45 protein-coding genes and 1 other RNA gene (1 of these 46 running past the window's edge) are annotated in these 57,671 nt (G+C 31.5%); 37 read left to right on the top strand and 9 right to left on the bottom strand.

All coding sequences use genetic code 11. From position 1 onward, the window contains the following. The 6 genes in view from ACKTSW_RS00780 to ACKTSW_RS00755 are tightly spaced (at most 55 nt apart) and all read left to right on the top strand, a layout consistent with a single transcriptional unit that may run on beyond the window. Positions 1 to 2,114 carry the 3' portion of a TonB-dependent receptor gene (locus ACKTSW_RS00780; protein WP_408023368.1) on the top strand. 262 nt of this gene lie to the left of the window's left edge, so 2,114 of the gene's 2,376 nt are visible here — the last part of the coding sequence; its start codon lies off the left edge, out of view; the stop codon is at positions 2,112 to 2,114. 16 nt (positions 2,115 to 2,130) lie between these two features. After that, on the top strand, positions 2,131 to 7,551 hold the full coding sequence (locus ACKTSW_RS00775) for a fibronectin type III domain-containing protein (protein WP_408023367.1): 5,421 nt from the start codon (positions 2,131 to 2,133) through the stop codon (positions 7,549 to 7,551). Continuing rightward, positions 7,548 to 8,027 carry a hypothetical protein gene (locus ACKTSW_RS00770; protein WP_408023366.1) on the top strand — a complete coding sequence of 160 codons (480 nt, stop codon included), beginning with the start codon at positions 7,548 to 7,550 and terminating at the stop codon, positions 8,025 to 8,027. Before ACKTSW_RS00775 ends, ACKTSW_RS00770 begins: the two co-directional genes overlap by 4 nt. Positions 8,028 to 8,082: 55 nt before the next feature. After that, positions 8,083 to 12,699 (top strand): hypothetical protein, encoded by a 4,617-nt coding sequence (locus tag ACKTSW_RS00765; RefSeq protein ID WP_408023365.1) that lies wholly within the window; start codon positions 8,083 to 8,085, stop codon positions 12,697 to 12,699. Further along, the gene (locus tag ACKTSW_RS00760; protein WP_408023364.1) at positions 12,692 to 14,791 is read left to right on the top strand and encodes a fibronectin type III domain-containing protein; all 2,100 of its coding nucleotides are present in this window, start codon (positions 12,692 to 12,694) and stop codon (positions 14,789 to 14,791) included. Before ACKTSW_RS00765 ends, ACKTSW_RS00760 begins: the two co-directional genes overlap by 8 nt. An 11-nt stretch (positions 14,792 to 14,802) precedes the next feature. Next, positions 14,803 to 22,620: a T9SS type A sorting domain-containing protein gene (locus ACKTSW_RS00755; protein ID WP_408023363.1), complete on the top strand. Its 7,818-nt coding sequence runs from the start codon at positions 14,803 to 14,805 to the stop codon at positions 22,618 to 22,620. Between the two features lie 155 nt (positions 22,621 to 22,775). Here the strand turns inward: ACKTSW_RS00755 and ACKTSW_RS00750 are convergent, their stop codons facing one another. Continuing rightward, the gene (locus tag ACKTSW_RS00750; protein WP_408023362.1) at positions 22,776 to 23,504 is read right to left on the bottom strand and encodes a hypothetical protein; all 729 of its coding nucleotides are present in this window, start codon (positions 23,502 to 23,504) and stop codon (positions 22,776 to 22,778) included. Between the two features lie 384 nt (positions 23,505 to 23,888). Here ACKTSW_RS00750 and ACKTSW_RS00745 point away from each other — a divergent pair, with 384 nt between their 5' ends. Genes ACKTSW_RS00745 through ACKTSW_RS00735 form a run of 3 tightly spaced genes read left to right on the top strand, consistent with a single transcriptional unit; the run spans position 23,889 to position 26,658 of the window. After that, positions 23,889 to 24,062, top strand: a complete 174-nt coding sequence (locus ACKTSW_RS00745; protein ID WP_408023361.1) for a hypothetical protein — start codon at positions 23,889 to 23,891, stop codon at positions 24,060 to 24,062. 56 nt (positions 24,063 to 24,118) lie between these two features. Then, positions 24,119 to 25,990, top strand: coding sequence for an ATP-binding protein (locus ACKTSW_RS00740; protein WP_408023360.1), 1,872 nt, complete (start codon positions 24,119 to 24,121; stop codon positions 25,988 to 25,990). Between the two features lie 2 nt (positions 25,991 to 25,992). Beyond that, positions 25,993 to 26,658 carry a response regulator gene (locus tag ACKTSW_RS00735; RefSeq protein ID WP_408023359.1) on the top strand — a complete coding sequence of 222 codons (666 nt, stop codon included), beginning with the start codon at positions 25,993 to 25,995 and terminating at the stop codon, positions 26,656 to 26,658. Positions 26,659 to 27,571: 913 nt separating this feature from the next. On the opposite strand, the gene ACKTSW_RS00730 is transcribed toward ACKTSW_RS00735, so the two are convergent. Further along, positions 27,572 to 28,273: an HU family DNA-binding protein gene (locus ACKTSW_RS00730; RefSeq protein WP_408023358.1), complete on the bottom strand. Its 702-nt coding sequence runs from the start codon at positions 28,271 to 28,273 to the stop codon at positions 27,572 to 27,574. A gap of 514 nt (positions 28,274 to 28,787) precedes the next feature. Between ACKTSW_RS00730 and ACKTSW_RS00725 the strand changes: the two genes are divergently transcribed. The 19 genes from ACKTSW_RS00725 (at position 28,788) to ACKTSW_RS00635 (ending at position 41,612) form a co-directional block, all read left to right on the top strand. Continuing rightward, positions 28,788 to 28,958 carry a hypothetical protein gene (locus tag ACKTSW_RS00725; RefSeq protein ID WP_303510207.1) on the top strand — a complete coding sequence of 57 codons (171 nt, stop codon included), beginning with the start codon at positions 28,788 to 28,790 and terminating at the stop codon, positions 28,956 to 28,958. A gap of 102 nt (positions 28,959 to 29,060) precedes the next feature. Then, positions 29,061 to 29,210, top strand: coding sequence for a hypothetical protein (locus ACKTSW_RS00720; RefSeq protein WP_408023357.1), 150 nt, complete (start codon positions 29,061 to 29,063; stop codon positions 29,208 to 29,210). Positions 29,211 to 29,234: 24 nt separating this feature from the next. Further along, a complete protein-coding gene (locus ACKTSW_RS00715) occupies positions 29,235 to 29,468 on the top strand; it encodes a hypothetical protein (protein ID WP_408023356.1) in 234 nt (77 codons plus the stop codon). Further along, positions 29,468 to 29,746, top strand: a complete 279-nt coding sequence (gene yidD, locus ACKTSW_RS00710) for a membrane protein insertion efficiency factor YidD (RefSeq protein ID WP_408023355.1) — start codon at positions 29,468 to 29,470, stop codon at positions 29,744 to 29,746. The genes ACKTSW_RS00715 and yidD overlap by 1 nt, the downstream gene beginning before the upstream one ends. 87 nt (positions 29,747 to 29,833) lie before the next feature. Next, on the top strand, positions 29,834 to 30,391 hold the full coding sequence (locus ACKTSW_RS00705; RefSeq protein WP_408023354.1) for an SH3 domain-containing protein: 558 nt from the start codon (positions 29,834 to 29,836) through the stop codon (positions 30,389 to 30,391). 86 nt (positions 30,392 to 30,477) lie between these two features. Beyond that, positions 30,478 to 30,813 (top strand): YegP family protein, encoded by a 336-nt coding sequence (locus ACKTSW_RS00700; RefSeq protein WP_408023353.1) that lies wholly within the window; start codon positions 30,478 to 30,480, stop codon positions 30,811 to 30,813. A 116-nt stretch (positions 30,814 to 30,929) separates the two neighbouring features. Continuing rightward, positions 30,930 to 31,151 carry a hypothetical protein gene (locus ACKTSW_RS00695; RefSeq protein WP_408023352.1) on the top strand — a complete coding sequence of 74 codons (222 nt, stop codon included), beginning with the start codon at positions 30,930 to 30,932 and terminating at the stop codon, positions 31,149 to 31,151. A gap of 7 nt (positions 31,152 to 31,158) precedes the next feature. Next, the gene (locus ACKTSW_RS00690) at positions 31,159 to 31,917 is read left to right on the top strand and encodes an ion transporter (RefSeq protein WP_408023351.1); all 759 of its coding nucleotides are present in this window, start codon (positions 31,159 to 31,161) and stop codon (positions 31,915 to 31,917) included. Continuing rightward, complete coding sequence (locus ACKTSW_RS00685; RefSeq protein WP_408023350.1) at positions 31,917 to 32,162, top strand: DUF4236 domain-containing protein; 246 nt, start codon at positions 31,917 to 31,919, stop codon at positions 32,160 to 32,162. The genes ACKTSW_RS00690 and ACKTSW_RS00685 overlap by 1 nt, the downstream gene beginning before the upstream one ends. Before the next feature lie 27 nt (positions 32,163 to 32,189). Then, positions 32,190 to 32,558: a DUF6804 family protein gene (locus tag ACKTSW_RS00680; protein ID WP_408023349.1), complete on the top strand. Its 369-nt coding sequence runs from the start codon at positions 32,190 to 32,192 to the stop codon at positions 32,556 to 32,558. Positions 32,559 to 32,562: 4 nt separating this feature from the next. Continuing rightward, positions 32,563 to 32,958 carry a hypothetical protein gene (locus ACKTSW_RS00675; protein WP_408023348.1) on the top strand — a complete coding sequence of 132 codons (396 nt, stop codon included), beginning with the start codon at positions 32,563 to 32,565 and terminating at the stop codon, positions 32,956 to 32,958. 13 nt (positions 32,959 to 32,971) lie between these two features. Further along, the gene (locus ACKTSW_RS00670; protein WP_408023347.1) at positions 32,972 to 34,234 is read left to right on the top strand and encodes an MraY family glycosyltransferase; all 1,263 of its coding nucleotides are present in this window, start codon (positions 32,972 to 32,974) and stop codon (positions 34,232 to 34,234) included. Positions 34,235 to 34,240: 6 nt separating this feature from the next. Continuing rightward, entirely contained in the window at positions 34,241 to 35,158 is a 918-nt protein-coding gene (locus tag ACKTSW_RS00665; RefSeq protein ID WP_408023346.1) for a hypothetical protein, read from the top strand. 3 nt (positions 35,159 to 35,161) lie between these two features. Continuing rightward, positions 35,162 to 35,632 carry a thermonuclease family protein gene (locus ACKTSW_RS00660; RefSeq protein ID WP_408023345.1) on the top strand — a complete coding sequence of 157 codons (471 nt, stop codon included), beginning with the start codon at positions 35,162 to 35,164 and terminating at the stop codon, positions 35,630 to 35,632. 26 nt (positions 35,633 to 35,658) lie between these two features. Beyond that, positions 35,659 to 35,877, top strand: coding sequence for a hypothetical protein (locus ACKTSW_RS00655; protein ID WP_408023344.1), 219 nt, complete (start codon positions 35,659 to 35,661; stop codon positions 35,875 to 35,877). Between the two features lie 92 nt (positions 35,878 to 35,969). Beyond that, entirely contained in the window at positions 35,970 to 37,826 is a 1,857-nt protein-coding gene (locus ACKTSW_RS00650) for a DNA topoisomerase IV subunit B (RefSeq protein ID WP_408023343.1), read from the top strand. Position 37,827: 1 nt separating this feature from the next. Then, on the top strand, positions 37,828 to 38,025 hold the full coding sequence (locus tag ACKTSW_RS00645; RefSeq protein ID WP_408023342.1) for a hypothetical protein: 198 nt from the start codon (positions 37,828 to 37,830) through the stop codon (positions 38,023 to 38,025). An 18-nt stretch (positions 38,026 to 38,043) separates the two neighbouring features. After that, positions 38,044 to 40,752: a DNA gyrase/topoisomerase IV subunit A gene (locus ACKTSW_RS00640; protein ID WP_408023341.1), complete on the top strand. Its 2,709-nt coding sequence runs from the start codon at positions 38,044 to 38,046 to the stop codon at positions 40,750 to 40,752. Continuing rightward, complete coding sequence (locus ACKTSW_RS00635; RefSeq protein ID WP_408023340.1) at positions 40,752 to 41,612, top strand: mechanosensitive ion channel family protein; 861 nt, start codon at positions 40,752 to 40,754, stop codon at positions 41,610 to 41,612. The genes ACKTSW_RS00640 and ACKTSW_RS00635 overlap by 1 nt, the downstream gene beginning before the upstream one ends. Before the next feature lie 19 nt (positions 41,613 to 41,631). On the opposite strand, the gene ACKTSW_RS00630 is transcribed toward ACKTSW_RS00635, so the two are convergent. Both ACKTSW_RS00630 and ACKTSW_RS00625 read right to left on the bottom strand, forming a co-directional pair. After that, a complete protein-coding gene (locus ACKTSW_RS00630) occupies positions 41,632 to 41,943 on the bottom strand; it encodes a DUF6787 family protein (RefSeq protein WP_408023339.1) in 312 nt (103 codons plus the stop codon). A gap of 86 nt (positions 41,944 to 42,029) precedes the next feature. After that, the gene (locus tag ACKTSW_RS00625; protein WP_408023338.1) at positions 42,030 to 42,680 is read right to left on the bottom strand and encodes a DUF937 domain-containing protein; all 651 of its coding nucleotides are present in this window, start codon (positions 42,678 to 42,680) and stop codon (positions 42,030 to 42,032) included. A gap of 132 nt (positions 42,681 to 42,812) precedes the next feature. Between ACKTSW_RS00625 and ACKTSW_RS00620 the strand changes: the two genes are divergently transcribed. Together ACKTSW_RS00620 and ACKTSW_RS00615 are read left to right on the top strand one after the other, a co-directional pair. Next, positions 42,813 to 44,138, top strand: coding sequence for a dicarboxylate/amino acid:cation symporter (locus tag ACKTSW_RS00620; protein WP_408023337.1), 1,326 nt, complete (start codon positions 42,813 to 42,815; stop codon positions 44,136 to 44,138). Positions 44,139 to 44,157: 19 nt separating this feature from the next. After that, the gene (locus ACKTSW_RS00615; RefSeq protein ID WP_408023336.1) at positions 44,158 to 44,994 is read left to right on the top strand and encodes a sulfurtransferase; all 837 of its coding nucleotides are present in this window, start codon (positions 44,158 to 44,160) and stop codon (positions 44,992 to 44,994) included. Between the two features lie 203 nt (positions 44,995 to 45,197). On the opposite strand, the gene ACKTSW_RS00610 is transcribed toward ACKTSW_RS00615, so the two are convergent. From ACKTSW_RS00610 to ACKTSW_RS00600, 3 genes are read right to left on the bottom strand one after another with little or no spacing between them, the layout of a single operon-like run. Further along, entirely contained in the window at positions 45,198 to 45,710 is a 513-nt protein-coding gene (locus ACKTSW_RS00610; RefSeq protein ID WP_408023335.1) for a DUF7935 family protein, read from the bottom strand. Next, complete coding sequence (locus ACKTSW_RS00605; protein ID WP_408023334.1) at positions 45,700 to 46,413, bottom strand: DUF3307 domain-containing protein; 714 nt, start codon at positions 46,411 to 46,413, stop codon at positions 45,700 to 45,702. Before ACKTSW_RS00605 ends, ACKTSW_RS00610 begins: the two co-directional genes overlap by 11 nt. Beyond that, on the bottom strand, positions 46,410 to 47,027 hold the full coding sequence (locus ACKTSW_RS00600; protein ID WP_408023333.1) for a SatD family protein: 618 nt from the start codon (positions 47,025 to 47,027) through the stop codon (positions 46,410 to 46,412). Before ACKTSW_RS00600 ends, ACKTSW_RS00605 begins: the two co-directional genes overlap by 4 nt. Before the next feature lie 230 nt (positions 47,028 to 47,257). Here ACKTSW_RS00600 and ACKTSW_RS00595 point away from each other — a divergent pair, with 230 nt between their 5' ends. From ACKTSW_RS00595 to murA, 3 genes are read left to right on the top strand one after another with little or no spacing between them, the layout of a single operon-like run. Then, on the top strand, positions 47,258 to 49,588 hold the full coding sequence (locus tag ACKTSW_RS00595) for an ATP-dependent helicase (protein WP_408023332.1): 2,331 nt from the start codon (positions 47,258 to 47,260) through the stop codon (positions 49,586 to 49,588). Positions 49,589 to 49,634: 46 nt separating this feature from the next. Then, positions 49,635 to 50,273, top strand: coding sequence for a DUF4290 domain-containing protein (locus ACKTSW_RS00590; RefSeq protein WP_408023331.1), 639 nt, complete (start codon positions 49,635 to 49,637; stop codon positions 50,271 to 50,273). Beyond that, on the top strand, positions 50,274 to 51,587 hold the full coding sequence (gene murA / locus ACKTSW_RS00585; protein ID WP_408023330.1) for a UDP-N-acetylglucosamine 1-carboxyvinyltransferase: 1,314 nt from the start codon (positions 50,274 to 50,276) through the stop codon (positions 51,585 to 51,587). A gap of 138 nt (positions 51,588 to 51,725) precedes the next feature. Here murA and ACKTSW_RS00580 read toward each other — a convergent pair whose 3' ends face one another. Beyond that, entirely contained in the window at positions 51,726 to 51,917 is a 192-nt protein-coding gene (locus ACKTSW_RS00580) for a hypothetical protein (protein WP_408023329.1), read from the bottom strand. A gap of 211 nt (positions 51,918 to 52,128) precedes the next feature. Between ACKTSW_RS00580 and ACKTSW_RS00575 the strand changes: the two genes are divergently transcribed. The 4 genes from ACKTSW_RS00575 (at position 52,129) to ACKTSW_RS00560 (ending at position 57,455) form a co-directional block, all read left to right on the top strand. After that, complete coding sequence (locus ACKTSW_RS00575; RefSeq protein WP_408023328.1) at positions 52,129 to 52,689, top strand: nucleotide exchange factor GrpE; 561 nt, start codon at positions 52,129 to 52,131, stop codon at positions 52,687 to 52,689. 76 nt (positions 52,690 to 52,765) lie between these two features. Next, entirely contained in the window at positions 52,766 to 53,890 is a 1,125-nt protein-coding gene (dnaJ, locus tag ACKTSW_RS00570) for a molecular chaperone DnaJ (protein WP_408023327.1), read from the top strand. A gap of 182 nt (positions 53,891 to 54,072) precedes the next feature. After that, positions 54,073 to 54,383, top strand: an RNA gene (gene rnpB, locus ACKTSW_RS00565) — RNase P RNA component class A. A 291-nt stretch (positions 54,384 to 54,674) separates the two neighbouring features. Beyond that, entirely contained in the window at positions 54,675 to 57,455 is a 2,781-nt protein-coding gene (locus tag ACKTSW_RS00560) for a bifunctional aconitate hydratase 2/2-methylisocitrate dehydratase (protein WP_408023326.1), read from the top strand. 57 nt (positions 57,456 to 57,512) lie between these two features. On the opposite strand, the gene ACKTSW_RS00555 is transcribed toward ACKTSW_RS00560, so the two are convergent. Then, positions 57,513 to 57,671 (bottom strand): integrase core domain-containing protein (locus ACKTSW_RS00555; RefSeq protein WP_408023416.1); only part of this gene is annotated, 159 nt, incomplete at its 5' end.

The raw sequence follows: 57,671 nt of genomic DNA, 5'->3' as shown, positions 1-57,671 counted from the left end.
CATTAAACGGACATCAGTTTACAGGTGTTGGTTTTGATTTGTCACCTAAAGACAAACTAAAAATAAGTTTAATGTATGGTAGGTTTTTAAAAGAAAGAGAATTTAATGAAGAGAATTTAAATGGAGAAGCAAATTATAAGAGAATTGGTTATGGAATTAAAGCTTCATATAAGTTTGATAAGTTAACAGCAGGAGTTGTATTTTTTAGAGCGAAAGATGATACCGAGTCATTAAATAACCCAATCCCAATAGAAAAAGAAGTTTTACCTAAAGATAATACAGTACTAAGTTTTAATACAGAACTAAATTTTTTAAAAGATTTAAAATTTAATGCTGAAGTGGCTTTATCAGCTTTAACCGAAGATATTCGAGTTGAAGGAGAAAGTAATCATTTTGCATCTTTTTTATTGTCAAGTAATCCAACAACTCAATATTATAAAGCGTATAATTTAAATTTAGTTTATAAAGTAGGAAGAGGAGTAATAGGGTTAGGGTATGAGCTAATTGACCCTAATTATAGAACTTTAGGAGGGTATTTTTTTAATAATGATTTAGAGAACTTAACTGTAAACGCTTCTCAAACCATTTTTAAAGATAAGCTATCTATAAACTTAAATGGAGGTTTACAAAAAGATGATATAGATAATACAAAAGCCATTCAGTTAAGTAGATTGGTTAGTTCTATAAACTTAGGATACAATGCAAGTGAAAAGTTAAACATAAGTGCAGGTTATTCTAATTTTCAATCCTATACTAATATTAAAAATCAATTCGATTTTATTAATGGTGTATCTCAAATAGAGGAAGAGTTGGATCAAGATAATATAAGTCAGATTTCACAAAATGCAAATGTGAATGTAAACTATACTTTAGAAGAAACCACAAGTACTAAACAAAATTTAAACCTTAGTTTGTCTTTTCAAGATGCTGTAAACAAAATAGGTGATGAAGTTAGAGAAGAAGATGCCTCTTCGTTTTATAATTTGACAGGAGCATATACCATTGGGTATCCTGATTCAGATTTAACAATTTCAGGAGCCATTAATGCTAGTTATAGTGAGTTAGGAATAACAGATGAAAACCTAATTTTTGGACCTACAATTTTTGTAACTAAAGGTTTTTTAGAAAAAAAACTAAAACTAAATGGCTCGTTAAGTTATAACGAAAGTATTAATAAAGGAAATAGAGAAGGTCAAGTAACTAATTTAAGGACAGGAGCAAGATATGTATACCATAAAAGACATAATTTTAATTTAAACGGACTTTTTCAGTTAAGAAATTCAACTAATATCTCTAATAAAAGTATAACTATGACGTTTGGTTATACTTATAATTTTGGAATTTTTAATTCAAAGGATTTAAAATTTAAAAGAAGAGAAAAGACAAAAAAAGAGAAAAAAGAAAAGAAGGTTAAAAAACCCATTAGATTTGTTTATAAAGACTCTCTATATGAAGGAACAATTTCTGAGGTAAGTTTGAGAGTTAATATGTTATTAGAGTCTAAAAACTTTAAAAATATTCCTAAAGAAATAAATAAAAGATTTCAAGAGGAAAGGATAAAAATAGCTAAAGAAAAAAACAATAGAGTATACAAGATAAAGGTAATTCAACTACTTGATGATATATATAAATCTAAAGAATATTTAAAAGATTATAACGAACTTATATACCAAGCTTTAGCAGATGTTTATAAAAGTGCCATTTATTTAGATTATCCAACAGAACAAGACTATTTGAAAAATAAGAAAGAAATAAGAAAACATATTTTATGGTATAAAACCCCACAAGAAAGAGCTTCATATCCAAAAGACGTACAAGCCGAATTTAACAAAATGAATCAAGTACTGAGAAGGTCTCATAAAAAATTACTTGTTCATAGATGGATTGTTTCAAAAATAGAAGAATATAAAACTTTTAAGATGGTAGAAGAAGATTTAAACGTACTCAAAGAGTTTAGAGAATTAAATGCATCAAAAGTTTATAAGATGTTTAAAATGAATGAGAAAAAGAAGAAAATAAAATTATATTTGCAAGGTTTTGTAATAGACTTTTTTGCTAAAGAATCAGAAAAACATATTGATGAAAATCAATATGAATTAAAATATACAGATTAACCCTTTGCCTTATTGTATGAAAAGAAAGCTACTCCTTATTTCATTTTTATTGTTTTTTTTTAAAAGCATTTTTGCTCAACAGTTTCCTGTTAGTATTATACCAAGAGTAAAAGCTCCTGCACCAGTTAATTTTTATAATTATGCAGATGATACTAGTTTAAATAGCCCGATAACAGTACAATTTTTTTTAAATGATTTAACAATACCAAATCGTCAAATAAGATTAAAAACGTATTTTGAAGGAGGTAACATACGTTTTTCAAGCAAAGATTTTGTTATTGGTGCTCAAGATTTATTTTTAGAAGGAGGAATACCCTTAACGTTAAGAAATACAGAGTTAGCACCATATTACAAAATTGAAAATATACAAGGAATAAGTTCTTCTGTTTATGGACAAACAATACCAGAAGGAAGTTATAACTTTTGTTTTGAGGTGTATGATTATATATCAGGAGCCAAATTATCAGCCAAGAAATGTACTACTGTATTTATATTCAAAAATGAACCGCCCATACTTAATACACCAGTAACTGGAAGTAATATTGAGCCTAAAGATTTTGAAAATATCTTTTTTCAATGGACGCCCCGTCATATTAATGTTAGTAATGTAGAGTACGAATTTAGCATTGTTGAAGTTTGGGATAATTTAGTAAACCCTCAAACAGCATTTTTGTCACAAATTCCTATCTATGAGGAAACAACTAGAAGAACGAGCTTAATTTATGGACCAGATAAGCCTTTGCTACTGCCAGGAAGAAGATATGCTTGGAGAGTAAGAGTAAAAGCACTGCAAGGCTTAGAAGAAATAGGGCTATTTAAAAACCAAGGATATAGTGAGGTTTTTTGGTTTTCAAGAACAGTACCATGTCAGGTGCCAGAAAACATAACAGCTGAATCTAAAGGAACTTCTAAAATTAACGTTTTTTGGGAACAAGACCCAACAGTCTTTTCAGAATATATCATAGCTTACAGAGAAAACGGAAAGGCGAATGCTAATTGGTTTACCAAAAGAACTAACAGTAGTTGGGCAACTATATGGAACTTAAAACCAGGAACTACTTATGAATATAAAGTAAAAGGAAAATGTAGTTATCAGTTTAGCGACTATTCAGAGTTGCAATATGTAACGACAGACTTGATACAAAATGAAGACTCAAATTATAATTGCGGTATAGTACCTGATGAGATTGCTATTTCAAATAGAAATCCACATCCTGGGTTAAATATAGGAGATGAAATTACCGCTGGAGATTTTAAGATTACGATAAGTGAAATTCAAAGCCAATCAAATGGAAGAATTTCAGGAAAAGGTTATGTAGCAATACCTTATTTAAAGTTTGCTAAGTTCGGTGTAACATTTTCAAATATTTTAATAAACACTGCTAATCAACTCGCTGAGGGAGAAATAGTAACATTGTATGATCCAGAATTTGGTAAGGGAGCATCAGCCACTGTAGATGCAGATATTTCTGATGGAATTAATGGAGATGATGGAATAAAGAACGATTTAGTAGAAGTTGATTTTGTAATAGATGAAGTGAAAATAGATGCAAATGGAGCGATTGTCATTACTGGAACAAATGGAGAAGAAGCTATTATACCAGGTGATGATGATATAAGTATAAAAAGTGCCAATGGAGATGTATGGTCGGTAGGAGAAGATGGAACTGTTACAAAAGAAGAAGGAGCTGAAGGAGGTGCTGTTGCAAACAATACAACAAACGGTACTGATGAAGAAGGTAATGTAAATGCAATAACCGCAACAGGAGTTACAGTTATTTTTCAGAAATCTGGAGAATATTATTTTGATGCATTACCAGAAAACACTTCTGTAACTTTTGAAAAAGAGTATAAAGTTTTAGAAGCAAATGGTACAAAGTATAAAGTACCATATAAAGCAATATCAGACATACAAGGCGAAGATTTTATTACAGCCAAAGTAACCATCAATGATACTGGCATTTCAAAAGAAGACATCATTTTTAAGACAAAAGATGGTGCTAAAGTTGAAGTTACTTGGAATGATAATAGTACTGAAGCAACATTAAAATTAAAGAGAAAGTTCGATTACGCAGATGAAGAGATTTTAGCAGTCATAAAGTCTAAAGAAGATAATGAGAAGTATGATGTAGCAGGTAGCTTAATAACAACACACTTAGCATCTAAAGAATTAGAACGCATAAATATAACTTTAATACCAGTTGGAGAAGGTGTTGAAGTTAGCGAAGCATTAAAAGAAAAAGCAGCAGAAGTATATAGAAAAGCTGGAGTTCGATTAAATATTCAAACTGGGCAAAGTATTTTACCAGATGAAGTGTATGGTTGGGATATAGATGGAAATAGAAGCTTAAAAATTGGGGATAGTTCTGTTTTATCACATTACACAAATGAACAATTAGTATTTAATAACTATGTAAAACAACAAAACTATTATACAGACAAAACATACTATGTTTTTGTAACCAATTTATCTATAAGTGATGCTAATGTGTTAGGTTTTATGCCGTTAAAAAGGCAGTTTGGTTTTGTGTTTACTCAAAATGCAACTACTGTAGCAAAACAATCAAGAACTTTAGCACACGAATTAGGACACGGAATTTTTGGATTAGAACATACTTGGGATGAATATCAATTTGGTCAAGGAGCAACTAATTTCTTAATGGATTATGGTAGCGGAACTGTTCTAAATCATTTAGATTGGAAAAAAATGCATGCTCCAGGGGTACAATTGTATTGGTTCCAAGGAGATAAAGATGGAGAGTATAATGATAAAGAATTTACCGACAAGGTTTTCCAATTAATAAGGTGCGCATATATCAATTCCGAAGATGGATATATGAAATTTAACACCAATATATTTGGCAAGAAAGGAAAGTACTCTTTTAGGTGGAAAGGTAGTCTTGTAGGTATAATAATAGGAGAAGGAACTTTTGAAGGAAAATCAGTATATGAACCAGTACGTTTAACAGAGGCTGTAATAGACAGTCATAATCCAGGAGATCGTTTTAGTTTATTGTATAAAAATGTAGAAATCTATACACCAAGGTATGATTCAGGAGCCTCTCCAGAAACATTAAATAGATTAAGAAAATATTTATTTCCAGAAGACAAGTTTGAAATAGAGAAAGAATCAAAACAAATTTTAGCAGAAATATTAAATGAAAATAAGCAAGAGTTTACTGAGGAAGACTTTGAAAAAATAAAAAGTATAGCTAATTGTGGCGTACAATATTTTACTGCTAAAGAAAGGTTTGAAATCATAGCAAGAACTATAAAATACCTTAACAGAGAAAAGAAATGGGTTACCGAATATTATGAAGATTTATTTTTAGATCTCATAGAAACAGCTCCAAAAGGAGAGGTAACATCTTACTCTAATGAGTTTTTGGGGTATTTATTAGAAGACATAGAAGTGTTCCAAAAATTATTCATGCAATTAAGTGATGACACTGCAGGTAACTTATGGGTTGGAAATGAAGATAACTTTACAAGGTTCATAGAGGCTATATATAAATTATGGATTGGAAGTAAGTACGAAAGTCTTAATACTTTTAAGTATGTAGAAAGAATAACCGATATAGAATCTAGTTTAACTCCATATTGGATACACTATGATGGTAACTCATGGTTTCCAAAAGTATCTTATGAAGATCCTGTTTTTTTATCAGATAGTTTTACTATTAAACAAAAGAGAGGAAGTAAGATTATAGCTAACTTAAAGTTTAATTATTTTCAACCTGTTCAGGTAACTTTCGAAGGAAGTGGTACTTCTAAAATAACAAAAAAAATACCTGCAATTTTCTTTGGAGGAACTATAAAGAAAGATAATTTATCAAAAAGTTTAGATCAGGCAGGGTTAGTATTTGATGTAGCACTTACACTAACAGCAGTAGGGAATTTTACAAAATTAAGGCACTTATCTACTTTACATAAAGTAGGAAGAGTTACAATGGGAACAGTTGATATAACTAATAGTTTCCTCTCTATGATGGTTAAGTATGGAGATTTAGAATATTGCCAAAAAAATAAAGAGTTCTGTAATACTTTTCTAGAGTACAGTACATATCTCCAGCTTGGACTTATGGGAGGAGGTATTATTGATGCTAAAATCACAGCTAGTAGAATTAAAACCAAAGAATTATATGAGTCAGCTAGAGGAGATTTAGATGATGCTGATGAGATAAAAAAAGTATTAGATGAACATTTTGCTATTAATGTTTCAACAAACTGGTTAGAGAATCTTCCTAGTAAGTTAAAAAATGACTTGGCAGAAAATAAACTGTTAGAGGATCTCTTTAAAAAAGCTACGAATTTCCAAAGACAAGACTTAATAGAAGCGTGGAAAGTATTAGAAGATTTTCCAAAAATAAGAATTATAGAGACTAACCTTGAAGTTTTAGCTAAAGTTAGCCCTAGGTTTTCATACAAAGGAGAAGCTTCTTATCAAGGATTAAAGAAATTATTTACAGGAGCAGAGAGCAAACAAAAGCTAATAAATGGATTAGAAGAAGCAGATAAACTTTTTGATATAAACCTTCCAGTCTCTTTTAGTGGGATAAAAAAAGGAGATGTTACAGTAAACTTAAAGGAAGAATATGCAAAAGTAATTGATCAATACGGTAGAGGAGATGAAGTAGCAAGATATGTTGATGGTGTTTTACAGAAAAAGAAAGTTATACCTAAAGAAGATGGTGCACAAATTGTACAAAAAGGAGATGTACCAGAAAATGATATTTTACAAAAAGGAGAAGAAATAGGGTTTAGAAGCCTAGAAGAGATAAGGGGGAATGTTAAATTCAATAAATCTTATGTAAATTCTTTAACAGGTTTTTCTGATAATATTGCTTCACTAGCAAGTAAACATAGTTTAAGTGTTAATGATTTTAAATTACTTCAACAAAAAAGATACGATTTAGCTGAAATGTCTGCTTTAGAAATGTCTAAAATAGAAGCTATTAGAAATGAAATACCATTACCAGACGGTAATACTATTTTACAAAAAGTCTTCCCTAAAAAAGATATTCAAAAATACTTGGATGGAAAGTACAATACAGTAGGAGGGTTTGTAACCACAGCTAAAGATGCAAAGCACTTATCTACTTTTGAAGATGTTTATTATGGAATGCGATTAGATTATGTTTTAGATGATGGAACAAAACCTTTTAAATTAAGTGATGGGAGTTTTGGTGTTATAAGATATAAAACACCTACACCAAAAGCTTCTGTACCAAAGCTGCCAGTTATTGATGGAAAAGCACCATATACTGGAAATGGATTTACAGGAGGAAGCAATGGTAGATTAGGAGTGCCCGAATGGAAAACACCTCAAAATATACCTAATCAAGGAGCAGAACTTTGGGAGGTTTCCTCTGATGGAACAGAGACACTAAGAGCAGTATTTAATTCGAAAGAAAATAAATTTATAGAGTTACCATGATGAAGATAAGGAGAGGAACATATACCATTTATGAAGGAATTGAAATGGTAATAACAGAATATTATGGTCATGGTATTTCAAATCCTGAAATTGAAAATCACAGAGAATTATCTTATCCAAAAGAGTTAGGAAAGTTAAAAGGTTTTAAATCAGATGATAATTCGAATAGTTTTTTTAAAGATATTAGAGTTGATAAGTTAAGTAACGCCTATAAGGTAGAAACAAAAGGGAGTTATAAAGGTGATGAATTTTTGCTCTGGGGTTATAATGAAAAACGAGATGTAATAGGTTTAATAACTTATAATGAAGAAATAGCTAAAAAGTATGATTTCATTAAGTTATCAGATAGTTACATTAAAGAAGTATCTCCAAGTAAGATAGAAAAAATATGGGAAGAGAGAACTAAGAGTGAGTTCGATTTACCACTGCCTGAAGGAATATTAGAGAAAAAAATTATCTATCAGAAAGATGTATAGTAGCTAAATAATAGAGAATAATATTAGAAAAAGAAAGAATCAACAACCAAAAAAAATGAATAAAAAATTACCTCTAAGTTTTTTAATACTATTATTTATAAGTGTTTCGTTGTTCGCTACACCAAATTTTACAGAAAGAGACAGTATAACTACAGCAAGTAAGCGTGTAGATAAAACAGTTTTAACAGCAAAAAATAAAACACTTCGTAATTTTTCTTCACTCGATAAATTTGACGAGCTTGAAGAAGCTTTAGAACCAAAAATACAACAACGATTTACTCAGCAAGGTTTTCAGTTTAACACAGCCGATTCGTTAGTCAATAAAAAGTGGTTAGTTATGGCTACCAATACATTTAAAAGTATTGAAGAGTCAGAAAACTATATCGATGTTTTAACAAAAGACGGATTAAGTGAGCTTCCTGTAGCAATTAAACCTGTTAATATTAGTAACGTAAAATATACCGTAGGAATAGCAAAAGCCGTATTTAAACCAGCTTATTCTGAACTAACAGTTTTTTTAAAAGTAGAGCTACCTAATACAAACCCTGATAGGGGAGAACAGGTTTTAATTTTAGGAGCATCGAATGTAAAATTATCTCATGAAGGAGGAATTATAGGTGACGCTAAACTACATTTAATATCGCAGTTTACGGTTAATTTTAATAGCGGAACATTACTACTTACCTTAAATGGAAGTATGGAAGAACCAGGAACCTATGCAATTATTGATTGCTCTGGTTTTAAAGAAATGGGCTTAGATGCAAATGTGAAATTTGCCAATGGCTTATTACACCCTGTTGATGAAAAGGGGAAAAAGAAAATAGGGTATGTAGAAGCAGATTTTAAAACCTCGATTTCTGATTGGAATGATATGGTTGTGAATATATCGTTACCTGAATTCGGAATTAAAGGTATAGAAGGAACTACGTTCAAATTAAATACAGCCGTATTTGATTTTAGTGATTTAAGAAATGATGAGGCAACACCAAAAGCCTATTTAGATAAGTTTTATAGTGTTGAACCTAATTTGTGGAGAGGAGTGTATGTAAAGTCACTTCAAGTAGTTTTACCTCCTGAATTTAAAAAGAAAAATGATGATAAAAGAGTTGCTTTTGGTGCTACAGATTTAATTATAGATGGACAAGGAGTAACTGGTAAGTTTACAGGAGAAAATATAATCGATTTAAATGAAGGAACCGCTTCAGGATGGGATTTTTCATTAGACTACTTTTTGTTAGATATAGAAACAAATCACTTAAAAGCAGGAGAGTTTGACGGAAAACTAGTACTTCCAGTTTCTCAATTAGACAGTCTGCAATACAATGCTGTTTTCCAGCCAGGAGAGTATAAATTAGCAGTAAAAACAGAAAAAGATATCAAGTTTAATGTTTGGAAGGCAAATGTTCATTTAACCAAAGATTCTTATGTAGAAATGAAGGTTAAAGATGGAAAGTTTAGGCCTAAAGCAAATTTAAACGGATCAATGAGTCTTGCTTCTGGGTTAAAAAAGGATGAAAACTCATCTAACGACACATCAAAAAGTATCATACAATTTAAAGGAATAACATTCCAAAAAATGGTTTTACAAACCGAATCACCTAAGTTTTCAGTTGATTATTTTGGAGTTAAAGGTAAGTTACAACTTGCAAATTTCCCAATAGTAATTAATGAAATAGGATTAAGAACTCCTGCAGATAATAAAGCAGAATTGGTTTTTGATTTTGCAGTGAATTTAACATCAGAGTCAGATGGAGGAAATGGAGGAGCTTCAAAACTAGCTTTTAAAGCTAAAATGGATGATGCCAAAGGTAAATGGAAATTTGATGGAGTAAGATTAGAGCACCTGTACATAAGAATGGATGTTGCTGGTATGCAATTAAAAGGAGCAATTTTCATTTTTGAAGATGATGCAACTTACGGAACAGGGTTTGCAGGTGCGGTTGGGGCTAAGTTTTCTACAGGAATAAAGTTAGAAGTAGAAGCAAAAGCTCTTTTTGGAAGAACAGATTCATTTAGATATTGGTATGCAGACGCTAAGGTAACATTGCCACAAGGAATTCCAATTTTCCCTGGTTTTGCATTAAATGCTTTTGGTGGAGGCTTCTACAATAAAATGCGTATGGCAGGTAATTCAAATGCAAAAGATGCTGCCTTTACAGAAATAGGAGCTTCAACTTCAGGAGTAATTTATGAACCATATGAGCAAAACTCATTTGGGATGAAAGCATCAGTAGGAATCATTACCCAAAACTCAGAAGACTTATTTCATGCTACAGTAGAGTTTGGTATGGCATTTAGAAAGTCAGGAGGACTACAAGAAATATATATGAAAGGATTTGGTGAACTAATAGCCTCTTTACCAAGTGATTTTTTCGATACAGTAAACAGCAATTTGTCTAGCATTGCAGCAGCAGGAGGGCAAGGAATTCCTGCACAAAGTCCTACGGCAGCCATTTCAGCAAATGTTTTTATAGGATTTGATTTTGTCAATGATATTTTTCATTCTACTTCTGAAGTATACATAAACTTTGGAGTTTTAAAAGGAGTAGGACCTTCGGGAAGAGCAGGGTGGTTAGATTTTTATGTAGCTCCAGATGAATGGCATATGCTTATTGGAACGCCTGATGATAGAGTAGGAGTAAAAATTGATTTGGGAATCCTAAAGATAAAAATGGATAGTTACTTCATGACAGGAGAAAACTTACCAGGTAGTCCACCACCACCGCCAATTGTTGCTGATATCTTAGGAGTTGATGTTGCTGAACTCAACTATATGAGAGATGCTAATATGTTAGAATCAGGAAAAGGATTGGCTTTTGGATCTAGCATGAGTGTTTCAACAGGAGATTTAAAGTTTTTAATTTTCTATGCTCGATTTGATGCAGGAATAGGTTTTGATATTATGCTAAAAGACTATGGAGAAGCTTACTGTAAAGGATCTTCAGAAGTTATAGGAATGAATGGTTGGTACGCTAACGGACAAGCGTATGCGTATTTACAAGGTGTTTTAGGCGTAAAATTCAAACTCTTTGGAATTAAAAAGAAGATACCCATCATAGCAGGAGGCGGAGCCGTACTATTACAAGCAAGGTTGCCAAACCCTGCATGGTTTAGAGGATATTTAGCGGGAAAATATAACTTGTTAGGAGGTTTAATTAAAGGAAGGTTTAGGTTTAAAATTGAGTTAGGAGATAAATGTGAAATAGTAGGCGGAAGCCCTATAGATGGTATTGTCGTAATTAGTGACTTAACACCAAAAGAAGGAAGTGTAGATGTAGATGTATTTGCGGCTCCACAAGCAGTATTTAATTTACAAATTAATAAAGTATTTGAATTACCAGACGATACAGGTGATAGAAAATATAAAATCTTACTAGATGATTTTTCTGTAACAAAGGATGGACAAAACATTGTAGGAGAGATAAAATGGAATGATAGAAATGATGTGGCAGTATTTTATTCGCATGAAATATTACCACCACATGCTCAATTAAAAGCTAAAGTTCAATTGCACTTTGAAGAATACAAAGGAGGAAGCTGGCAAAAAATAAAGTCAGATGGAAAGGTAGCTACAGAAGTGAAAGAAGTAAACTTTACAACAGGAGAAGCGCCAGAAACAATACCTTTAACAAATATAGATTATATGTATCCTGTATTGGGGCAAAAAAACTTCTTTATTGATGAGTATAGCACAGCTTACATAAAATTAAAAAGAGGGCAAACATACTTGTTTGACGCTGCTCTAGGTTGGAAAAAAGAAATGATAATGACTAATGCATCGGGAGAAAGTTTATATAAAGAGTATACATATAATTCAGCAAAAAAACAGATAGTATATACATTACCATCTAATCAAATGCAAACGCAAACACAATATGATGTAAGTTTGAAGCTAATATCTGAAGCAGATAAATTAGACGATAATATATCAGAAACATATACCTCTAAAAATATCGGAGGAGGCTCAGAAAATACAGCCGAAGTAAAATCTAGAAAAGCAAAAGGTAATATAAGCAAAGAAGGAGAGAAAGAATTGTTAGTTTATAACTTCAGAACAAGTAAGTACGAAACATTTAGCGGTAAAATGCGAGATATGAATAAGAATAAAGATTTATATCAACATATTGTTTATCCTTATGGGGTGACATTACTATCAGGTATTGACTACCAAGAAGCATTTGATTTAGCAGAGTTGAGAGGAAATGAATATACAAAATATCAACCTTTAGTAGTATCAAGAGCAACTTTAGATGATAGTTACTATAGAAATCAGATTTATCCATTAATCTATAATAACTATCCATATGAAGGAGATATTTCGGTAAGTAGAGAAATTGATGAAGTGGGAGTACCACCAGTAGAAGGAGTGGAACCGATGACTTGGTATGTAACTTATTTAGAGAATAATTATTCGGGAGAAATAAATTTATACAACCCATACAGGTATAATCTCACGTATTATTATTTAGAAGATTACGAAGATTTGAGATATCAATTAGTTAGTTCAAATATTAATTGGAATGCAAAGTCACAGTATATAAAATTAATTACGGAAGCTTTTCCTTACATGCGTCAAGGAAAATATAAAGCAACGTTACAATACGTATTACCAGGTCAGGTAAAAAAGAGTAGAATAAATTCATTAAAATATTTAAACCCATTAAATGATTAAGAAGAAGAGTACACCTATCATCTTTATGCTTCTGATGTTGGGTATTACAGTAAAAACCTATGCCCAAAAAGAAATAGGTAATATTAAAGCAGAAGTAAAAGCAATTGCAACAGTATCTGAAAATAAAATATTATTACGTTGGGGAGTAACGACCCCAACAGCTTGGAAATATGCTAATAAATATGGCTATATAATTGAAAGAAAAACAATAGCAGTTGATAAAGAGATACTATCCACACCTGTAATAAAGCAATTAACTCCCATTCCTTTGAAGCCTTATCCAATGATGGAGTGGAAAGAGTTTTCAGAAGAAAATAACCAGGCTGCATTAGCTGCGCAAGCCTTATATGGAGAGGAGTTTGATGTAGAAATGAATGAAGGAGAAAATGGATTACTGAGTATTATAAATAAGGCACAGGTAATAGAACAGAGATTTACTTTTGCTCTGTATGCAGCTGATCAAGATTTTAAAGTAGCAAAATATTCAGGATTGGCTTTTATCGATGATACGGTAAAACCTACAGAACGCTATTTATATACCATACGAGTAGCTTTACCACAAGAGAAAAAAGACTTGATCAAATCAGGAGGGGTATATTTAGGATTACTAGATAAAAAACCGCTACCTGAGCCACAAGAATTTGTAGGGGTCTTTAAAGATAAAACAGTTATTCTAAGTTGGAATCAAGCGATCTTAAAAAAGTACTATACCAATTACATTATTGAAAAATCTGAGAATGAAGGAAAAACTTTTAAAAAACTACTAGGTACACCAGTAGCTACTTTAGGAGAAAAAGAAAAGAACCCATCAAATAGAATGATGTACATAGATAGCCTTTCACAAAACAATAAAACCTATTCCTATAGAATTAAAGGAATATCTCCTTTTGGTATTGAAGGACCATACTCAAAAGTTGTTTCAGGTAAAGGAATAAAGCCATTAACCCATACTCCATTTATTACAGATGTAAAATTGAATGATCAAGAAGGATTTTTAAGTTGGGAGTTTCCTTCTGAAGGAGTTAGCACACTTAGTAAGTTTAAACTAGTAAGATCTAATACACCAAAAGGTAAGTTTCTCACTGTAATAGACAATATATCAAAAAACAAAAGATCTATTAAGTTAGAAAACTTACAAGCTATAAACTATTATAAAATTGTAGCTGTGGGTAACGATGGAGGTACCCGAGAATCTTTTCCAAAAATGGTACAACCTGATGATAGTATCCCCCCAGCAGTACCAACTATGTTAAACGGAACTATAGATTCCCTTGGAGTAGTTAGATTACAATGGAAACAAAACACAGAAATAGATTTTTTAGGATATAGGATATTTAAAGCTAATTTGAAAACAGATGAATTTACTCAAGTAACATTTGAACCTACCCCTAATAGTGTTTTTGTTGATACAGTCAACATTAAGACATTAAATAAAAAGATTTATTATAAAGTTCAAGCTTTTGATAAAAGATATAATCCATCAGAGTTTTCTGAGGTTTTAGAATTAAATAGACCCGATATAGTACCACCAACTGCACCCGTTTTCACTTCTTTTAAATCACATAAAGGAAGAGTTGAAATAGAATGGATATCAAGTACTAGTAATGATGCTCAGTCTACAATAATTTATAGAAAAGAAAAAGGAGTGAAAGAGCCATGGCAAATGCTAAAGAGTTTACCATTATTACAAAATAAGTTTATAGATGAAAAAGGAATTGTTGGAAAAACTTACTTATACACGGCTTTAACTATAGATGAATCGGGACTAGAATCTGAGCCTATAACACCTTTAAAAATAACGGTTTTAAACAATTCACCTAAACCAAGTATAGAAAAATTTACAGGGTATGTAAATAGAGAAGAGAGATATATAGAGTTGAATTGGAACTACAAAGAAACAAACACTAAAGAGTTTATTTTATACAAAGCAGAAGAGGAAAAAAAGCCAACAATGTATAAAGTCTTTAAAGCAGATACTAATAAGTTTAAAGACAGAAACTTATTAATAAATACAAAATATACATTTTTAATTCAAGCAATTTTTGAGTCAGGAGCAAAATCTCCGCTTAACAAAATTGAAATAAACTATTAAAAGAAAACTATATGAAAAGAAATATACTCTTAATTTTATTCTTATTTTTTTCAATTATATCACAAGCTCAAACGTATACCATAAAAGTTAATGGGTATATAGGTCAAGGTTCATCAAGTTGTGGATCTAACAAAAATGGTTTAGGAGGAATAAAAATGTTTTTCTCTGACGGAACGACAAAATATTTAAGAGACCCTGCAATTTATGGGTTACGTTTTATCAACCAAAGTTATTCACATGAAGCTACTTTTAATGTATCTAAAAAAGTCACTAAGGTAGAGTTTCATACAATTACTAGAAGAAATGGAACTTTTGGATGTAAAAGTTCTAAAGAAGCATGGATTGAGGTAAGTGTAACGTCTCCATGTTTTTATAAACAATATCAAAAAGATGAAGTATATAAAAGTGATATAAATACAGGTTGGGCAAGAATCTCTATAAAACCAAATGCTTCATTATCGTATCCTGATGGATCAAGTACTTCAAAAGTAAAAACGGTTTGTGCAAGTAGTTCGGTTAGAATTAAGGCAACTTCTGGTTTTACTCCAACTTCAGACGTGTATGTTTGGGAATTCTATGACCCTGTAAATACAGAGACTAGAACACATCCTGACTATCAAGATTTATTAAATGCTGTGTCGTCTGCAGAAGCTGCTTATGATAGTTGTGTTAGAAGAACGGGAGATTTTGATAGATGTGAAGGGTTTATGATGGCTGTATTTGAGGCAAAGAGGAATTTAAATAATTACACAGGTCCTAAAACTATACAAGTAAGTGTTTGGAGAACTATCACGAATAAAACGGGGCAAGCTACAATTGATTTAAAGTTAGCTAATTTGTACTCTTCCACTACAGATAGAAATAAAGCATTAACTAAAAATATTAACATACGTGTAAAGCCAAGTTGTAACAGTTCTTTTACAACCAATACTGTTACAGTACAATTTTTACCCGATGCTCCACAGATAGCAAAAGCGCCAACAATAAAACAACCTACATGTTCTTATAGTACAGATGCAGACTTTAAATTGTATTTTACGAGGCAAATTTTTAGTTATGAGAAAATAGATTTTAATCTTCTGAAGAAAACATTGACAAATGAATATGTTGCTGTTGATAACAATACAGGAATTACCTCATTTGTAAGTTCAGGAGGATACTGGATGTATGATTGGAGACCAACATCAGGAACATTAACATCGGGAGATTATAGGGTTGAGGTAACGGGTTTTAATAGAAGTACAGGTTCTCCACTGTGTGAAAAATACTCGTATGATTTTCAAATAAAGTCTCCACCAAAAGTAGTTTTTAGTGCTTCAAAAGTTAAGAATGAAACATGTTATAATAGTAAAGATGGAGAAATTAAAATCACAGGATCTGGTGGGTCAGGTAGTTTTTATTATAGTTTAAATAATGGATCTACTTGGAGTTCGTCAACATTTTCAGGTCAAATTACAATTAGCGGATTATCACCCGCTAATTATGTAGTAAGAATAAAAGATACTAAAGGTTGTATAGATAAAAATAAGACTTCACAATCAATAACAATAAGTGGAAAAAGTAAAATTATACATACTTTACCTTCCAATGCAGTTACGCACCCTAGCGCAGTAGGAAGTACTGATGCATCTATAAAAATTAATAGTGTAAGTGGAGGTACGCCTTTTAGCAATTATTACAATTATACAGTTCTATTGAATGGAAGCACTACTAATACTAAAAGTGGTAGAGCTTATGTAAGTGGTTTTGTAATACCTAACTTACCAGCAGGAACTCACAAAATTAGGTATACAGATAAAAACAATTGTACACAAGAATATACACTTCCAAAGATAATAAATCCTCAGCCTATAGCACTTTCTGTTAGTTCAGTAAAACCAAATTGTTATCAAGGTAGAGGAAGGATAAATGTGACAAGTATTGAAGGAGGATACCCTAATTATACTGTTATATTAAAAAGAGGCTCAACAGTACTAAGCACATTAACAGGAATTACAAATAGTACTTCTTTCAATATAGAAGCAGGAAACTATACTGTTTTGGTTAAAGATACTAGGCAAGGGAGTCTAGAAAAATCTATTGCAGTAATAGAACAATCAGAGGTAGCTATTTCAAGAGTAAGTTTAACAACACCTATAAAATGTAAAGGCGGTAATGCTTCTGTAAGTGTTACGGCTATAGGAGGGAAATCAAATACATATCAATATGCAGTGTACAAAAGTTCAGGAATACTATGGCAAAATAGTAATGTATTTTCGTTACCAGCGAATACTACTGGGTATAGGTTTATTGTAAGAGATAAAAATATTACGACTTGTAGATCTAAAGTTTCATCGTCAATAATAATAACAGAGCCTTTACCAATTGAAATTATTAGCAGCTCCGTAAAGCACAATAATGTATTTGAAGGAGCTAGTGGAGAAATATTATTAGTAATAAATGGAGGAACTCCAAGCTATACAGTGACATGGAAAAAGAAAAATGACACTTCTTTTTCTAAAACAGGAAATCCAGCTACAGGATTAAGAGCAGGATTTTATACGGCTATCGTTAAAGATAAAAATGGATGCGAGATAACTTCAAATGAAATAGAAGTAAGAGAAAACCCACAACTATTAGCCTCTCTTACTATTAGTAAAACGATTAATTGTAAAGGAGAAGTAGGTTCGTTAGTAGTAAATTCATCAGGAGGATCAAATAGTTATTCGTATAAATGGTTTAGAGGAGGAACAGAATTAATAGGAAAAACAACCAATCAATTGACTAATATCAGTAAAGGTAATTATTCAGTTACCATTAATGATGGGTTTACTACTATTTCGAAAAGTATAACATTAACAGAGCCTAGTGCAATCACTTTAAACATAACTAAAACAGCTATTACATGTTATGGAGCAGAGAATGGAAAGATAAAACTTGCTATTGGAGGAGGAATCCCACCATATGAATACTCTATTGATGATCAAACATCGTTTCAAACAGTAAATAGCTTAGTTGATAATACTATTGATGGGTTAACGATTGGAAGATTTACAGTTTGGGTTAGAGATAGCAAAGGATGTATCGTAGATACACCAGCAAATGCTATAATAAATGAACCTTCTGAAATAAAAACAGATAGTTTTTCTATAACAAACTGTGAAACAGCAGGAAAAAATGAAGGGGCAATAACAATAACAACTTCAGGAGGAGAAGGAGCACATAGTTATGAATGGACAAAAGAAGGCGATGCCTCTTTTACTATGAATACTAAAAATATAAATAATCTTTTTGCAGGAATTTATCGTGTAGTTATAAGAGATGCAAAAGGATGTGAAATAACACAATCATACGAAGTAAAAGAGCCACTACCTATTCAAGTTGCTATAAAAATTACAAAAACTATTTTATGTAATGGAGAAGAAACAGGTGAGTTATTAGCTGAGGTAACAGGAGGATATCCGATAAATTCAACTGCAATTGACTTTGATTATAAATGGTATGATATAACTTCTGGTACCCCAGTTTTATTAAATTCAGATGTAAAACTAAATCAAATAAACAACCTTAAAGCAGGAAGTTATAGAGTGGTAGTAAACGATATAAAAGGAGCTACTACACAGAATGAGATAACAATTAATCAACCACTTAAAATTGAAGTCAATTTAGCATCAAGTACAAATGTGAGTTGTTTTGGAGGAATAGATGGAAGTATTGATATTACTATTTTAGGAGGAACTAAACCTTATAGTTTTTCATGGAAGAGTACCAATAACACAACATTTAATAAAACCACGGAAGATATTACAGCGTTAAGAGAAGGAACTTATTATGTAGAAGTTGTTGATAGTAATGGGTGTACATTTACTTCGAGTAACTTTACGATAGAACAACCTTTAGCAGCGTTGGAGATATCTAGTTATATGGTAAATAACTTAACAGGTTTTGAAACAAAAAACGGAAGTATATCTGTTGATGTTGTTGGAGGTACACCAGGCTATACATATGAATGGAGACAAAAAGGAAGTATTACTATTTTAGGAACAACCAATCCATTTGAAAATATAGCGGCAGGAGAATATGAATTAACTGTTAAAGATGCTAATGGTTGTATTACAACTGGAAGTTATACTGTAATAGAACCAGATTTATTAGTGATTGATGCCATAAATCAACAAGGTAATATTCCTTGCTTTGGAGACAACACTGTAAGTTTAACTGTTAAAGCTAGTGGTGGAGTACCTCCATATAGCTATTCATGGAAATTAAAAGGAGGTGCAGTAGAACTGGGTGCCAACAATACACTTAGTAATATAGGTGCAGGAACTTATGTAATAACAGTAACAGATAAAAATGGCAATATTGCTACGAAAGAGTACGAAGTAAAAGAACCATTACAATTAGAAATTATAGGAATAACGAAAGTAGATGTGTCTTGTAATGGAGGAACAGACGGTTCCATAGATGTAAGTGTTTCAGGAGGAACAGCACCTTATACATATAGTTGGAAGCATGGAGTAGTAGGAAAAAGTTTAAACTCTTTACAAGCTGGGACTTATGAAGTGGTTGTTAGAGATAAAAACTTATGTGAAGTAACAAGAAAAATTACAATTCAAGAACCAACGATTTTAGCTATAGGTAATTCAGTAATAAAAGATGTTACAGGTTTTGGATTATCAAATGGAGAGATAAGTATAAATGTTGTAGGGGGAACACCTAACTATACTTATGAATGGAAAGATTCAAGTGGAATTGTACAAGGTAGTACAACCTCTAAATTATCGGGAGTTAAAGCAGGAGAATATTCGGTAAAAGTAACAGATACCAAAGGATGTTTAGTGGAAAAAACATATACAGTTAATGAACCAGAATTGTTAACTGTAAATATACGTGAGGCTTCAATTTTATGTAAAAATGGAGTAGGAATACTAACTGCCGAAGTTAAGGGAGGAGTAACACCATATATGTATTCATGGAAGTTAAAAGGAAATACAACAATATTAAGCACTACTAATGTACTTGAGGATGTAGGAGCAGGAATTTATGTAGTAACAATTACAGATAAAAGTGGAAATAGAGCCACCAAAGAGTATGAATTAACAGAACCATTATTACTTGAAATTACTGGAATAAATAAAGTTGATGTTGCATGTTATGGAGGTACAGACGGATATATAGACATAACTGTTTCAGGAGGAGTAGCACCTTATACATATAGTTGGAATCATACAAGTTTAGACGCTCCAAAAGTAGAAGGATTATCTTCAGGTACATACTCAGTTGTAGTTACTGATAAGAATGGATGTAAGACAGCAAAAGAGACAACAATCAATCAACCAGAAAAGTATGATATAACGAATGTAAAATTAATAAGACCTACCTCAAACTTAGTTGATAATGGTAGTATTGAAGTTATTTTCGTCGGAGGTGTAGCACCTTATTCATTTGAATGGAAGAATGAAAAAGGAGATATAGTTTCTACAAAAGTATCTAATGATTTATCTGATAAAATAGAAAACTTAGCCGAAGGAATCTATACAATCACAATAAAAGATGCTGAAGACTGTGTAATTGAAGAAACATACAATCTAGCAAGTCCAGGAGAATTATTAGTTGAAATAACACAGGTACAAGAAGTAAAATGCCATGATACTTCAAATGGTATTTTAGATGTGATTACTGTAGGAGGAGTTGGAGGAAACAATTATGCATGGTATAATGCAGACAATAATGAGCTTCTAGGCATAGAAAAACAGCTTAAAAACATTTCAGCAGGTAATTATTATGTAGTTGTTAGTAATGCAGAAGGAATAGAAGAAAGAAGTTCCGTTTTTATAGTTTCGCAGCCTACAGAAATTCAGTTAACAATCAAAGAAATAGATTTAAATTGTTTCAAAGCTAATGATGGAAGTTTTGAAGTAGAAGTTCAAGGAGGTACAGGGAACTATGAATTTAGGTACAGAGATGTGTCAAGCTTTAGCGATTGGACAAGCGTAGTAGATAACATTATAAAAGTTACTAATTTAGAGAAGAATATCTATACACTTCAAGTAAGAGATGCGAACAATTGTTTAGCATTAAATACAGATGGTAGTTCAGACTTTACAATAGAAATTACACAACCATTACCATTGTCAATTTCAAATGAATTGGTAAAAGATGTTACAGGGTTTGGGTTGTCAAACGGATCAATTTCTGTAGATGTAGTAGGAGGAACTCCACCTTATATCTATGAATGGAAAGAAGGTTCAGGAACAACAATTTTAAGAGGAACTAATCAAATAACATCTATACCAACAGGTAATTATAAATTAATTACAACAGATAGTAAAGGATGTACCTTAATCAAAGATTATATAATAAATCAACCATTAAAACTAGAAGCAGATATAGTAAGAACTTCAGTAATTAGTTGTAAAGGAGAAGAAGACGGAGCTTTAACAGCTAAAGTTACTGGAGGAGTAGGAGGATACACGTATAAATGGTATAAGGAATTAAGTAGTCCTTTACAGATAGGAACATTATCATCAGTCTCAGGGTTAGGATACGGAACGTATTATGTTGAGGTAGAAGACTCAAATGGAAATAAGGTAAAAAGTGCGTTATATAATTTAAAAGAACCAGAAGTATTAGCATTACAATTAAGTTCAGATTATACTTTATGCGGAACAGGAAATGATTGGACTGTTAATACAATAGTAACTGGAGGAACTGCACCGTATACTTATTTGTGGAATACAGGTAGTAATGAACCTATGCTACAAGATGTAGTTATAGGAGAATATAATGTAATGGTTGTTGATGTAAACGGTTGTAGAACATCAGAGACAATCAAGTTAACATTACCACAAGCAATATCAATAATAAACGAAACAATAACAAAACCAACTTGTTTTCAAGGCAATGATGGTAGCATTGTATTAGAGGTTATTGGAGGAGCACCACCTTATGAATACACTTGGAGTAATTCTAAAACAGGTAAGGTAGTCACTGGACTAACTTCAGGAGAGTATAGTGTTGAAATAAAAGATAGTAAAGGATGCGCTATAACAAAGTCTTTTACAGTACAAGATCCAGATCCAATAGAACTAGATTTAGGTGATGATGTAACATTATGTGCAAATCAAACTTATATTTTAGATGGCACTATAATAAATGGGGTTGAATATAGTTGGAGTTCAACAAGTGGATTTACAAGTAATAAAGCTGTTGTAGAAGTTCAAGAAGAAGGAGTTTACACGGTAATAGCAAAAGATAACAAAGGATGTGTAGTAGAAGATAGCATTGATATTATACGCTCAAAACAAGAGATATCTGCAGATTTAGCAGTGTCAACGCAAGTGTTTACAGATGAAAGTTTTGTGGTGGTAAATATTAGTAGCGTTGTAGCCGATGAGGTAATATGGATACTACCAAACGAAGCAATTATTAATGAAAGTAATGATAGTTATACAGAAATTAAGTTTGCAAAAGAAGGAGAGTATGAAGTAACCATGATAACTAGAATAGGAAATTGTGAAGCAATGATAACAAAGAAAGTAATTGTTATTGATAGAGAGATTATAGTAGATGAAGAAGACCAAAACAATGCTTCACCAATGATTAAAAATTTAGTAATATACCCTAACCCTTCTTTAGGTAAGTTTACGGTAGATATAGAATTAAAAGAACAAAACTTAGTTAGTATGAAGATTTTAGAAATGTTAGGAGGTAGTTTAGTTGATACTAAAATTATGAATGGTTCTGATAAATATAAAGTTGATTACAATTTGAGTTTAGTTTCAGGAGTATATTTTATCTTAATAGAAACAGAAGAACAAAGAATAATTCAGAAGATAATAATTAACTAAATAACAATTAGGGACACTATCCCGTAAAACGTATAAACTTCTTTATCGAGGGTTCGACTCTAAGAAAGTAAAACCCTCGATATTTTAAACTTTACACACTTAGTGAGATACTACCCTATAAAAACGCTGTTGAATTGATTTTCAACAGCGTTTTTTTATAATAAAGGAAAACCTTCGCTTTTTAAAATGTGTTCCGTGATAGGTTTTAATTCCTTTAAAGTCTCAGGGTGTACACCTCTTGCTGTAAAAAACTCTCGTTTCCCTTTTTTATTACTTCCGTACCAATAGTTCGGTTTTTCATTAGTGAAAAACTCCATGTCTTTGGTAAGTGTTACCTTTTTAAAACGGTCAATATCTATATGGTATGTAGCATTGCTTATTGAATTAAGATAATAGCAAGGAACTTTTTTATAATGATCTTTTTTCCAAACAATACAGTTGCTATTTACAAGTAAAGTGTCCTTGTAAATAACAAATAAAGATACCATAAGAATACTACCTATTAAAATTGGTATTTTGTTTTTTAAAATAATAGCTAAAAGACCTATACTTTCACCTTCTTTCCCTTCAATTAAATTATTTTCTTCATCTATATTAGAATCTATAGTGAAGCTTTTTCTATAATTTTCAAAATCTTTAAACCCCAAATATTCAGCCATTACATCTTTTAGAAAAGGGTCTTTTACATTAGCGCTAACTTCATTATAATTTTCAACATACTTTTTATGAATTCTAGTAGCCTTTTGGATACTTATATAATGAAATTTCCCATGTTTTTCTTCTAATAGAGAGTTTACAAAAAAAATAGCTTTCCCATTTCGACTATCAATTCCTTCATCAGTTTCAATCTTTTTAAAAAAATCAACAATTAGTTTTTTAATCATGGTTAATCAATTATTTAACAAGTTGTATCCAAAAGTAAAGCTGTTATACAAAAATTGATTACGGTTATCCATAAACTAGACAAATATCACTTGATTAAGAATTGATTAGGTTTTGATAAATGGTAAAATTTAGATTTTCAGAATCTTTGCAATAACACTGATCGAGAAAACAAAAAACAAACCAATCGATTAGTTCTAATTAAAAGATAAAACATTGGTAGATTTTCTTAGATGGGAAGCTACAAATTGATATCGGTGTTTGTCTTCACTTCCCGCGAAAGAGGCGCGCGACTCTTTTAAAAATTCTACACCCACAAGGTGTAACTGTACCTAAGCAAAGAGCTTGGACAGGATAAATTTTATCAATTTTTAAAAGAAAATAAAATGAACAAGGTTTTATTAATCATAACATTTTTAGTTACAAATGGATTATACACAATAAATACAAATTCAACAACTGTAATACCACAAACCAATTCTACAGAGACAACGACAAGTGATACAGGGGGAGAGGAAGATCAAGATCCAGATGTGCCAGAAGATCCAGATGGAAATTAATAAGTTAAAGATAAAGGAGATGTTTTACATCTCCTTTTTTATATTATTTTTATTGAATGATAAGAAAAATAAAAGGTTTCCATTTAATATTAATAATTAGTCTACTCATTAATTGTAAACTTGAAAAGAAAATAGATAAAACTCAGAAGGAAAAACTACCTTGTATTGAGAGGTTAGAAAAAAGTTTAAAGGATTATGAACAAGCAAAAAGAGAATCTAGAAAAGAAGATCAAATCTCTTTAGGAAAAAGAATAGTTTACTGTTCCTTTGAATTAAAACAATATAATAGAGTTATAAGCTATGGAAAAGAAATAATAAACTTACTAAAAGGTAGTGGAGATTTAAAGTCTTATTCTTATGTGTATTATCATATAGGATTAGGATATCGTTACTTAAAACAAAATGATAGTACATATTATTATTATACAAAATCTAATGAGATTAATGTAAAGTTACAAGATAGTTTAAAAATAATGGAAAGATTTTATAATATCGCTAGTTTAGAATCTGAGGAAGAACTCTATTTAAAAAGTGATTCTACAGCAATCCAAGGGTTAAAATATATAAGCAATAATCCTAAATCTAATAACATTATATGTTCTATTTATAATTGCTTAGGAATAAACTCGAGAAATCAAGGAGCCTATGATAAAGCTATAAAATATTACAATTTAGCTACAGAAACAACCAATGATAGTTTAAGGAAAATAAGATACATGGGGAATAAAGCGGTAGTTTATAAGTATGATAAAAAGTATAGAAGAGCCTTAGATATATATGATAAAATAATAAAAAACAGTTTTTTTAATAAAATAGAGTTAAAGCTAAAATTCAAAATATTAGATAATTATACATATACAAAGTATTTATTAGGGGAAAAAGTTCATGTTAATGATTTTTTTAAAGTTCAAAGGTTAAAAGATAGTATAAATAATTATGCAGGTTTAATAACCAATTACTCATACATATCAGATTATTTTTATAATAAAAACTCTGATAAATCTCTATTCTACGCTCAAAAAATGTATGATTTATCAAGGGAAATAGAGAGACCTAATGATAGAATAGAAGCAATAGATAAGCTAATTAATCTAGTAAAAGGGAATGAGATTAGAAAGTATGCAAATGAAAGAAGTTATTTAAAAGATAGTATAATTGATGCTAGAAGAAAGTCAAGAAACAAATTAGTTAAAACGATATATAACTTTGATCTGTTAAAAGAGCAGAAATTAAAAGCAGAAATTAAAACAGAACAACAAAAATTGCAAAAACAACTATTAGGTTTTGCAGTAATTCTTACGATTCTATCTTCAATAGTATATTTCTTTTATAGGAGAGAAAAAACGAAAAAAGAAAAAGCAATAGAAGTCTACAACACAGAAACCCGCTTAGCTAAAAAAATACATGATGAGTTGGCGAATGATGTATATGCGGTGATGAGTACACTGCAAAACAATTCAACAACAGATACTAGATTACTCACAAGAGTAGAGAAAATATATGCACAAACAAGAGATATTTCTCACGAAAACAGTCCTGTACTCACAGGTGAGCAATTTGAAAGTTTCTTAAAACAATTGTTTGTAGATTTTACCAACGATACCTGTAAGGTAATTCATAAAGGATTGCAAGAGGTTAACATAAATGAGTTATCCAAAGAAAAGCAAATAGTAGTGTATAGAGTTTTACAAGAATTGCTAGTAAATATGAAAAAGTACAGTGAATCGAGTTTAGTACTAATTACTTTTTCACTAGAAAAAAATATGTTGCATGTAGTATATCAGGACAATGGGAAAGGTATTGAAAACTTAGTAGTGAAAAATGGGTTACAAAATATGGAAACCCGTATTAAATCAATAGGAGGGTTCATTACTTTTGAATCAAAACAAGGAAAAGGATTTCAAGCAAAGTTTCAATTTAAAAAGTAGTTATGTTCAAAAAAGTATTGTTAGCAGAAGATGCTGATTACATGTCAAGTGGAATTAAAGTAGCCTTAGAAAACATGCAAATTCCAATTGTACAATACGCACAGTATTGCGATGAAGCTTTTTTAAAGCTAAAAAAAGCGTGGATGGATGAAGAACCGTTTGATTTGTTAGTAAGCGATTTATCTTTTAAAGAGAATATAAATCAACAGCGATTAGAATCAGGAGAAGCATTAATTGCTGAAGCAAAAAAGTTACAACCTACTTTAAAAACGATAGTGTTTTCTATTGAAGATAAACCCTATAGAATACAGCAACTTTGTAATGAGTTGGAAGTAAATGCGTATGTGTGGAAGTCTAACCACGGACAAAAAGAATTGAAGAAAGCAGTACAATCCGTTTATAACGATGAGTTTTTTATTACTCCGCAACTGGCACATGCGTTACGAGACAAAGAAGCCTTTGAAATTACAGATTACGATGTATTTTTACTAAAATATTTAGCAGAAGGCTTAGATCAAAAAGAAATTAGCGAAGCATTAAAAAACAAAGACATAAAGCCCAGTAGTGTTAGTTCTGTAGAAAAACGCTTAAAGCTATTAAAAGAAAATTTTAACGCTAATAACCCTACACAATTGATTGCCATCACCAAAGATTTTGGACTCATCTAAAATAAATGTCATTCCGAGCAATAGATAGGAATCTTATTCAAAGGAGTTACTAGTATTTTTATCGTCATTCTGAGTGGTAATGAGAAACCGTAAGGTTTAACTTAGAAAGACACATACCTTTTATTGTCATTACGAGGAGAATACGACGAAGTAATCTGTTTATCCTAAACTTAAATATTGCTAGGTTTCACTCATAATGATGACCTTCAAGAAAATCTTTGAAAATCAAGACAGCAGCGATGGATGTAAGATAAAAAGCTGTTTGAGCGATAGCGAAATCGTTAGATTCGTGAGTTTTTTGATAAAAAATAAAGATAACACGAACAATTTTTTTTATCAGGGGTAGGTGTCGTAGTATTTTCTCACGATTTTATTGTAAGTCTTAATTTTTGTTTCTTTTTATCAAGAAAAGAAACAAAAATTCCTTTTTATATTGTCATTCCGAACGAGAAACGAGGAGGAATCTCACTCAAAAGTGTTACTCTAATTCTTTTATCATAAACACTGTCAGTTCGAGTGATTTTTTATTGAGTGGTAACGAAATAAAAATTGTACTTCGGCTACGCTCAGCAGAGCTATCGAGAACTATTCGAATAGTTCTAAACCTATAACTCTAAACATAAAGATTACTTCACTTCAGCCTGTCTTGAGTCTTTCGCCTTCGCTCAACATAAACTTAAGTAGAAAGGCTCGCAATGACATCATAAAAGAGAAATGATAGAACACCGTATAAAACATTGAGAATTTTGTTAGTCGTACTAGTAAACACCTCATAACCATTAAAAACCATAACAAAAAGGAGTATATAGCTCGTGCTTTTTATAAAATATAGCTTTTGTCTTAACCTTCAGACAGTAGTGTCTGAAGGTATAGGATAGTACAGTCTGATGTCAACGGACAGTTGCGTCGAGTATTACAATACAGTAAGGGTAAATGTAGAATCACCTATCATAATATCTTTTAAAAAGCGATTTAACTTAGACGTTACTTGCGTTTTAACCCTAATACGATAGTTACCAGCAGCAAGGGCAGGAGTTTGACCAATAATCTTTTTATAGCTGTTTTGAGCTAAATAAGAAACTTTGGTTTCGGTACCGTCTTCAGCAACAAAATACAAACCAACTTCAGGTAAGTCACCAGCAACCTTTAAACGCAAACCATTCAGCTCAAACAATCCGTTGGCAGATAAGGTGGTATTAGTAGTTGCAGAGGTAATATCTTTTAAATTATTAATAACTGTGTTGGTAATAGGAGCAGTCACTTTTTGTAGCGGAATATTGTCTTTAATTTCGTTGATTAACTTTCCGCTGTTGAGGTTTACGTGTAGTTTATGAGTTTCAGGATTAAAATCATCCTCCTCAGTATCAAAAACTCCAGAAATTGAATACCCAATATTTAGTAAAGGTAGGTTAATATTATCACCCTCTTCTATCGACTCGATAATCTCTTCATAGTAAGAATTAAGCACCGCCACAATATCGGTTTTACTTACTAGGTTTCGTTTACTCAACATTTTATCAATCAACTCATCTTGATTAATAGTACGCTCTGTTAATATGCGTGCTGAGTAGTTGGTTTCATCTGTTAACTTGTTTTCAGTTAAATAGTACTTCATCATATTGATTTTTAAATTACTTACTTTTCCTTTTGAATATGTTTTTAGAAAGTAATTGTTAAAGCACAGTAGAAACTACCAATACATGCCAAAACATTTACTAACCTTGGTGTTATTCATCACCAAATGGTCAGGTACAAGTGTACCTTAATAGCACTAACTTTGTAAAAATGTTGTAAAATTGAATGTGATTGAATAGTAATAAGAGATAGCAATTTACTTTTTACAAACAATTTTTATAGCTGACACTAAAATAGTTTTTTTTCATTTTAACTGCTCGACTTTATGAGTTTTTTAACGTTTAGGAAGTGTAGGTAAGGTATGGAAATAGAAAACGCGGAAGATTATTATTCTTTTTAAAGTTAAGAAAACCAATATAACCTCTAATAAAGTTCTAATTATGTAAGCCATTTTTGTATAGCCTCTAACATAGTAGCAAGCCCTACGGAAACCCTCAAAGTTTTGTGCTTTAAGGAAAGTAAGTTTGTAGTAATATTAATTTAAAATATAAAAAATGGCAAAAACACCATTAGGAACAATTAGAAAAACGGGACAAAAGTGTCCTGAGTCAGGAGTATGGGAAGCACAAGCAAACCCATCAGGAACAATTCCATTATCAGAAGGAGAAACATTTCCTCCACATAGAGGGAGCTCAGTTGACTGGAAACTTATATCTTATGCTTAAAATTTAATAGTATAATTTTATAGGGAGCTCTACGGGAAACCGTAGGGTTTTGTGTTTTTATCAAGTTAGGTTTGTAGTAATATTAACCAAAAAAATATAGATATGGCAGTTAAACACACACCAACAAACGAAGTTCATAAAGGAAGTAAAGGAGGAACCACAGGATGTGGTTTTGATACAACAGAACATCCAAAGCATTGGGAAAAGACGAGTGAAAATATAACATGTAAAAAAAATGGTTGTAAAAACTAGGTTTTAAATTTTAAACAAAAAGTTATGGAATATAAAGTAATACCTTTTACACCTTCTATTGATAGGAATAAAGGGAACTCAGCAAAAGTAGCACAACAATTAGAAGTTATTATTAGTAATTATAACGATCAAGGCTGGAGATATGTTCGGTTAGAAAGCGTAGAAACTTATGTTATAGCTGATCCAGGTTGTTTTGGTTTTGGTGCTAAACCTGGTTTTACAGCATACAGACAAATGATAGTTTTTAGTAAAGAATAGTGAAATATTTGTTACTTCTTTTTATAAAAGCATATTGGAAATTTAAACCTAAAAATAAACCGGCTCGTTGTATTTTCAGACAATCATGTTCGCATTATGTGTTTGAAGAAATAAAAAGTAAGGGAGTTTTAGCAGGAATTAAAGCCTTTAGATATCGGTTTAAAAATTGCACCTATGGTTATGAATTGTATATAAACCCAACAAATAAGAAGAAGCATATAATATTAAAGTGCGGAGATTTGCTTGAAGAAGATAAAATAGCAAAACGGTTGTTATAACAATTATAACCCTACGGAAACCCGTAGGGTTTTCTGTTTTACAGAAGCTAGATTTGAGATTATTAAAACTTAACCCCCTTTTGTATTATGGAAAAAAGAAAAAAAATAATTTTACCAATCTCACTATTAATAGCAACAATTGTTATGTTAATCATAACAAAAAAAGACATTTCTAAAGACAACTTACAAAATAAAGTCATCATAGGCTGTTATGTAGCGCCTGAAGCCAGGTGTACAGGTTCAGCAAATTGTAGAGCTTGTAAGAATTGTAACTATTGCAAATACTGTAACAGTGGAGGTTCTTGCGGAGTTTGCGGAAAGAGAAGTAGTACAAAAAACTATACCAACTCTTATAATGGCTACTCAAAGAAGCCACAAACCAAAAGAAACATTTTTGACGGACGTAATACTACAAATAGTGCCTTATCACTTGAAGAGCCATACTATTTAAAAACATTATTGGTAAACAAAAACTCGTTGAACTTAAGAAGTGGTCCTGACACATCCTATTATGTAATCCAACAATTAGACTTTGGAGAAAAACTAACCATATTAGCCACTCAAGCAAAATGGATTAAAGTTAGAGTAAAAAAAACTAAAGTTGTTGGTTTTGTATACCATAGCGGTGTTCTTTTAGTAGAATAAAAGAAAGCTCACTTGTGGATTTCCGTATAGTTTTTTATAAGAAAGAGTATAGTTTTGATACAATACTAATTTAAAAAATATACAAAATGGGAAACCCAAAATTTGAAATCAAAAAGAGAACGGATAATGAATTCATGTTTAACCTGAAAGCAGGAAATGGAGAAGTTATTTTAACCAGTGAAGGCTACACTAGTAAACAAGGATGTAAAAACGGTATAAGTTCTGTAAAAACGAATGCACCTGATGACAATAACTATGAAAGAAAAGTAGCTTCAAATAAGCAATACTACTTTACACTTAAAGCGCAAAATGGAGAAGTCATAGGTAAAAGTGAAATGTATACCACAACTTCAGCAAGAGATAAAGGAATTAAATCGGTACAAAATAATGCTCCATCTGCTAACATAATTGACTTAACATAAACAGTTACTTATAGGAGATTAAAATTCTATATTATAGTATTCAGAAGCCTTACGGAAACCCGTAAGGTTTTGTTTTTGAGTAGGTTTAGCTTTGAGGTATATAATTAAACTAAAACATGATGATAAAAACACAAATTGTAGGTCTCTTTTTTATTTCAGTATTATTAACAGAATGTTCTAATGATACGGATGGAATAGAAGAGCAAGAAACAAAAACAGAATGGAAGTGTGGAGTGCATAATGGAAAACAATTATGGACAGGATCCAAAGGAGGGTGCTATTATAAGAATAGCAATGGAAATAAAACATATGTAGACAGGTCTGAATGTAATTGTTAGATGAGCTATGAGTACAAAAGCATTGAGAATATTCAATTATAATCTGTTTTTATCAGGGTTTATTTATGGTTTAATTATCATAAACATAGTTTGCTTAATACTTGAGTCATTTAAGGTTTTAAGAATTAATTATGCATATTTCTTTCAGTTTGTAGAAGGGGTTTCTATTTTAATTTTTACAGTTGAGTTTATTACAAGAATTGTAATTGCAGAAAAGCAAGACAAAAGAGGGTGGAGCTCATATGTGTTCTCAGGTTATGGTATATTGGATTTATTATCAATACTCCCTTTTTATTTGCCTCTAATTTTTCCGTTTGATTTAAGAGTCTTAAGAATGTTGAGGCTTCTAAGGTTAGTAAGGATATTTAAGCTAGGTAGATATTCGAAGTCTTTCAAAACAATCAATTTAATATTAAAGGAAACAAAACCAGAACTCTTAATAACTGCATTTATAGCATTGATACTAGTAATGCTGTTATCTACCTTAATTTTTTATGCAGAAAACGAAGCACAACCTGATAAGTTTTCAAGTATTGTAGAAGCTTTTTGGTGGTCATTAGGAACGCTAACAACAGTAGGAGTAGGAGATATGTATCCTGTAACTCCGTTAGGAAAATTCTTTAGTGCATTAATAGGTGTAATAGGTATTGGTTTTGTGGCATTGCCTACAGGAATAATTAGTTCAGCTTTAATAGATAAAGTAAAAGAAGAAAAGAGTAGTTGTAGTAATTGTCCTAACTGTGGGGTAGAAATAAAAAAAGGCTAATGGGATTTCAATTTTATAGACGAATAAAACTTGGAAAAGGTTTAGGACTGAATATTAGTAAATCGGGCATTTCTCCAAGCTTACAAATTAAAAGAGGAGCAGTAAGTTCCAAAGGTTACTCTATAAGAACTGGGATAAAAGGGTTACAGTATAGGAAAAGACATTTTAAAAAAGAAGGAATAGGCTGCCTAGGAATTGTCTTTGCCATAGTTGGTGTTTTTGTAGTGCTATTAAAAAGAAAGTAAATGTACTCGTAGTTAAACTTTAATTAGATGAAAGAAGGAATACAAAAAACAATAAATATTATTTGTGCCATAGCATTGTTTTTAGCAGTAACAACACTACCAATTAAATATTACAATGTATTAAGAATAGTTGTCTTTATTAGATGCTCACTTGTAATTTTCAATGAGAAAATAAAAAGCTATTGGAAGTGGAGCTTTATATCAGTAGCACTATTGTTCAATCCAATATTACCAATCTACCTATATGTAAAATCATATTGGATTCTTTTAGATGTTCTCTTCGGAATCTTATTTCTACTACTTACTTTTTATGGATACGGTTCAAGTACAAAAAAACAACAAACAATAAAAAAACAAGTGTCAAAAAATAAAGACCTGTATAACGTTAAATATTAAAAAAATGAATGAAATAACTACCGAACTTAAAAGTCACTTTTTAAGACTATATGAAATGGCTTTTGCCGATGAAGACTTTGATGTATTAGAAATGCAAATGCTATACAAATTTGCAGAAGAGCGACAAATATCTAAACAAGAACTAGATAATATTCTACTATCATCACAACAAGAAAACTTAATACCAGAAAGATTAGAGCTAAAAATAGAATACCTATATGATTTAGCGGTAATGATTTGGGCTGATGAAAAAGTGACAGAAGATGAAATGGTAACACTAAAAAAGTACTGTTTAAAATTTGGGTTTCTTGAAGAAAATATAGAAGAACTAACCGACTTCTTAATTGAAAACGCTAAAAAGCATACACCCAAAGCAGCATTATTAAAAGAACTAACCTAATCAACTAACAAATATGGAAGCTTTAAAAAAAATATTTACTACAAGAGAGAAAAACCCAGTAGAAGAAATAGTAGTAAAGGAAGAAACAAAAGATGTCAAACTAACTTTTTTCGAAAGTGGTTACGAATCATCAAAACAAGCCTCAGGAAATCATAAAGTATTCAGAGCTTGTTTAAATAATGTGTATATGGATTACAAGAGAAAATGCGCAGAAGACGAAGAGCTACAAAAAAAACTAAAAGATCCTCATATACAAGAAAAAGGAAGAGAAGGAGTTGAGCTAAAGAAAAGACAAACAGCAAAAGCAATCTTAGAGGAAAGTATAAAAGCAGACGAAGAAAATATTGAAGAGATTGAACATCAAATAGTTGAAGTTAGAGAAAATCCAGAAAAGTATGTAGAAGATGTTGATAAAAAACCTAAAATTCAATTTTATTTAGGGGTAATAGTGCTCATTCCTATAACATTCTATTTGTTGGTGTTTTATATATCAGCCTCATTTTCTGCATTCTTTAAGGATTTTGAAAACGATGAATTGTCCACTGCAATTTTTGATGGAAAATCATTTTCAAAAGCACTAGAACATGGTGTCTTAGAAGCTGTTTTTGTGGCTACCATTCCTTTTGCTTTTATGGGGCTTGGGTATTTAATACATATGTTTCAAAAGCATAAAAATTGGCTGTCTTACGCAAAAATAGCCGCTCTATTTATCATCACCTTTATTTTCGATGCCATATTAGCTTACTTAATAGAAATGAAAATATATGAGTTTTCAAAAACACCAGATTCACCTGAGTTTAACTTATCGATAGCCTTTAGTAAAGTGGAGTTTTGGGGGATAATCTTTGCTGGCTTTGTAGTTTATATAATTTGGGGACTGGTGTTTGATTTTATTATGAAAGAGTATGAAAACATAGATAAAATTAAAGCTTTCATTAGAAGTAAAAGAGAAACCATCGTAAACCTACAAAAATCGATAGCAGAAGCAATCGAAAAATTAAATGGTGTAAAAGGAGAAATCTCAGGAATTGAAGCGAGAATAGCAAATCTGCAAAGAACTATTGATGGTTTTGTTTTTCCAAACAAACGATATTTAACCTATCATGCAGAATATGTAAAAGGATGGTACTTAGCCATCACAGATAATTTTGATGATTTAAAACGAAGAGATGAATTACTTTCTAAATGTGATGAGGTAGAAAAAGAACATCTAGCTAAATACGATTTAACAGATGAAAACACAGAAGGAATAATTTACAAGTCTCAATTAAAATAAAGAAAAATGAAAACACATACATTCATATCATTAATAGTCGGTATAATTTTTATATGTTCTTGTTCAAATAAAAAAGAAAAAGACCCAGTAGCGGAAGTATCAAAAAAAATTAATACACAGCAACATAAAAACAAGAGTAAAGAAAATTTAAATATTAGTATAGTATTAGATTTATCAGATAGAATAAACCCTAAGAAGTTTCCAGAACCGTCAATGGAATATTATCAAAGAGATTTAGGTTACATCGAATCCGTCGCGAAGACTTTTGAAAATCATATTAGAGGAAAGAGAACAAATAAAATTAAAGATAAAATACAGCTGTTTGTTGAGCCGGCACCGTCAGATAGTGAATTAAATGATAAGATAGCAACACTCAAAACACAGTTTGATAAAACCAATGCAACCAAAGACGAAATTCTAAAAACCTCAAAGAAGTATACCGAAATTTGTAATAATATTTACGAAACCGCAATTACAGATGATAAATATGTTGGGTCAGATATAAGAGGTTTCTTTAAAAGAAAACTACAAGATTATTGTGTGGAAGAAGGATATAAGAATGTGGTAGTGGTTTTAACAGATGGGTATATCTATCATAAAAACAGCATCATAAAACAACAAAACAGAACTTCATATTTAACTCCAGAAGCAATAAGAAGCTTCAAATTAAATACAGGTAATTGGAAAGAAAAATTTAAAACGAAAGATTATGGCTTTTTACCAGTGAATCAAAGCTTAGAAAATGTTGAAGTATTGGTTTTAGGAATAAACCCTAACAAAAAGAGTCCGTATGAAGAAGACGTAATAAAAGAGTATTGGAAAAAATGGCTAACAGAAATGAATGTGAAGAAATTTCAAATTAAAAGAGCAGATTTACCTATTCATATAAATGATGTTATCAACGATTTTATTCTTACCAAGTAAACTATGTATCTAAAAACAATACTATTATTTTTATTAATAACTTTAACAGGGGCAAAAGTACCGAAAGAATTTAGTGCAAGAGTAATTGGGGTAGTAGACGGAGATACCGTAAAGGTATTATATCAAAACAAACCAATACATATAAGGTTAGCACATATTGATTGTCCAGAAAAAGGACAAGCTTATAGTACCAAAGCAAAACAATTTGTATCCAACAGTATATTTGGAAAAACAGTTAAAGTAGTTAACAAGGGGAAGTGGCATTGGAACCGTCTAATTGCTGAAATATATTTTGATAACCATCAAAATATTAACAAAAACTTAGTAAAAAAAGGATTGGCAATGCACTTTAAAAAATATTCAAAAAGTAAAGAATATGCCCTGTTAGAAAAAAAAGCAAAGCAACTTAAAATAGGTATGTGGTCATTACCTAATGTAACCACACCTTGGCAATATAGAAAACAACCAAACTAAAATAATAAATGAAAAAAGTTATAATAATGCTACTATCAGTAGGTGTATTAGCGGCATTTCAAAAAGCAGAAGACAAAAAAGTGTATATATGTAGCAGTGTTGCAAGTACAAAATATCACTTTAAAAAAAATTGTAGAGGATTATTGCAATGTAAAGCAGTCATAAAAGAAAGTACAGAGAAAAAAGTAAGGCGATATGGAAGGTTGCTCTGTAAATGGGAGAAGAAAGCATTAAAAAAGAAATAAAACGAACTCTGTTGATAACTATATTAACAGAGTTTTTTATTTTTTATGACGAAGTGTTATTTTAGCACAGACTTCAATTCACACGATTTTTTATGACGCAAGAAACACAATATACCGAAGACAATATACGCTCGCTCGATTGGAAAGAACATATCCGCATGCGACCAGGTATGTATATTGGTAAGTTGGGAGACGGATCATCACCAGACGATGGAATTTACATTTTGGTAAAAGAGGTTTTAGATAACTCTATTGACGAATTTGTCATGGGAGGAGGTAAGACCATAGAAGTTTCTGTACAAGGGAGTAAAGTAATTGTACGAGACTACGGACGTGGTATTCCGCTAGGAAAAGTAGTAGACGTAGTTTCAAAGATGAACACAGGAGGAAAGTATGACTCCAAAGCTTTTAAAAAATCAGTAGGATTAAACGGAGTAGGTACCAAAGCAGTAAATGCTTTATCAACTTACTTTAAAGTAGAATCCAACCGTGACGGGAAATCAGCCACAGCAGAATTTGAAAAAGGAAATTTAACCAACCAAGAGTTGTTAGACGAAACTTCACGTCGTAAAGGTACTAAGGTAACTTTTATTGCTGATGAGACTATCTTTAAAAATTATAAGTATCGTCCTGAATACATCTCTAAATTATTAAAAAATTACGTATACCTAAACCCAGGGTTAACCATCGTTTTCAACGGAGAAAAATTTTATTCAGAAAACGGATTAAAAGATTTATTGGAAGACAACAATAACAAAGAAGATATGTTGTACCCAATAATTCATTTACGAGGAGATGATATTGAAGTAGCAATTACACACAGTAAAACACAATATTCAGAAGAATACCATTCGTTTGTAAATGGACAAAATACTACGCAAGGAGGTACACACTTAAATGCATTTAGAGAGACTATAGTAAAAACAGTACGAGAATTTTTTGGAAAGAATTTTGATGCTTCAGATGTACGTAAATCAATTATTTCTGCGATATCTATCAAGGTGATGGAACCTGTTTTTGAAAGTCAAACAAAAACAAAGTTAGGTTCTACTGAAATGGGAGGAGAGTTACCAACTGTTCGTACTTATATCAATGATTTTGTAAAAACACAACTAGACAACTACTTACATAAGAATACTGATGTTGCAGATAAGCTTCAGAAGAAAATATTACAAGCAGAAAAAGAGCGTAAAGAATTATCAGGAATACGAAAATTAGCTCGTGAACGTGCAAAAAAAGCAAGTTTACACAACAAAAAACTACGCGATTGCCGTATACATTTTGGAGACACTAAAAAAGATGGATATTTAGATACTACGTTGTTTATTACGGAGGGAGATTCAGCAAGTGGTTCTATAACAAAATCACGTAACGTAAACACGCAAGCAGTATTCAGTTTAAAAGGAAAACCATTAAACTCGTATGGATTGTCTAAAAAAATTGTATACGAAAACGAAGAATTTAACTTGCTACAAGCAGCCTTAAACATTGAAGACGGATTAGAAGATTTACGTTATAACAATATTGTAATAGCTACCGATGCCGATGTAGATGGTATGCATATTCGCCTGTTATTAATTACCTTTTTCTTACAGTTCTTTCCTGAAGTAATAAAAGAAGGGCATTTATATATTTTAGATACTCCGCTATTTAGAGTTCGAAATAAAAAAGAAACAATTTACTGTTATTCAGTAGAAGAAAAAAAAGCAGCAATAGGCAAACTAAAAGGAAAACCTGAAATTACCCGATTTAAAGGATTAGGGGAGATTTCTCCTAACGAATTTGTTCATTTTATTGGAGACAATATCCGTCTAGACCCTGTAATGTTAGACAAAGATATGTCAATAGAACAAATGCTAGAGTTTTATATGGGAAAAAACACACCAGATCGCCAAAAATTTATCATCAATAACCTAAAGGTAGAGTTAGATATTTTAGAAGAAATTTAAAGTGAAAATAGCAACAAAGTTTTTTAACATTGTATCAATTCTTTTTGGAATTGTATTAGCTGCTTGGTTTACGCAAATAGACTATAGCGACTTATCATTTAAAAACAATATTTCACCTTACTTAGGAATTGTAACAGCATTATTGTTCATATTCGTAATGCAGTTTGCAAAAAACAATCAAGAAAAACGTAAAAAATAAACGTTTAAACATTCATACATGAGTGAAGAAAACAATAAGTACGAACACGACGAAGAATTAAATGAACCCCTTGAAAATACAGAAACCATAACCAAGGTTACGGGAATGTATAAAGAATGGTTTTTAGATTATGCTTCGTATGTAATTTTAGAACGTGCAGTACCATCTATGGAAGATGGATTTAAACCCGTGCAACGTCGTATTATGCATTCAATGAAAGACTTAGACGATGGACGCTACAACAAAGTAGCAAACATTGTTGGTCATACCATGCAGTATCACCCTCATGGAGATGCTTCAATTGCTGATGCCATGGTACAAATGGGACAAAAAGAGCTGTTAATTGATATGCAAGGTAACTGGGGTAACATTTTAACAGGAGACCGTGCAGCTGCCTCTCGTTATATTGAAGCACGATTATCAAAATTCGCACTAGATGTTGTTTTTAATGCCAAAACCACCGAATGGCAATCTTCGTATGACGGACGTAAAAAAGAACCCGTAAACTTACCTGTAAAGTTCCCTATGCTTTTAGCACAAGGAGCAGAAGGAATTGCAGTAGGGCTTTCCACAAAAATATTGCCACATAACTTCAACGAGTTGATAGATGCATCTATAAAATACTTAAAAGGAAGAAGTTTTACAATTATTCCCGATTTTTTAACAGGAGGAATAGCAGATATTACTAATTATAATGATGGTAAACGAGGAGGAAAAGTAAGGGTAAGAGCAAAAATTTCAGCACTCGATAAAAAGATCTTAGTCATTAACGAAATTCCTTTTGGAACAACTACATCCTCTTTAATTGATAGTATTTTAAAAGCGAATGATAAGGGTAAAATTAAGATTAAGCGTATTGAAGATAATACGGCAGCTAATGTGGAAATCTTAGTGCATCTACCACCCAATGTATCGCCTGATAAAACAATTGACGCATTATATGCATTTACTAGTTGCGAAAACTCGATTTCACCGTTATGTTGTATTATTGAAGATAATAAGCCTGTATTTATTGGAGTAACAGAGGTACTAAAAAAATCGACAGACTTTACAGTAGAGTTATTAAAACGTGAATTAGAAATTCAATTACACGAATTGGAAGAGCAATGGCATTTTGCTTCTTTAGAGCGTATTTTTATTGAAAATAGAATTTATCGTGATATAGAAGAAGTAGAAACATGGGAAGGAGTAATTGAAGCAATTGATGAAGGGTTAAAACCTTTCACCAAACATTTAAAAAGAAAAGTAACCGAAGAAGATATTGTTCGTTTAACAGAGATAAGAATTAAGAAAATATCTAAGTTCGATATCGATAAAGCGAAACAATTTATAGAAGGTTTAGAAGAAAAAATAGCAGAGGTTAAACATCATTTAGAAAACCTAATTGACTTTGCAATAGACTATTTTAAAGAATTAAAATCAAAGTACGGAAAAGGAAAAGAACGTAAAACTGAAATCCGAATTTTTGATGATATCATAGCTACTAAAGTAGTAATGCGTAACTCAAAACTGTATGTGAATAGAGAAGAAGGCTTTATAGGAACATCCTTACGGAAAGATGAATATGTTACTGATTGTGCCGATATTGATGATATAATTGTATTTAGAGATAACGGTTCAATGATGGTAACAAAAGTAGATTCTAAAGCTTTTGTAGGAAAAGGAATTATTCATGTTGCTGTTTTTAAGAAAAAAGACAAAAGAACGGTTTACAATATGATTTATCGAGATGGAGCAAAGGGCCCTACATATATGAAGCGTTTTAATGTAACATCGGTAACTCGTGATAAGGAATACAACCTGGCAAATGACAATACTAAATCAAAAGTGCTTTATTTTACAGCTAACTCTAATGGAGAAGCTGAAGTGGTAACTATTTTATTGCGAGCAGTTGGAAGTGTAAAAAAATTGAAATGGGATATTGATTTTGCTGATTTAGCTATTAAAGGACGAGGAGTACGAGGGAATTTAGTAACTAAGTATTTTGTTAAAAAAGTAGAATTTAAAGAATCGGGAGTTTCAACCTTAAAACCTAGAAAAATTTGGTTTGATGATACGGTACAACGTTTAAATGTTGATGGTAGAGGCGAATTATTAGGTGAGTTCAAAGCAGAAGATAAGATTTTAATAGCTACACAATCAGGAAAAATTAAAGCAGTATCACCAGACCTAGCGATGCATTTTGAAAACGATATAATCGTGCTAGAAAAGTGGAAACCAAACAAACCAATTTCAGCAATTTATTTTGACGGAATAAAAGAGCGTTATTATGTAAAACGATTTTTAGTTGAAACACCTGATAAAGAAGAACTTTTTATATCAGAAGAAGAAAAGTCAAAATTAGAAATTATAGCGACAGATTACCGTCCTGTAGCTGAGGTGATTTTTTCAAAAAGAAATTTAGAAAAAATAGAGGTAAATTTTGAAGACTTTATAACTGTCAAAGGAATTAAGGCTCAAGGAAATCAATTAACTTCAGATAAGATACGAACAGTAAACTTATTAGCGTCATTACCTTACGAAGAACCAGAAGAGAAAAAAGTTGAAGATATTGAGGTAAATGAAGAAGAAGAAATAAAAAAAGAAATATTACCTTTGAATATAGAAGAAACTAAGCCTAAAGAATTTGCAGAATCTAAAGAAGAAAAAGCAAAGAGAGCACTAGAAAAAGCACTTCAAAAGAAGAAAAAAGATAAAGATGACGAAAGTCAAACAGCATTATTTTAATGAATAAGTTTTTACCCTATCGTTTCAATTTGGACACCTTTTTTGGTGTTTTAGGATACATTTGTGTAGTTTTTTTTGTGTCTTGGGCAATTTCAAGGCTGGTACGAGCAATTATTTGGCAATTAATAAAAAGTAAGAAAGAAGATCGTTTTGGTAGAACTAGTATTCAGTTTTTAAGAAATTCAGTATCTTTTGTAATAGGACTTTTAAGTGTCATTTATATAATTATGACAGTACCTGCATTTAGAAGTAAAGCGACGTTAATATTTTCTGGAGCAGGTATTTTAGCAGCTATATTAGGTTTTGCTGCACAAGCAGCACTTTCTAATTTAATAGCAGGTGCCTTTATTGTCATATTTCGTCCGTTTAGAGTAGGTGACTATATTAAGTTGGATGAAACACGGGTAGGAATTGTTGAAGACATAACACTAAGGCATACAGTAATTAATAACTTTGAAAATAAACGGCTAATAATACCAAACTCAGTAATTAGTACAGATTCAGTTTTAAATCATACTATAGAAGATTCTCATGTATTAAGTTTTAATAACTTTAAAATAGGCTTAAAAGCTGATATAGATTTAGCACGAAAAATTATACAAGAAGAAGCTGTTAAACTACCAACTGTTATCGATTACCGTACGCCTGAACAAGTAATGAGTGATATACATCAAGTAGACGTTCGTGTTATTGATGTATTCCCAGATCATATTCATATGAGAGCCTATGTGTGGTTGAATGAACCTTTTCAAGAATTTAAAACTAAATGTGCTTTGAAAGAAGCTGTACACAAACGTTTTTTAGAACAAGGAGTTTCTCTTCCAATACCAATTCATAAGATTATTAGTATGTCTAACTAGTATATAAATAAAAAGAAATTTAATTGTTTTTTTTAAACAAAAAACTGAGCCCTAATCTACTTAAAAACTTCTTCTCAAACTCCCAAAAAAAATTGAACTGCCCAAAAAGCCAACCAGCCAAAGGTAAAGTAGTTTGATAAATAGGGAAAATAAGCAAAATTCTAAGAGGATAATATAACCACGGACTCATAGTTTCAGAAGATAACCCTAATAGGCCAGTTAAAGGTTTAGCAACCAGTGCAGCAAAAGAACCATTGATTGCAAAAACAATAAGAATAGCAGCCAAATCCCAGTTACTGTCTATACCCCAACGCTGTTTTAGTTTTTCCATAGATACTAATATCGCGGCAAAAGTAGCTAAAAGAAAAAGGGCAAACAAATGTTTACCCTTTGATTATTTATATGTACGTATAAAATTTATTTTTTTCCAAAAATCCCACCTAATAAACCACCAAGTAAACCTCCCGATTTTTGTTGGCTATTATTAGCATTTCCTAAAATCATACCAGCTACATCATCAACAATACTTCCATCACCATCGGCATCTAATATCTGCTCTAAAAAACTCTGCTCTTTTTGTGTTGAATTTCCACCTAATAAACCACTAAGTAAACCACTTAAATCACCAGCGCTACTAACATTACTTTGACGCTTTTGCTGACCTAAAACTCCCATTAAAATTGGAGCAGCAGTTTTTAATATATCAGCAACAGCACCAGAATCCATTCCTGCTTTTTGTCCAATAACTTTTTCTACACCTTGTTGTTTGTTTCCTAAAACATGATTTAAAATCTTACTACCATCTTGTACAACATCAGTGTTAACACCGCCATTAAACAAGTCTCCTAAATTATCTAAAATTCCACCATCGTGTTTATTTAAAGCACCCATTAATCCTTCAGCGCCTTGTTCAGTAGAAGCATTTCGTTGCATTGCTTTCATTAAAACAGGCAATGCCATTGTTAATACACTACTAGTTTTACTAGTGTCTTGTCCTGTTGATCCTGCAACACCAGATATAATTGCTTTTCCAGTATCGCTGTTTAGTAAGTCTAAAATTCCTGCCATTTTTGTGTTTTAATAAAGTTAGCACTAAGTTTCTAAATAGTAAGACACAAGAAGGAAACTAAGAGTCACTTTTTTTTAAAAATTTATTTTTACCTTACAGCCTTTTAAAAAAATAAATAATATATAAATTATATGAAAAAACTTGCACTACACTGGCAAATTTTAATAGGAATGGTTTTAGGTATTTTATTTGGGGTAGGAATGACCTTTATAGATAGTGGAGCATCATTCGTGTCTGATTGGATAAAGCCTTTAGGTACAATATTTGTTAAGTTGTTAAAACTTATAGCGGTACCATTAATTATAGCATCATTAGTTAAAGGGATTTCAGATTTAAAAAATATATCTAAATTTAAAAACATTGGTTTACGTACTATATCAATTTATATAGGCACAACAGTAATAGCCATTACAGTAGGGCTATTATTAGTTAATCTAATAGAGCCAGGAAAAGGAATTTCAGAAGAGACTATCACTAAGCTAACAGCTGATTATGCTAATAGTGAAGGAGTACAAGCTAAAATAGCTGAAGCTAGTAAACAAAAAGAAAGTGGACCACTTCAGTTTTTAGAAGATATGGTTCCTGATAATGCTATACAAGCAATGGGTAATAATAAAGCAATGTTACAAGTAATTTTCTTTACTATTTTCTTAGGTATTTCAATGTTGTTAGTTGGAGAGAAAAAAGCGAAACCATTAAAAAAGTTTTTCGATTCATTGAATCAAATAGTTTTAAAAATGGTCGATTTAATTATGTTAACAGCTCCTTATGCAGTATTTGCGTTATTGGCAAATGTTGTGGTGTCTTCTAATGATCCAGATTTATTATTAGCCTTATTAAAATATGCCTTAACTGTTATTGGAGGCTTGTTAATATTAGTAGCTTTTTATATGGTTTTAATAAGTGTATTTGCCAAGAAAAATCCATTGTGGTTTTTACAACAAATAAGTCCAGCACAATTATTAGCATTTTCAACCAGTTCAAGCGCAGCAACATTACCTGTTACTATGGAAAGAGTAGAGGAGCATATTGGAGTAGATAAAGAAGTATCGAGTTTTGTTTTACCAGTTGGAGCTACTATAAATATGGATGGTACTAGTTTATATCAAGCAGTAGCAGCAGTTTTTATAGCACAAGCCTTAAGTTTCGATTTAACTTTTGCAGATCAGTTAACTATTATTTTAACAGCTTTGTTGGCATCTATAGGTTCTGCAGCAGTTCCAGGAGCGGGTATGGTGATGTTAGTGATAGTATTAGAATCAGTTGGTTTTCCAGCAGATAAATTAGCGATAGGTTTAGCGTTAATTTTTGCTGTAGATAGGCCATTAGATATGTGTAGAACAGTTATTAACGTAACAGGAGATGCAACAGTCTCTACTTTAGTAGCGAAATCTGTAGGAAAGCTAGGTAAGCCACATCCAAAAAACTGGGATGATCATTATGATGAAGTAAAATAAAGATAAATCTATTTATATAATGCTTAAAGTAGATTCATCCATAGTTTCTGTTGATTGGTTATATGATAACATACATGCAGATAATTTAATAATTCTTGATGCAACTATTCAAAAAGTAGGAACTAAAGGAGACGGTAAAAAAGAAAAACAGCAAATTCAAAATGCTGTTTTCTTTGATTTAAAGAACATCTTTTTAGATACTCAAGGAAAATACCCAAATACAATTCCTTCAGAAAGATATTTTGAAAAAGAAGTACAACAATTAGGTATAAATAACGATAGTTGTATAATTGTATATGACAACTTAGGAGTGTACTCAGCTCCAAGAGCTTGGTGGTTGTTTAAAACATTTGGGTTTACAAATATTGCAGTTTTAAACGGAGGTCTTACTGCTTGGGAAGAGGCAGGTTATGAGGTAGAGCCTAAAAAAGAGAGAAAATTATCGGTAGGAAACTTTGCTTCTAATTTTAATAAGAGTAAAGTAAGTAATACGGAGGAAGTATTAAAAGCATCTCATCATAAAAAAGTTATAATAGATGCCCGTTCTAAAGGAAGATTTAATGCTACTCAACCAGAGCCTAGAAAAGATTTAAGAGGAGGTCATATTCCACATTCTAAAAGTTTGCCTTATACTGAGCTACAAACTAAAGGGAAGATGAAATCAAAAGCAGAACTTCAAAAAATATTTTCAGAGATAAACCCCAAAAAAGAAGAAATGATTTTTTCTTGTGGGTCAGGAATTACAGCTTGTATATTAGCTTTAGGGGCAGAAATATCAAAAAACACAAATTATAGTGTGTATGATGGTTCTTGGACAGAATGGGCAAGTAGGTTAGAGTTACCAATAGAAAAATAATTAAAAATGAAAAGAAGCATTTTATTGCTTGTTATGCTGTTTTTAACTTCAGAAAGTCATGCTTATTACTTAGGAGTTAATGGAGTAATAGTTAAAAAGGTATAAGGTTTACAAGTGTAATAGTAATATCATGAAACAGAAATAAATCAATATTATTAACCATTATACATGTATTGTTTAGCTAGTTATGTGTAACTTATTGTTTATATCATTTTTTTTACTTCTTGCCTTAAAAAGCTAATAGCAGTATTAGCTGGACTTTCTTGTTGTGAATAGTCAATCAATACGTTTTCTCGTAAATCTTTAGCTGTTTCAGAATTCTCTGCACTAGAACGTAATTTGGCAATAATGGCAAATTTAGCAGTTAAAACTGCTTTCCAACTATCGTCAGAAATATATAATTGTTGTACTAAATTATGTTCAAACTCTTGTTCTATATTAGCTATTAAAAGTTGTAGGTAATTATCAATATTCTCTCCTATTGGATTAACTCTTAAAAGTAATTTTGATGGATTGATGCGCTCACAAAACAATAACATACGTTCGTAAGCTTTTAGTTTTGTAGGTAAACTCTCACGTTTTTTTTCAACTAAAGCATTGAATGTTTTTTCTTTTTCATCTTGTTCAATAAAGCGACCTAAAATTAGGTAAGCTACAACGCCAGTTACTAATGCTGGTAGGGTATAAGCAATCCCTTCAATAATTTTATCTTCCATAATGCGAATATACGAGTCCTGTTAAAATTGCCAATCCAAAACTTAATAAAGTTCCAATCAGTACATACTCAGTAAGCTTTCTGTCTTTTGATGCAGTTAAGTCGCCAAACCTAAATATAGATTTTGCAGCGAGTAAAAAACCAACACCTGCCCATTGGTTAATTATAATAAAAACAAAAATTAATAAGCGTTCTAAGAAACCAATATACTTACCTGCATTGGCTAACGATTGTTCTATAGATTTATTACCTTTTTCTGGATTCCATTTAGATATTAAAGTGTTTATAATGATGGAAGAAGTATAGGTAACAAAAATTAGACAAGCAAAAAGTAATAAGTTTTGTTTACTTAAAATAATATTTATATTCACTTTAAAAGGAGAATATATGTATGTAGCAAAACCTAAGAAAAGTAAATGTAAAGCTTGATCTAAAAAGAAAAACAACCGCTTAGTTTTTTTCTTTTGAAAATATAATTTTCCGATATCAACTAGGTAATGAGATACAATTACGAGTAAAAAAACATTCCAATATTTAGAGTTGAATTGTAATAATAATAGTAATAAAATTATGTGAACACCTATGTGAATATATAACTTTGAAGATTTTATTTTCTTCTTCTCTTTGTTTTTTACCCAGTTTTTAGGTTGAAACACAAAATCGCCTAATAAATGAGCGACGAGTAGTTTTAAGAACAGCATCATAAGTTGTTTCGTTTCAGATTCATCAGTTTTCTATAGCGTTTTTCTAGTTTCATAATTTCATCAAAACCAGAACGCTTTCTTCGTTCGCTAGCACTGCTTTCGGAAATAGCTAGTTTTTTAGCAATTACTTTTTGAGTACATTCTAGATTTTGTAAATACATATGTACAAAAGCAGCAGAATTAGTTGTCCAGTTGTCCATAATTAATAAACTTAAACCCAAAGAAACTTCAAATTCTTCATTAATATCCTCCCAAGGTGTTTTCAAGGCTAAATTTTGCTTTTTTAATAAATAATCAAAAGCATATCCAGAGTTGATAAAAACTTCACCATTGGCTTCTGTAATTTTTTCAGTATCAAAACTTTTATCACCAACACCAATAGCTAAACGAATGTCTAAATCTTTTATTTTCTTGATGTTAGTTTTTAGTTCAATAGCAAAAAATAACGTTTCAGTAATATTCTCAATTTCAATTTGAAAACTATCTCCACGAAAAAGTTCCCATGTTTTCGGTGTTTCTCCAATAGAGTTAAAAGATTTTTTAAGTAAAGGAAGCCATGTCTTAACAGAAACACCTCTAGAATTGATAATATCACCTGTAATTACACTTGTCATGTATCTAAAATTTAAGTAAAAATAAGTTTTTGAATTTAAAACACCAAATAATTCGGCTTTTAAAACGAATGTTTAAAAATAAGGGTTTTAAGGCGAATATTAATTAATTCGGGTTTTAAGTAGAATTAATGGCATCTAAAATTAGTGAATAAAAAAAGGCTCAGAATCTTTAAAAAACCTAAAAGATTGGTTAATTTTCCATTTTTAAAATACTTTCAATTTAATTTCCATTGAGTACTTATTTAGAGCAACTTAACGAACCACAGAGAGCAGCTGTTTTACAAAAAGACGGCCCAATGATAATTATAGCAGGAGCAGGATCGGGTAAAACGAGAGTGTTGACCTATAAAATTGCCTATTTGATGGAGCAAGGAGTAGATGCATTTAATATTTTATCATTAACATTTACTAACAAAGCTGCCCGTGAAATGAAAGATCGTATTGGCAAGGTAGTAGGTTATAGTGAAGCTAAAAACCTTTGGATGGGAACTTTTCACTCAGTTTTTGCACGTATTTTACGTTCTGAAGCAGACCGATTAGGATATCCGTCAAACTTTACGATTTACGATACACAAGATTCAGTTCGATTGATAACGGCAATTATCAAAGAAGCGAATTTAGATAAAGATAGATACAAGCCAAAGCAAATTTTAAGTAGAATTTCTTCTTTCAAAAACAGCTTGATAACGGTTAGAGCTTATTTTAATAATTCTGACTTACAACAAGCCGATTTAGAAGCTAGCCGTCCAAGAGTAGGAGATATATACAAAGAATATGTTGATAGATGCTTTAAATCTGGAGCAATGGATTTTGATGATTTATTGTTAAGAACCAACGAACTATTAGCTCGTTTTCCAGATGTATTAGCAAAATATCAAGATCGTTTTCGCTACATTTTGGTGGATGAGTACCAAGACACCAACCATTCACAATATTTAATTGTACGCGCGTTGGCAGATCGTTTTCAGAATATTTGTGTGGTAGGAGACGACTCTCAAAGTATTTATGGATTTCGTGGAGCAAACATTCAAAATATTTTGAATTTCCAAAAGGATTATCCAGATGTAAAAACATTTAAATTAGAGCAAAACTATCGCTCTACAAGTAATATTGTTAGAGCTGCGAATAGTGTAATAGACAAGAATAAAACCAAGTTAGATAAAGAAATTTGGACAGCAAATGATGCAGGAGATAGTGTCAAAGTAATGCGAACTATTTCTGATGGTGAAGAGGGGCGCTTTGTGGCACAATCTATTTGGGAAAATCAAATGAATCACCAGCTTACAAGTGATCAATTTGCTATTCTGTATCGTACCAATGCACAATCGAGAGCAATAGAAGATGCATTGCGTAAAAAAGATATTAAATATAAAATTTACGGGGGGATTTCATTCTATCAACGTAAAGAAATTAAAGATTTATTATCGTATTTACGAATTTTAATCAACCCAAATGATGAAGAGGCATTAAAACGTATTATCAACTATCCGGCGAGAGGAATTGGAGCCACAACGTTAGATAAACTAACCATTGCAGCGAATCATTACAATAAATCAATGTTCGATATTTTAAAGAATATCAGTGCTATAGATATTAATATTAATTCTGGAACCAAAACAAAGTTGCAAAACTTTGTAAACATGATTCAGCGTTTTCAAATAGAAACACAAACAAAAAACGCTTTTGAAATTGCCGATTTGGTGGTGAAACAAACACAACTTGTAAAAGATTTACAAAAAGACGGAACGCCAGAAGGAGTTAATAAGGTTGAAAATGTTCAAGAACTTTTAAACGGAATAAAAGACTTCATTACCGATAAAATAGAAACAGGAGAGGACGCTTCGTTAACATCATTTTTAGAAGATGTTGCGCTAGCAACTGATTTTGATTCTGATAAACAAGATGAAGAACCTAGAGTTTCATTAATGACGATTCACTTATCTAAAGGATTAGAATTTCCGTATGTGTACATTGTTGGGTTAGAAGAGAGTTTATTTCCTTCTGCTATGAGTATGAATACTCGTAGTGAGTTAGAAGAAGAACGTCGTTTGTTTTATGTAGCATTAACAAGAGCAGAAAAAGGAGCTTATTTAACGTATGCACAAACACGTTATCGTTGGGGTAAATTAACCGATGGAGAACCTAGTAGATTTTTAGAGGAAATAGATGAGCAATACTTAGAGTATTTAACCCCTAAAACACCCGAACCATCAGTAAATAGATTTATTGATGCGAGTTTGTTTGAAGATGATACTCCACAGAAAATTCGTTTTCAAAAACCAATCCAGAAAAAAAGAAAAGAGTTTTTAGCAAAGAAGGAAAAGCCAAACATGGTTCCACCAAAAAGTAAAATGACAAAGGTTTCAGAAATGAACCCAAAAATGAATTTATTTGATGGAGAAATCACAGTGGGTAATATAGTAGAACATAATCGTTTTGGCACAGGAAGAGTGTTAGCTTTAGAAGGAAAAGGACCCAATAAAAAGGCAGAAATAGAGTTTAGTACCGTAGGTAAAAAGAAATTATTATTACAATTTGCAAAATTGAAAGTAATCGGGTAGTTAATTCATAATAATTACCTATTTTGCATAGATAAAATATAGAGAAATGACGTTTGATTTAGAATACAATTCGAAAAGATCCAAATTAATTATCCCAGAATATGGAAGGCATATACAGAAGTTAGTAAACCATTGTATCGCTTTAGAAGATAAAGAAGAACGAAACACAATGGCTAAAGCTATTATTGATGTTATGGGAAATTTACAACCTCACTTACGAGATGTGCCAGATTTTAAGCATAAACTGTGGGATCAGTTACATATAATGGCAGATTTTGAGTTAGATGTAGATTCTCCATACGAAACACCTTCCAAGGAGGAGTTACAAGAATCTCCAGAGAGATTACCATACCCCAAATCAGCATCAAAATATCGTTTTTATGGAACGAATATTCAAACAATGATTGATGTTGCGTTAACATGGGAGGAAGGTGAAATGAAAGAAGCTTTGGTATTTACTATTGCGAATCACATGAAAAAATGCTATTTAAACTGGAATAAAGATACCGTTGATGATAATGTGATTTTTGATCACTTATATGAATTGTCTGATGGAAAAATTGATATTCGAGACATCGAAGAAGATTTAACAGATAGTAAAAGCTTATTAAGAAAGCGTACTAACCAAGGTCAACATAAAAGTAATTCAAAAGGAAAATTAAATACTAAATATAGAAAAAAGTAAATGGCATCATTTAAAATAGAAGGAGGTCACAAATTAAAAGGAACAATAACACCACAAGGAGCAAAAAATGAAGCATTACAAGTAATATGTGCGGTGTTATTAACTTCAAAAAAAGTAATAATAAATAACGTTCCTGATATTATTGATGTCAATAAACTGATTTTTATTTTAGGAGAATTAGGAGTTAAAATAGAAAAAATATCTAAAAACTCGTATAGTTTTCAAGCAGATGATATCAATCTAAAATACTTAGAGTCATCAGAATTTAAAAGAGATGGTAGTTCATTAAGAGGTTCTATCATGATTGTTGGTCCTTTATTAGCTCGTTTTGGAAAAGGATATATTCCACGTCCAGGAGGAGATAAAATAGGACGCCGTCGCTTAGATACCCATTTCGAAGGTTTTATAAATCTGGGTGCAAAATTTCGTTACAATCGTGAAGAATACTTTTATGGAGTAGAAACAGATACAGGCTTAGTAGGTACGGAGATGTTATTAGATGAAGCCTCTGTAACAGGTACTGCTAACATTATTATGGCAGCTGTATTAGCTAAAGGAGTTACAACAATATACAACGCAGCATGTGAACCATACATTCAGCAATTATCAAAAATGTTGAACTCTATGGGAGCAAAAATCTCTGGAGTAAGCTCTAATTTACTTACCATTGAAGGAGTAGAATCATTAGGAGGTTGTGAACATACCATTTTACCAGATATGATTGAAATAGGTAGTTGGATAGGTATGGCTGCTATGACACGTTCTGAATTAACAATTAAAAATGTAAGTTGGAATGATTTAGGGCAAATTCCAAATGTATTTAGAAAATTAGGAATTCAGTTAGAAAGAAAAGGAGACGACATTTATATTCCAGAGCAAGAAAACTATGAAATACAAAGTTATATTGATGGGTCGGTACTTACTGTCGCTGATGCTCCCTGGCCAGGATTTACACCAGATTTATTAAGTATCGTTTTAGTAGTAGCTACCCAAGCAAAAGGAACGGTGCTAATTCATCAAAAAATGTTTGAAAGTCGTTTGTTTTTTGTTGATAAGTTAATTGATATGGGAGCGAAAGTAATTTTATGTGATCCGCACAGAGCAACAGTAATTGGACACGATTTTAAGTCACAATTAAAGGCAACTAAAATGACTTCACCAGATATTCGAGCGGGTATTTCATTGCTAATAGCTGCACTTTCAGCAAAAGGAACTAGTATTATTAATAATATTGAACAGATAGATAGAGGTTACGAAGATATTGAAGCTCGTTTAAAATCGATTGGAGCTAAGGTTGAAAGGCTTGAATATTAAGTTAGATAGAAGTATCTAATCATTAAAAATGGGTTAGAAAGTAAAAGAAGTTTTGATGTAAATCAACTTAACCAGTTAGTAAGAATATAAAAAAACCTGTTATCTTAAGATAACAGGTTTTTTTAAATGTAAACTATATTACATTTCTTCATTACAAGTATACTGTTGTGTACAAGCAAAGTATTTATGGCAATATAAAGGTCCAGTTACTCTACCAGCACAATCACATCCACAATTGCTAAGATCAATACTTACACCACCAGTTAAGTTTTGTTGTTGTTTCTTAGAAAGAATAGAAACTCCTGAAATGTTTAAAAAATTCTGTTTCATAATGAGGGACTGTTTAAATGTTATATGTTAATTAAAATTTTTATAAATATATAATATTGAAATGTTTGAACAAAATATAAATAAACATTTCTTTTATCGTTTGTTTTTTTAACGATGTTAAAATAGTACCTGTGATGTCATAATGACATATTTTCCTTATTGGCAGTATTCTTGTAAACCCTAAGGTGTTAAATACAAGAAACGATTTACAATGAGTAAAGACCAATATACAAAAGAAGACGAAATTAATGACGCTATCAAAAATGGCGATTTAGGAGAGAATCAAGAAGAAATTCTAGAAAATAAGGATGTTGAAGCAAAAGAAGAACCATCAACAGAAGAATTAATTCAAGCAGAAAAAGATAAATATTTACGTTTGTTTGCAGAGTTTGAGAACTATAAAAAACGTACTTCAAAAGAACGTATAGAGCTTTTTAAAACAGCGAGTCAAGAATTAATGACAGCTTTACTGCCAATTATGGATGATTTTGATAGAGGTTTGGTAGAAATTAGAAAATCTGAAGACTCTGAATTATTAAAAGGTATAGAGCTTATAAATACAAAGTTCAAAAATATCCTAACTCAAAAAGGACTAACAGAAATAGAAGTAAAAAAAGGAGATGATTTTGATGCAGAAATACACGATGCAATAACACAAATACCAGTCCCTACAGATGATTTAAAAGGAAAAATTATCGATTGTGTAGAGAAAGGATATAAGTTAGGAGATAAAATTATTCGCCATCCTAAAGTAGTAATGGGGCAAGCGTAAAACAATTATCATTAATAGAATTATTAGTTGTTAGTAGTTAAGATAACTGTTTACTGATAATTGAACATTAAAAGTTATGGCAAAACAAGATTATTACGAAATATTAGGAATATCAAAATCAGCATCTCAAGCTGAAATTAAAAAGGCATATCGTAAGATGGCAATTAAGCACCATCCAGATAAAAACCCAGACGATAAAGAAGCCGAAGAGAAATTTAAATTAGCGGCGGAAGCTTATGAGGTATTAAGTGACGAAAATAAAAAAGCTCGTTATGATCAATACGGTCATGCTGCTTTTGAAGGAGGTCAAGGAGGCTTCGGTGGAGGAGGTATGAATATGGACGACATATTTAGCCAGTTTGGAGATATTTTCGGAGGAGCTTTTGGAGGTGGTTTCGGAGGTTTTGGGGGTGGTGGTCACCGTCAAGCACGAGTAAAAGGTAGCAACTTACGTATTCGTGTAAAACTAACTTTAGAAGAAATTGCAAAAGGAGTTGAAAAGAAGGTAAAAGTTCGTAGAAAGGTTCAAGCCGATGGAGTAACTTATAAAACGTGTTCAACATGTAATGGTAGCGGACAGCAAATGCGTGTAACCAATACTATTTTAGGTAGAATGCAAACAGCCACTACTTGTACTACTTGTCAAGGAGCAGGAGAAATGCTAGATAAGAAACCAAGTGGAGCAGATGCACAAGGAATGATAGTAAAAGAAGAAACCGTTTTTATCAATATTCCAGAAGGAGTAACAGAAGGAGTCCAATTAAAAGTAGGAGGAAAAGGAAATGAAGCACCAGGTAAAAACTCTATTCCAGGAGATTTATTAGTGTTGATTGAAGAAGTACCACATGAGAACTTAAAGCGTGAAGGAAGCAATATTCACTACGACTTATATATAAACTTTTCAGAAGCAGTTCTTGGAATATCAAAAGAAATAGAAACAGTAACAGGAAAAGTTAAAATTAAGATAGATCCAGGAACTCAATCTGGTAAAATTTTACGCTTAAAAGGAAAAGGGCTACCTAGTATTGAACGTTACGGACATGGAGATTTCTTAATTCATATAAATGTGTGGACACCACAAGAATTAACGAAAGATCAACGCAAGTTTTTTGAGGAAATGCTAGAAGATGAGAACTTTAGCCCAAACCCGCAGAAGTCGGACAAATCTTTCTTTGAAAAGGTTAAAGACATGTTTTCTTAAAAAAATCTTAAAAAAGATAATTTTTTTTTAAAAAAATTTTTTTTAAACGAAAAACAGTTATATATTTGTAGTGTCTAGGAGACGTTCTAGACACTTTTTCTTTTTCATAGCAATTTTCCCACTCAATTCTTTTGAGTGGGTTTTTTTATGAATGAAGGTGTGAACCTATTATTTAATTATAAATAGCAGACCTATCTTATCGACTTATATTAATTATAAGTAGGAAAGTCTGGACACCATAGAGTAGCATAGCGGATAACATCCGTCCAGTGTAAACTGAGGACAAGTGCAACAGAAAGAATGTACAGGTAATGCTGTAGTGAAACCAGGTAAACTCTATGCGGTGCAATGCCATGTACATTAGAGATTGAGCGCTACTCGCGCGATTCTAAGGGGTAGGCAGATTGATTCTGAGAGTAATTTCAGAACTAGATAAATGATAAGAGCCTTATTTTATAAGGAACAGAATCCAGCTTATGGGTCTGCTTTTTTCCTATTTAGAATCATTATACCATTTTTTTTAAATCTTCTAAAAATGGTGAATTATCAATTTGATAATTATTAGGTGGTTTTTTATTTGTTTTTTTGAGATATTTTTAAAAAGTGGCTTTTCAAATTAAATTAATTTGTTTTTTTAGCTGTTTTGTTGTTTATTTTTAAAATTAAGGTTAAAATACTACTTTTGCTAAGCAAAAAATAACAGGATAAAGCTGAAGAAAAATTAGTTTTAATAGATAGTAACTTATACTATTTCCTTATCAATAATTTAAAAACAAAACTTTTTATGAATACATACTCAGATTACCTAAAGGAGATTGAAGTAAGAAAAGCACAAGGGCTTCACCCTAAGCCAATTGATGGAAGTGAATTGTTAACAGAAATCATCTCACAAATTAAAGGTGTAAACAATCCTTACAGAGAAGATTCTCTTAATTTCTTTATTTATAATGTTTTACCTGGTACAACAAGTGCTGCCGCTGTAAAAGCTAAATTTTTAAAAGAGATTATTCTTGGTGAATCTGTAGTAGAAGAAATAACTCCTGCTTTTGCTTTAGAACAACTAGGGCATATGAAAGGAGGAGCCTCTATTGAAGTTTTACTTGATTTAGCTTTAGGCAATGATATGATTACTGCTGAAGAAGCTGCAAAAGTGTTGAAAACTCAAGTATTCTTATACGAAGCAGATACAGAACGCTTAGAAGAAGCTTATAAAGCAGGTAATGAAATAGCCAAACAGCTTATCGAGAGCTATGCACAAGCAGAGTTTTTTACAAAACTACCTGAGGTAGAAGAAGAAATTAAAGTAGTTACATACATAGCTGGAGTTGGAGATATATCAACAGATTTATTATCTCCAGGTGCTGATGCACACTCAAGATCTGATCGTGAATTACATGGACAGTCTATTTTTGAGCATAATAAAGATATGCAAAAAGAGTTGTTAGCATTAAAAGAAGAACATCCAGACAAGCGTGTGATGTTAGTAGCTGAAAAAGGAACTATGGGAGTAGGTTCTTCTAGAATGTCAGGTGTTAATAACGTGGCTTTATGGACAGGTATTGAATCAAGTCCATACGTTCCATTTATCAATATAGCACCTGTAATTGCAGGAACTAACGGTATTTCTCCAATTTTTTTAACTACAGTTGGTGTAACAGGTGGTATCGGTATTGATCTTAAAAACTGGGTTAAGCAAAAAGATGCTGAAGGAAATACAATTGTAGATGAAGATGGAGAGCCTGTTTTAAAGCAAGAATATTCTGTAGAAACAGGAACTGTTCTTACAATTAACACAAAGACTAAAAAATTATACAACGGAGATAAAGAATTAAAAGATATTTCAGCAGCATTAACTCCGCAAAAAATGGAGTTTATTAAATCTGGAGGTTCTTATGCAGTTGTTTTTGGTAAGAAATTACAAACATTTGCAGCTAAAGTATTAGGAATTGAAGTTCCTCAAGTATATGCTACTTCTAAAGAAATTTCTGTAGAAGGACAAGGCTTAACTGCAGTTGAAAAAATCTTCAATAAAAATGCAGTAGGAACAACTCCAGGAAAAACATTACATGCAGGCTCTGATGCACGTGTAGAAGTTAATATTGTAGGTTCTCAAGATACTACAGGATTAATGACTTCTCAGGAATTAGAAATGATGGCTGCTACAGTTATTTCACCAATAGTTGATGGTGCATACCAATCAGGTTGTCATACAGCTTCAGTATGGGATGATAAATCAAAAGCAAATATTCCAAGATTAATGAAGTTTATGAACGACTTTGGTTTAATTACAGGACGTGATCCTAAAGGACAATATCCTGCAATGACTGATGTAATTCATAAAGTATTAAACGATATTACGGTTAGTGATTGGGATATAATTATTGGAGGAGATTCACATACACGTATGTCTAAAGGAGTAGCTTTTGGTGCCGATTCTGGTACTGTAGCGTTAGCTTTGGCAACAGGAGAAGCAACAATGCCAATACCACAATCTGTTAAAGTAACATTTAAAGGAAACATGAGAAGTTTTATGGACTTCCGTGACGTAGTTCATGCAACACAACAACAAATGTTAAAGCAATTTGATGGAGAAAATGTGTTCCAAGGAAGAGTTATTGAAGTGCATATAGGTACATTAACAGCAGATCAAGCCTTTACATTTACTGACTGGACTGCAGAAATGAAAGCGAAGGCTTCTATCTGTATTTCAGAAGATGAAACATTAATTGAATCATTAGAAATTGCTAGAAACCGTATCCAAATCATGATTGATAAAGGAATGGATAATGATAAACAAGTATTAAAAGGTTTAGTTGATAAAGCGAATACTAGAATCCAAGAGGTTAAAACAGGAATTAAACCAGCATTAAAACCAGATGCTGACGCTAAATATTATGCAGAGGTAGTAATCGATTTAGATGAAATAGCTGAACCAATGATTGCTGATCCTGATGTAAATAACGAAGATGTATCTAAGCGTTATACACACGATACCATTCGCCCATTATCATTCTATGGAGGAACTAAAAAAGTAGATTTAGGTTTCGTAGGGTCTTGTATGGTTCATAAAGGAGATATGAAAATTTTAGCCCAAATGTTGAAAAATATTGAAGAGCAACAGGGAAAAATAGAGTTTAATGCTCCGTTAGTAGTTGCTCCTCCAACATACAATATTGTAGATGAGTTAAAAGCAGAAGGTGATTGGGAAGTATTACAAAAATACTCTGGGTTTGAATTTGATGATAATGCACCAAAAGGATTAGCACGTACGAAGTATGAAAACATGTTATACTTAGAACGTCCTGGATGTAACTTATGTATGGGTAACCAAGAAAAAGCAGAACCAGGAGATACAGTAATGGCTACATCAACACGTTTATTCCAAGGAAGAGTAGTAAAAGATTCAGGAGAGAAAAAAGGAGAGTCTTTATTATCATCTACACCAGTAGTAGTGTTATCTACAATTTTAGGAAGAACCCCTACTATGAAAGAATATGAAAAAGCAGTTGATGGCATCGTTTTAACGAAATTCAAACCATCTCAAAAACAATTAGTAAGTTCATAGCTATATCAAATTATTTTATTGAGTCGTCCTAAAATAGGTTGACAGTTATTTAAAAAATTATATTGAACCAGAGAAGTTAACTTCTCTGGTTTTTTTGTTATGTACAAAGTTAGGTGTTTTCATGTTAAGACTTAAATGTGGTCTTTTGTTATTATATGTATTTATAGACTCTTTAATTAATTGTTTAAGTTCCTTTCCATTATTACATTTATAAAT

Origin of the sequence: Tenacibaculum sediminilitoris (assembly GCF_964513795.1) — a bacterium.
Lineage (GTDB): Bacteria > Bacteroidota > Bacteroidia > Flavobacteriales > Flavobacteriaceae > Polaribacter > Polaribacter sediminilitoris.
The sequence above is the reverse complement of the archived record's forward strand: the minus strand, read 5'-3'. Positions and strand labels throughout refer to the sequence as shown.

Bases quoted from the DNA above. Each gene is read 5' to 3' on its own strand.
- ACKTSW_RS00685 (WP_408023350.1), top strand. From the start codon at position 31,917: ATGGGATTTCAATTTTATAGACGAATAAAACTTGGAAAAGGTTTAGGA.
- ACKTSW_RS00695 (WP_408023352.1), top strand. From the start codon at position 30,930: ATGATGATAAAAACACAAATTGTAGGTCTCTTTTTTATTTCAGTATTA.
- ACKTSW_RS00665 (WP_408023346.1), top strand. From the start codon at position 34,241: ATGAAAACACATACATTCATATCATTAATAGTCGGTATAATTTTTATA.
- ACKTSW_RS00750 (WP_408023362.1), bottom strand. From the start codon at position 23,504: ATGATTAAAAAACTAATTGTTGATTTTTTTAAAAAGATTGAAACTGAT.
- ACKTSW_RS00745 (WP_408023361.1), top strand. From the start codon at position 23,889: ATGAACAAGGTTTTATTAATCATAACATTTTTAGTTACAAATGGATTA.
- ACKTSW_RS00650 (WP_408023343.1), top strand. From the start codon at position 35,970: ATGACGCAAGAAACACAATATACCGAAGACAATATACGCTCGCTCGAT.
- ACKTSW_RS00600 (WP_408023333.1), bottom strand. From the start codon at position 47,027: ATGACAAGTGTAATTACAGGTGATATTATCAATTCTAGAGGTGTTTCT.
- ACKTSW_RS00700 (WP_408023353.1), top strand. From the start codon at position 30,478: ATGGGAAACCCAAAATTTGAAATCAAAAAGAGAACGGATAATGAATTC.
- ACKTSW_RS00755 (WP_408023363.1), top strand. From the start codon at position 14,803: ATGAAAAGAAATATACTCTTAATTTTATTCTTATTTTTTTCAATTATA.
- ACKTSW_RS00680 (WP_408023349.1), top strand. From the start codon at position 32,190: ATGAAAGAAGGAATACAAAAAACAATAAATATTATTTGTGCCATAGCA.
- ACKTSW_RS00605 (WP_408023334.1), bottom strand. From the start codon at position 46,413: ATGATGCTGTTCTTAAAACTACTCGTCGCTCATTTATTAGGCGATTTT.
- ACKTSW_RS00655 (WP_408023344.1), top strand. From the start codon at position 35,659: ATGCTACTATCAGTAGGTGTATTAGCGGCATTTCAAAAAGCAGAAGAC.
- ACKTSW_RS00770 (WP_408023366.1), top strand. From the start codon at position 7,548: ATGATGAAGATAAGGAGAGGAACATATACCATTTATGAAGGAATTGAA.
- ACKTSW_RS00615 (WP_408023336.1), top strand. From the start codon at position 44,158: ATGCTTAAAGTAGATTCATCCATAGTTTCTGTTGATTGGTTATATGAT.
- ACKTSW_RS00660 (WP_408023345.1), top strand. From the start codon at position 35,162: ATGTATCTAAAAACAATACTATTATTTTTATTAATAACTTTAACAGGG.
- ACKTSW_RS00720 (WP_408023357.1), top strand. From the start codon at position 29,061: ATGGCAGTTAAACACACACCAACAAACGAAGTTCATAAAGGAAGTAAA.
- ACKTSW_RS00620 (WP_408023337.1), top strand. From the start codon at position 42,813: ATGAAAAAACTTGCACTACACTGGCAAATTTTAATAGGAATGGTTTTA.
- murA (WP_408023330.1), top strand. From the start codon at position 50,274: ATGGCATCATTTAAAATAGAAGGAGGTCACAAATTAAAAGGAACAATA.
- ACKTSW_RS00575 (WP_408023328.1), top strand. From the start codon at position 52,129: ATGAGTAAAGACCAATATACAAAAGAAGACGAAATTAATGACGCTATC.
- ACKTSW_RS00630 (WP_408023339.1), bottom strand. From the start codon at position 41,943: ATGGAAAAACTAAAACAGCGTTGGGGTATAGACAGTAACTGGGATTTG.
- ACKTSW_RS00635 (WP_408023340.1), top strand. From the start codon at position 40,752: ATGAATAAGTTTTTACCCTATCGTTTCAATTTGGACACCTTTTTTGGT.
- ACKTSW_RS00740 (WP_408023360.1), top strand. From the start codon at position 24,119: ATGATAAGAAAAATAAAAGGTTTCCATTTAATATTAATAATTAGTCTA.
- dnaJ (WP_408023327.1), top strand. From the start codon at position 52,766: ATGGCAAAACAAGATTATTACGAAATATTAGGAATATCAAAATCAGCA.
- ACKTSW_RS00590 (WP_408023331.1), top strand. From the start codon at position 49,635: ATGACGTTTGATTTAGAATACAATTCGAAAAGATCCAAATTAATTATC.
- ACKTSW_RS00735 (WP_408023359.1), top strand. From the start codon at position 25,993: ATGTTCAAAAAAGTATTGTTAGCAGAAGATGCTGATTACATGTCAAGT.
- ACKTSW_RS00760 (WP_408023364.1), top strand. From the start codon at position 12,692: ATGATTAAGAAGAAGAGTACACCTATCATCTTTATGCTTCTGATGTTG.
- ACKTSW_RS00560 (WP_408023326.1), top strand. From the start codon at position 54,675: ATGAATACATACTCAGATTACCTAAAGGAGATTGAAGTAAGAAAAGCA.
- ACKTSW_RS00625 (WP_408023338.1), bottom strand. From the start codon at position 42,680: ATGGCAGGAATTTTAGACTTACTAAACAGCGATACTGGAAAAGCAATT.
- ACKTSW_RS00675 (WP_408023348.1), top strand. From the start codon at position 32,563: ATGAATGAAATAACTACCGAACTTAAAAGTCACTTTTTAAGACTATAT.
- ACKTSW_RS00730 (WP_408023358.1), bottom strand. From the start codon at position 28,273: ATGAAGTACTATTTAACTGAAAACAAGTTAACAGATGAAACCAACTAC.
- ACKTSW_RS00690 (WP_408023351.1), top strand. From the start codon at position 31,159: ATGAGTACAAAAGCATTGAGAATATTCAATTATAATCTGTTTTTATCA.
- ACKTSW_RS00670 (WP_408023347.1), top strand. From the start codon at position 32,972: ATGGAAGCTTTAAAAAAAATATTTACTACAAGAGAGAAAAACCCAGTA.
- ACKTSW_RS00640 (WP_408023341.1), top strand. From the start codon at position 38,044: ATGAGTGAAGAAAACAATAAGTACGAACACGACGAAGAATTAAATGAA.
- ACKTSW_RS00725 (WP_303510207.1), top strand. From the start codon at position 28,788: ATGGCAAAAACACCATTAGGAACAATTAGAAAAACGGGACAAAAGTGT.
- ACKTSW_RS00610 (WP_408023335.1), bottom strand. From the start codon at position 45,710: ATGGAAGATAAAATTATTGAAGGGATTGCTTATACCCTACCAGCATTA.
- ACKTSW_RS00715 (WP_408023356.1), top strand. From the start codon at position 29,235: ATGGAATATAAAGTAATACCTTTTACACCTTCTATTGATAGGAATAAA.
- ACKTSW_RS00580 (WP_408023329.1), bottom strand. From the start codon at position 51,917: ATGAAACAGAATTTTTTAAACATTTCAGGAGTTTCTATTCTTTCTAAG.
- ACKTSW_RS00705 (WP_408023354.1), top strand. From the start codon at position 29,834: ATGGAAAAAAGAAAAAAAATAATTTTACCAATCTCACTATTAATAGCA.
- ACKTSW_RS00765 (WP_408023365.1), top strand. From the start codon at position 8,083: ATGAATAAAAAATTACCTCTAAGTTTTTTAATACTATTATTTATAAGT.
- ACKTSW_RS00775 (WP_408023367.1), top strand. From the start codon at position 2,131: ATGAAAAGAAAGCTACTCCTTATTTCATTTTTATTGTTTTTTTTTAAA.